51 protein-coding genes and 1 tRNA gene (1 of these 52 running past the window's edge) are annotated in these 57671 nt (G+C 73.0%); 23 read left to right on the top strand and 29 right to left on the bottom strand.

Going from position 1 to position 57671, the window contains the following annotated elements; translation table 11 throughout:
- The first annotated feature begins 10 nt into the window (after window positions 1–10).
- The 3 genes from acs (at window position 11) to O2W15_RS19140 (ending at window position 3674) form a co-directional block, all read left to right on the top strand.
- On the top strand, window positions 11–1978 hold the full coding sequence (gene acs, locus O2W15_RS19150; RefSeq protein WP_269180536.1) for an acetate--CoA ligase: 1968 nt from the start codon (window positions 11–13) through the stop codon (window positions 1976–1978).
- 158 nt (window positions 1979–2136) lie between these two features.
- Window positions 2137–2667, top strand: a complete 531-nt coding sequence (locus tag O2W15_RS19145) for a phage holin family protein (protein WP_269180535.1) — start codon at window positions 2137–2139, stop codon at window positions 2665–2667.
- 47 nt (window positions 2668–2714) lie between these two features.
- On the top strand, window positions 2715–3674 hold the full coding sequence (locus tag O2W15_RS19140; protein WP_269180534.1) for an alpha/beta fold hydrolase: 960 nt from the start codon (window positions 2715–2717) through the stop codon (window positions 3672–3674).
- A gap of 115 nt (window positions 3675–3789) precedes the next feature.
- Here the strand turns inward: O2W15_RS19140 and O2W15_RS19135 are convergent, their stop codons facing one another.
- From O2W15_RS19135 to nth, 5 genes are read right to left on the bottom strand one after another with little or no spacing between them, the layout of a single operon-like run.
- Window positions 3790–4971, bottom strand: a complete 1182-nt coding sequence (locus O2W15_RS19135; protein ID WP_269161333.1) for a MarP family serine protease — start codon at window positions 4969–4971, stop codon at window positions 3790–3792.
- A gap of 47 nt (window positions 4972–5018) precedes the next feature.
- Window positions 5019–5510: a plastocyanin/azurin family copper-binding protein gene (locus tag O2W15_RS19130; RefSeq protein WP_269180533.1), complete on the bottom strand. Its 492-nt coding sequence runs from the start codon at window positions 5508–5510 to the stop codon at window positions 5019–5021.
- Window positions 5507–6271: an NUDIX hydrolase gene (locus tag O2W15_RS19125; protein WP_269180532.1), complete on the bottom strand. Its 765-nt coding sequence runs from the start codon at window positions 6269–6271 to the stop codon at window positions 5507–5509. The genes O2W15_RS19130 and O2W15_RS19125 overlap by 4 nt, the downstream gene beginning before the upstream one ends.
- Window positions 6268–6864 (bottom strand): TlpA family protein disulfide reductase, encoded by a 597-nt coding sequence (locus O2W15_RS19120; RefSeq protein ID WP_269161330.1) that lies wholly within the window; start codon window positions 6862–6864, stop codon window positions 6268–6270. Before O2W15_RS19120 ends, O2W15_RS19125 begins: the two co-directional genes overlap by 4 nt.
- Window positions 6861–7673: an endonuclease III gene (nth, locus tag O2W15_RS19115; protein ID WP_164700915.1), complete on the bottom strand. Its 813-nt coding sequence runs from the start codon at window positions 7671–7673 to the stop codon at window positions 6861–6863. Before nth ends, O2W15_RS19120 begins: the two co-directional genes overlap by 4 nt.
- Window positions 7674–7828: 155 nt before the next feature.
- On the opposite strand from nth, the gene O2W15_RS19110 reads away from it, so the two are divergent.
- Together O2W15_RS19110 and O2W15_RS19105 are read left to right on the top strand one after the other, a co-directional pair.
- Window positions 7829–8122, top strand: coding sequence for a hypothetical protein (locus O2W15_RS19110; RefSeq protein ID WP_269161328.1), 294 nt, complete (start codon window positions 7829–7831; stop codon window positions 8120–8122).
- Between the two features lie 165 nt (window positions 8123–8287).
- Window positions 8288–8962: a Crp/Fnr family transcriptional regulator gene (locus tag O2W15_RS19105; RefSeq protein ID WP_036335203.1), complete on the top strand. Its 675-nt coding sequence runs from the start codon at window positions 8288–8290 to the stop codon at window positions 8960–8962.
- Window positions 8963–9181: 219 nt separating this feature from the next.
- Here the strand turns inward: O2W15_RS19105 and O2W15_RS19100 are convergent, their stop codons facing one another.
- Genes O2W15_RS19100 through O2W15_RS19090 form a run of 3 tightly spaced genes read right to left on the bottom strand, consistent with a single transcriptional unit; the run spans window position 9182 to window position 10630 of the window.
- Complete coding sequence (locus O2W15_RS19100) at window positions 9182–9985, bottom strand: NUDIX hydrolase (RefSeq protein ID WP_269180531.1); 804 nt, start codon at window positions 9983–9985, stop codon at window positions 9182–9184.
- On the bottom strand, window positions 9982–10449 hold the full coding sequence (locus O2W15_RS19095; RefSeq protein ID WP_269180530.1) for a RidA family protein: 468 nt from the start codon (window positions 10447–10449) through the stop codon (window positions 9982–9984). The genes O2W15_RS19100 and O2W15_RS19095 overlap by 4 nt, the downstream gene beginning before the upstream one ends.
- Window positions 10450–10456: 7 nt before the next feature.
- Window positions 10457–10630, bottom strand: a complete 174-nt coding sequence (locus O2W15_RS19090; RefSeq protein ID WP_269159666.1) for a hypothetical protein — start codon at window positions 10628–10630, stop codon at window positions 10457–10459.
- Window positions 10631–10742: 112 nt separating this feature from the next.
- Here O2W15_RS19090 and O2W15_RS19085 point away from each other — a divergent pair, with 112 nt between their 5' ends.
- The 4 genes from O2W15_RS19085 to O2W15_RS19070 all read left to right on the top strand — a co-directional run bounded on the left by O2W15_RS19085 (window position 10743) and on the right by O2W15_RS19070 (window position 16549).
- The gene (locus O2W15_RS19085; RefSeq protein ID WP_269180529.1) at window positions 10743–11714 is read left to right on the top strand and encodes an ArsA-related P-loop ATPase; all 972 of its coding nucleotides are present in this window, start codon (window positions 10743–10745) and stop codon (window positions 11712–11714) included.
- Window positions 11711–12934, top strand: coding sequence for an ArsA family ATPase (locus O2W15_RS19080; protein WP_269180528.1), 1224 nt, complete (start codon window positions 11711–11713; stop codon window positions 12932–12934). Before O2W15_RS19085 ends, O2W15_RS19080 begins: the two co-directional genes overlap by 4 nt.
- Before the next feature lie 143 nt (window positions 12935–13077).
- On the top strand, window positions 13078–14196 hold the full coding sequence (locus O2W15_RS19075) for a fatty acid desaturase (protein ID WP_269180527.1): 1119 nt from the start codon (window positions 13078–13080) through the stop codon (window positions 14194–14196).
- A gap of 100 nt (window positions 14197–14296) precedes the next feature.
- Window positions 14297–16549 (top strand): transglycosylase domain-containing protein, encoded by a 2253-nt coding sequence (locus tag O2W15_RS19070; protein WP_269161322.1) that lies wholly within the window; start codon window positions 14297–14299, stop codon window positions 16547–16549.
- Window positions 16550–16705: 156 nt separating this feature from the next.
- Here O2W15_RS19070 and O2W15_RS19065 read toward each other — a convergent pair whose 3' ends face one another.
- Window positions 16706–17158, bottom strand: a complete 453-nt coding sequence (locus O2W15_RS19065) for a GatB/YqeY domain-containing protein (protein WP_269180526.1) — start codon at window positions 17156–17158, stop codon at window positions 16706–16708.
- A 66-nt stretch (window positions 17159–17224) separates the two neighbouring features.
- Between O2W15_RS19065 and O2W15_RS19060 the strand changes: the two genes are divergently transcribed.
- Together O2W15_RS19060 and O2W15_RS19055 are read left to right on the top strand one after the other, a co-directional pair.
- Window positions 17225–18130: a metallophosphoesterase gene (locus O2W15_RS19060; protein ID WP_269180525.1), complete on the top strand. Its 906-nt coding sequence runs from the start codon at window positions 17225–17227 to the stop codon at window positions 18128–18130.
- A gap of 88 nt (window positions 18131–18218) precedes the next feature.
- Window positions 18219–18295, top strand: a tRNA-Pro gene (locus O2W15_RS19055).
- A 105-nt stretch (window positions 18296–18400) separates the two neighbouring features.
- Here the strand turns inward: O2W15_RS19055 and O2W15_RS19050 are convergent.
- Complete coding sequence (locus O2W15_RS19050; protein WP_269161319.1) at window positions 18401–19675, bottom strand: MFS transporter; 1275 nt, start codon at window positions 19673–19675, stop codon at window positions 18401–18403.
- Between the two features lie 168 nt (window positions 19676–19843).
- On the opposite strand from O2W15_RS19050, the gene O2W15_RS19045 reads away from it, so the two are divergent.
- The gene (locus O2W15_RS19045) at window positions 19844–21649 is read left to right on the top strand and encodes a S9 family peptidase (RefSeq protein ID WP_269180524.1); all 1806 of its coding nucleotides are present in this window, start codon (window positions 19844–19846) and stop codon (window positions 21647–21649) included.
- Window positions 21650–21895: 246 nt separating this feature from the next.
- Here the strand turns inward: O2W15_RS19045 and O2W15_RS19040 are convergent, their stop codons facing one another.
- Entirely contained in the window at window positions 21896–22954 is a 1059-nt protein-coding gene (locus O2W15_RS19040; protein ID WP_269180523.1) for an aspartate-semialdehyde dehydrogenase, read from the bottom strand.
- Complete coding sequence (locus O2W15_RS19035) at window positions 22951–24216, bottom strand: aspartate kinase (protein WP_269161316.1); 1266 nt, start codon at window positions 24214–24216, stop codon at window positions 22951–22953. The genes O2W15_RS19040 and O2W15_RS19035 overlap by 4 nt, the downstream gene beginning before the upstream one ends.
- A gap of 322 nt (window positions 24217–24538) precedes the next feature.
- On the opposite strand from O2W15_RS19035, the gene O2W15_RS19030 reads away from it, so the two are divergent.
- Window positions 24539–25279, top strand: coding sequence for a helix-turn-helix domain-containing protein (locus O2W15_RS19030; RefSeq protein WP_269180522.1), 741 nt, complete (start codon window positions 24539–24541; stop codon window positions 25277–25279).
- A gap of 157 nt (window positions 25280–25436) precedes the next feature.
- The gene (gene leuA, locus O2W15_RS19025) at window positions 25437–27170 is read left to right on the top strand and encodes a 2-isopropylmalate synthase (protein ID WP_269161314.1); all 1734 of its coding nucleotides are present in this window, start codon (window positions 25437–25439) and stop codon (window positions 27168–27170) included.
- A 44-nt stretch (window positions 27171–27214) separates the two neighbouring features.
- On the opposite strand, the gene mnhG is transcribed toward leuA, so the two are convergent.
- The 12 genes from mnhG to O2W15_RS18965 all read right to left on the bottom strand — a co-directional run bounded on the left by mnhG (window position 27215) and on the right by O2W15_RS18965 (window position 41169).
- A complete protein-coding gene (gene mnhG / locus O2W15_RS19020) occupies window positions 27215–27706 on the bottom strand; it encodes a monovalent cation/H(+) antiporter subunit G (protein ID WP_269161313.1) in 492 nt (163 codons plus the stop codon).
- Window positions 27703–28044, bottom strand: coding sequence for a monovalent cation/H+ antiporter complex subunit F (locus O2W15_RS19015; RefSeq protein WP_269161312.1), 342 nt, complete (start codon window positions 28042–28044; stop codon window positions 27703–27705). Before O2W15_RS19015 ends, mnhG begins: the two co-directional genes overlap by 4 nt.
- On the bottom strand, window positions 28041–28634 hold the full coding sequence (locus O2W15_RS19010) for a Na+/H+ antiporter subunit E (RefSeq protein WP_269161311.1): 594 nt from the start codon (window positions 28632–28634) through the stop codon (window positions 28041–28043). The genes O2W15_RS19015 and O2W15_RS19010 overlap by 4 nt, the downstream gene beginning before the upstream one ends.
- Window positions 28631–30382: a Na+/H+ antiporter subunit D gene (locus O2W15_RS19005; RefSeq protein ID WP_269180521.1), complete on the bottom strand. Its 1752-nt coding sequence runs from the start codon at window positions 30380–30382 to the stop codon at window positions 28631–28633. Before O2W15_RS19005 ends, O2W15_RS19010 begins: the two co-directional genes overlap by 4 nt.
- A complete protein-coding gene (locus O2W15_RS19000) occupies window positions 30379–30921 on the bottom strand; it encodes a Na(+)/H(+) antiporter subunit C (RefSeq protein ID WP_269180520.1) in 543 nt (180 codons plus the stop codon). Before O2W15_RS19000 ends, O2W15_RS19005 begins: the two co-directional genes overlap by 4 nt.
- Window positions 30918–33806: a Na+/H+ antiporter subunit A gene (locus O2W15_RS18995; RefSeq protein WP_269180519.1), complete on the bottom strand. Its 2889-nt coding sequence runs from the start codon at window positions 33804–33806 to the stop codon at window positions 30918–30920. Before O2W15_RS18995 ends, O2W15_RS19000 begins: the two co-directional genes overlap by 4 nt.
- A gap of 129 nt (window positions 33807–33935) precedes the next feature.
- A complete protein-coding gene (locus O2W15_RS18990; RefSeq protein ID WP_269161307.1) occupies window positions 33936–35753 on the bottom strand; it encodes an ABC-F family ATP-binding cassette domain-containing protein in 1818 nt (605 codons plus the stop codon).
- Between the two features lie 60 nt (window positions 35754–35813).
- Window positions 35814–36458 carry a dihydrofolate reductase family protein gene (locus tag O2W15_RS18985; protein ID WP_269180518.1) on the bottom strand — a complete coding sequence of 215 codons (645 nt, stop codon included), beginning with the start codon at window positions 36456–36458 and terminating at the stop codon, window positions 35814–35816.
- A gap of 69 nt (window positions 36459–36527) precedes the next feature.
- Window positions 36528–37442 (bottom strand): transglutaminase family protein, encoded by a 915-nt coding sequence (locus O2W15_RS18980; RefSeq protein WP_269161305.1) that lies wholly within the window; start codon window positions 37440–37442, stop codon window positions 36528–36530.
- Window positions 37443–37447: 5 nt separating this feature from the next.
- Window positions 37448–38398, bottom strand: coding sequence for an alpha-E domain-containing protein (locus O2W15_RS18975; protein ID WP_269161304.1), 951 nt, complete (start codon window positions 38396–38398; stop codon window positions 37448–37450).
- A complete protein-coding gene (locus O2W15_RS18970; RefSeq protein ID WP_269180517.1) occupies window positions 38392–40056 on the bottom strand; it encodes a circularly permuted type 2 ATP-grasp protein in 1665 nt (554 codons plus the stop codon). Before O2W15_RS18970 ends, O2W15_RS18975 begins: the two co-directional genes overlap by 7 nt.
- A gap of 84 nt (window positions 40057–40140) precedes the next feature.
- Window positions 40141–41169, bottom strand: coding sequence for a LacI family DNA-binding transcriptional regulator (locus tag O2W15_RS18965; protein WP_269161302.1), 1029 nt, complete (start codon window positions 41167–41169; stop codon window positions 40141–40143).
- 199 nt (window positions 41170–41368) lie between these two features.
- Here O2W15_RS18965 and O2W15_RS18960 point away from each other — a divergent pair, with 199 nt between their 5' ends.
- From O2W15_RS18960 to O2W15_RS18920, 9 genes are all read left to right on the top strand, one after another.
- Window positions 41369–42700 carry an ABC transporter substrate-binding protein gene (locus O2W15_RS18960; protein WP_269180516.1) on the top strand — a complete coding sequence of 444 codons (1332 nt, stop codon included), beginning with the start codon at window positions 41369–41371 and terminating at the stop codon, window positions 42698–42700.
- A 156-nt stretch (window positions 42701–42856) separates the two neighbouring features.
- Window positions 42857–43843 carry a carbohydrate ABC transporter permease gene (locus tag O2W15_RS18955; protein WP_269180515.1) on the top strand — a complete coding sequence of 329 codons (987 nt, stop codon included), beginning with the start codon at window positions 42857–42859 and terminating at the stop codon, window positions 43841–43843.
- Between the two features lie 9 nt (window positions 43844–43852).
- A complete protein-coding gene (locus tag O2W15_RS18950) occupies window positions 43853–44764 on the top strand; it encodes a carbohydrate ABC transporter permease (RefSeq protein ID WP_269161299.1) in 912 nt (303 codons plus the stop codon).
- A gap of 52 nt (window positions 44765–44816) precedes the next feature.
- Window positions 44817–45914 (top strand): ABC transporter ATP-binding protein, encoded by a 1098-nt coding sequence (locus O2W15_RS18945; protein ID WP_269180514.1) that lies wholly within the window; start codon window positions 44817–44819, stop codon window positions 45912–45914.
- A 120-nt stretch (window positions 45915–46034) separates the two neighbouring features.
- The gene (locus tag O2W15_RS18940; RefSeq protein ID WP_269180513.1) at window positions 46035–47432 is read left to right on the top strand and encodes a GH1 family beta-glucosidase; all 1398 of its coding nucleotides are present in this window, start codon (window positions 46035–46037) and stop codon (window positions 47430–47432) included.
- On the top strand, window positions 47429–48151 hold the full coding sequence (locus O2W15_RS18935; protein WP_269180512.1) for an SDR family NAD(P)-dependent oxidoreductase: 723 nt from the start codon (window positions 47429–47431) through the stop codon (window positions 48149–48151). The genes O2W15_RS18940 and O2W15_RS18935 overlap by 4 nt, the downstream gene beginning before the upstream one ends.
- Window positions 48152–48172: 21 nt before the next feature.
- The gene (locus O2W15_RS18930) at window positions 48173–49126 is read left to right on the top strand and encodes a glycoside hydrolase family 88 protein (RefSeq protein ID WP_269180511.1); all 954 of its coding nucleotides are present in this window, start codon (window positions 48173–48175) and stop codon (window positions 49124–49126) included.
- Window positions 49127–49197: 71 nt separating this feature from the next.
- Window positions 49198–50196 (top strand): pirin family protein, encoded by a 999-nt coding sequence (locus O2W15_RS18925; RefSeq protein WP_269180510.1) that lies wholly within the window; start codon window positions 49198–49200, stop codon window positions 50194–50196.
- A gap of 10 nt (window positions 50197–50206) precedes the next feature.
- A complete protein-coding gene (locus O2W15_RS18920) occupies window positions 50207–51172 on the top strand; it encodes a pirin family protein (protein WP_269180509.1) in 966 nt (321 codons plus the stop codon).
- 38 nt (window positions 51173–51210) lie between these two features.
- On the opposite strand, the gene O2W15_RS18915 is transcribed toward O2W15_RS18920, so the two are convergent.
- From O2W15_RS18915 to O2W15_RS18895, 5 genes are all read right to left on the bottom strand, one after another.
- Window positions 51211–52287 (bottom strand): calcium/sodium antiporter, encoded by a 1077-nt coding sequence (locus O2W15_RS18915; RefSeq protein WP_269180508.1) that lies wholly within the window; start codon window positions 52285–52287, stop codon window positions 51211–51213.
- 95 nt (window positions 52288–52382) lie between these two features.
- A complete protein-coding gene (locus tag O2W15_RS18910; protein WP_269180507.1) occupies window positions 52383–54071 on the bottom strand; it encodes a dipeptide ABC transporter ATP-binding protein in 1689 nt (562 codons plus the stop codon).
- The gene (locus O2W15_RS18905; protein ID WP_269180506.1) at window positions 54068–55264 is read right to left on the bottom strand and encodes an ABC transporter permease; all 1197 of its coding nucleotides are present in this window, start codon (window positions 55262–55264) and stop codon (window positions 54068–54070) included. Before O2W15_RS18905 ends, O2W15_RS18910 begins: the two co-directional genes overlap by 4 nt.
- Before the next feature lies 1 nt (window position 55265).
- Window positions 55266–56375, bottom strand: coding sequence for an ABC transporter permease (locus O2W15_RS18900; protein ID WP_269180505.1), 1110 nt, complete (start codon window positions 56373–56375; stop codon window positions 55266–55268).
- Window positions 56376–56464: 89 nt separating this feature from the next.
- On the bottom strand, window positions 56465–57671 hold the 3' portion of the coding sequence (locus O2W15_RS18895; RefSeq protein WP_269180504.1) for an ABC transporter substrate-binding protein. It continues 431 nt past the right edge of the window; the window shows 1207 of its 1638 coding nt (coding positions 432–1638); its start codon lies off the right edge, out of view; its stop codon occupies window positions 56465–56467.

Here is a 57671-nt window from a genome sequence, read left to right as displayed (position 1 = left end):
GGAGGTGCGCATGAGCGAGACGACTGATCAGGCCCTGTCCGACCAGCTGCCCGAGGGCGGCTTCCCGCCCCCGCCGGAGCTGGCCGCGTCCGCCAACGCGGGACCCGACGTCCACGACCGCGCTGCCGCCGACCGGATCGGCTTCTGGGAGGACGCCGCCCGTCGACTGGACTGGGCGGAGCCCTGGGAGCAGGCGCTGGACTGGAGCAACCCGCCGTTCGCCAAGTGGTTCGTCGGCGGGAAGCTCAACGTCGCGGTCAACTGCGTCGACCGGCACGTCGACGCCGGCCACGGGGACCAGGTGGCCTACCACTGGGTCGGCGAGCCCGGCGACACCCGCACGCTGACCTACGCCCAGCTCAAGGACGAGGTCTGCCGCACGGCCAACGCGCTCACCGAGCTCGGGGTGACCGCCGGGGACCGCGTGGCGATCTACCTGCCGATGATCCCGGAGGCGGTGATCTCCATGCTGGCCTGCGCCCGCATCGGCGCCGTCCACATGGTGGTCTTCGGCGGCTTCTCCCCCGACGCGCTGGCCAGCCGGATCACCGACGCCGACGCGAAGGTGGTCATCACCGCCGACGGCGGGTACCGGCGGGGTGCGCCCAGCCCGCTCAAGCCGAACGTCGACGAGGCGCTGACCAAGACCGAGGGCGTGCGCAGCGTGCTCGTGGTCAAGCGCACCGAGACCGACGTCGAGTGGACCGAGGGCCGCGACGTCTGGTGGCACGAGCTGGTCGCCGGTCAGTCGGCCGAGCACGAGGCGGAGGCCTTCGACGCCGAGCACCCGCTCTACATCATGTACACCTCGGGCACGACGGCGAAGCCCAAGGGGATCCTGCACACCTCCGGCGGCTACCTCACCCAGGTCTCCTACACCCACTGGGCGACCTTCGACCTCAAGCCCGACACCGACGTCTTCTGGACGGCGGCCGACGTCGGCTGGGTCACCGGGCACAGCTACATCGTCTACGGACCGCTGGCCAACCGGGCGACCTCGGTGATGTACGAGGGCACCCCGGAGACCCCGCACCGGGGCCGCTGGTGGGAGATCGTGCAGCAGTACGGGGTGACGATCCTGTACACCGCCCCGACCACGATCCGCACGTTCATGAAGTGGGGCGACGACGTCCCGGCCGGGTTCGACCTCTCCTCGCTGCGGCTGCTCGGCTCGGTCGGCGAGCCGATCAACCCCGAGGCCTGGCTCTGGTACCACAAGAACATCGGCGGCAGCCGCTGCCCGATCGTGGACACCTGGTGGCAGACCGAGACCGGCGGCCACATGATCACCCCGCTGCCGGGCACCACCACCCTGAAGCCGGGCTCCGCCCAGCGCCCCTTCCCGGGCATCGCGGCCAGCGTGGTCGACGAGGAGGGCAAGCCGATCGAGCCCGGCGCCACCGGCTACCTGGTGCTCACCGAGCCCTGGCCGGCGATGCTGCGCACGATCTGGGGCGACGACGAGCGGTACAAGGACACCTACTGGAGCCGGTACGGCCAGGGGGTCTACTTCGCCGGCGACGGCGCCAAGCTCGACGACGACGGTGACATCTGGCTGCTCGGCCGGGTCGACGACGTCATGAACGTCTCCGGGCACCGCATCTCCACCACCGAGGTGGAGTCCGCGCTGGTCAGCCACCCGACGGTGGCCGAGGCAGCGGTCGTCGGCGCGACCGATCCCACCACCGGGCAGGGCATCGTGGCGTTCGTCATCCTGCGCGGGGACGCCGTCGACTCCGGCGAGGACCTGGTGAAGGTGCTGCGCCAGCACGTCCGCAAGGAGATCGGGCCGATCGCCAGCCCGCGCCAGATCATGGTCGTCGCCGAGCTGCCCAAGACCCGCTCGGGGAAGATCATGCGCCGGCTGCTCCGGGACATCGCGGAGAACCGCGAGCTGGGCGACGTCAGCACCCTGACGGACTCCTCGGTGATGGACCTGATCAGCTCCAAGCTCCCCGCCGCCCCCAGCGAGGACTGACGAAGGACCCCGAGGACGGGTCCCCGGGGGTGCGCGACGCGCCCGCGGGGACCCGTTCGGGGCATCCGGGACGGCGGCCGGAACGCGCATGCGGCACGATCACCGGGACAGCACCGTGCCGCGTCGTCCGATCGGCACCGACCAGGGAGGAGCCATCCGTGGCCCACAGTGTCTCGACGACTCCGCCGGCGGGTCGTCCCGCCGGGGCCACTCCGCTGGCGGGTCGTCCCGCCGGGCCTGCCGAGCCCTCGGTCGGCACGCTCGCCAAGAGCGCCATGGCCGACGTGTCCACCCTCGTGCGCAGCGAGATCGAGCTCGCCAAGGCCGAGATCGGCACCTCGGTCAAGCGGGGTGGGGCCGGCGCCGCCGCGTTCGCCGCAGCCGGCGTGATGCTGGCCTTCGCCGGTTTCTTCTTCTTCTTCTTCCTCGCCGAACTGCTCGCCGTCTGGCTCCCCCGGTGGGCGGCCTTCCTCATCGTCTTCGCCCTGCTGGTGCTGGTGGCGGCGATCGTCGGCTTCGTCGGCTGGCGACTGGTGAAGAAGATCAAGAAGCCCGAGCGCACCATCGAGACGCTGCAGGACCTGCCTGACGTGATGCGTCGCGAGGCCCCCGGCCGGCGGACCCACGACCTGCCGACCGTGCGGAACGGCCAGGTCGTCCGCCAGGACGCGCACGCCCCCCTGCGCTGAACCCGCGAGAGCGAGCCCGCCGGCTCACCGGGCGCGGCGACCGTGGGGTGCCCGCAGCCGATGAACGCCGCCCGGCGGCGGCCGTGACGGTGCCCGAGGAGCAGCCCGACGCCACCAGCGTCCTGCTCCCGGGGCCGTGGTCGCACCGGGACGTCTCGGCCAACGGCGTCCGGCTGCACGCCGCCGAGGCCGGCAGCGGCCCGCTGGTGCTGTTGCTGCACGGGTTCCCCCAGTTCTGGTGGTCCTGGCGGCACCAGCTGACCGGGCTGGCCGCCGCCGGGCTCCGGGTGGTCGCCCCCGACCTGCGGGGTTACGGGGCCAGCGACAAGCCGCCCCGCGGGTACGACCTGCCGACCGCAGCCGCCGACGCTGCCGCGGTGGTGCGCGCGCTCGGCGAGGAGGAGGCGGTGGTCGTCGGCGCCGACTGGGGCGGCCTGGTGGCGTGGACCATGGCCGCGCTGCACCCCCGGAGCGTGCGCAGTCTCGTCGTCGTGTCAGCCGCGCACCCCCGTCGGCTGCGCAGCTCGGTCGCCGACCCCCGGCAGCGGCGGGCCCTGGCCTACGCGCTGCCCTTCCAGCTCCCCCGGCTGCCCGAGCGGCGCCTGACCCGGCCCGACGACGACCCGGTGGCCGAGTTGATGCGCCGCTGGGCCGGCCCCTCCTGGGTGCACACCGCCGACTTCGCCGAGGCCGTGAGCCGGTACCGGTCGGCCAGCCGCATCCCCCAGGCGGCCTACGGGGCGATGGAGTACTACCGCTGGGCCGGTCGCTCGCAGCTGCGCCCGGACGGGTGGCGCTTCGCCCGGCGGATGGCCGCACCCGTCACCGCACCCACCCTCCAACTGCACGGGGCACTCGACCGCGCGGTGCTGCCCTCGACCGCGCGCGGGTCGGGCCGCTACGTGGCCGGCGCCTACGAGTGGCGGGAGCTCCCCGGCGTGGGGCACTTCCCCCACGAGGAGGCCCCGGACGAGGTCACCGCCGCCATCGCCGCCTGGGCGACGTAGCCCGATGGAACGGCCCCCCTGCAGGGTCCCGCCGCGAGCTGGTGAGGTGCTGGAGCGGCCCTCGTGCAGGGGCCCGGCCTGAGCGCAGCGAAGGCCGGGGGGCACGAGGGTCCTTCTACTCGCAGGCGCCGGTGTCGACCTCGGCGACCGCCGCCCCACCGACCGTCACGGCCTCGGACACCTCCTCGGCGGTCAGCGCGTAGCCGGTCTCGGGGTCGTCGATCGCCGAGGCGAAGACCACGCCGAGCACCGACCCGTCGGCCGCCAGCAGCGGGCCACCGGAGTTGCCCGCCCGCACCTGCCCGTAGAGGGCGTAGACGTCGCGCTGCACGGTGCGGGTGGCCCGGAAGTCGGGGCCGCTGATGTCCCCGCGGTCACGCACCCGTGCCGGTCCGACGTAGAAGGGCCCACCGCCGGGGTAGCCCATGACGATCGCGTCCGCGCCGGTGTCGACGGGTACGTCGGCGAAGTCCAGCGGCTCCTGCGGGAGGCCGGGGACGGCCAGCACGGCAACGTCGGTGGGCTCGTCGACGTACACCGTGACGGCGTCGTAGGACTCGCCCTCCGCGATGACCTTCGGGTCCGTGACCCCGGCCAGCACGTGGGCGTTGGTCATCACCCGGTCCTCGGCGAAGACGAAACCGGAGCCGTCGATCTGCCGGGAGCAGGAGGCCGCGATCCCCCGGATCTGCACCACCGAGCCCCGCACCTGGTCGACCACCGGGCTGGCCAGCAGCGCCTGGTCCGGTGCCGGGACGTCGCGTGCCTGGGTGGGGGTCAGCGGGTCCAGGACGTCGGGCAGGCCCTGCCGGTCGATCGCCTCGCGCAGCGAGTCGTAGAGCGTGCGCACCTGGTCGGGCACGGTGCGGTCGACGACCTGGACGAGTGAGGACTGGCGCACCTGGCCGGCCACGCCGGGGAACGGGGAGCTGGCCAGCGGGATGGCCACCATCCACGCGACGAGCAGGACGGCGAGGGCGGAGACCACCGCCCCGGCCACCGAGTCGACGACCTTGGCCGGCTCCCAGGTGACCCACCTGCGCACGGCTCGGCCGATCAGCCCGGCCAGCAGCTGGCCGAGCAGCGCGCCGGCCAGGACGACGACGAGGGCGACGAACACCCGGGTCACCGAGGAGTTGGCCAGGTCGTCGGCGATCGGACCGGAGAGCTGGGCGCCGATCACGGCACCGCCGAAGAACCCCACGAACGAGGTGGCGGAGATGATCAGGCCCTGCCGGAACCCGGACAGCGCGAAGACGAGCGCGAGCACGATGAGGGTCAGGTCGACCAGGGACATCGCTCAGCGCCCCCGGTCGATCGCGAGCCCGCCCGCGCCCGGCACCGTCATCCCGGGGAGCTCACCGTCATCGTGCCGACCTGGCCCAGTGCCACGTGGAAGCTGCACTCGAAGGGGTACTCGCCCGGCTCGGTGACGGTGAACTCGATCGTCTCGCTCAGCCCCGGGCCGAGCACCGGGATCTGCTCGGTGATCTCCGCCGGGCCCGCCCCCTCGGTGAAGAGGATGTTGTGGGTCATCTGTTCCCCCGAGTTGAGCAGCGTCAGCCGCACCTCGCCGGGGGCCACGGTGAAGGTGTCGGGGGTGAACTCGTAGTCGTCGCCGGTCTCCACGGTGATCTCCTGGACGCCGTCGGCGGCGGTGCGCACCGTCCCGGCCTCCGCGCTGGCGACGCGGGTCACCTCCGGTTGCACCGGCTCGGAGTTGCTGCACCCCGCGAGCAGGGCCGAGGCGAGGGCGAGAGCCAGCAGCGGGCCGGGCAGCGGGCGGGCGGGCCGGTGGCGTCGTACGCCTCCAGCGCCCGAAGGGGCCGTGGTCATCGCCCAGGAACGGTACGCGCGGAGCTGCTCTGCCCGGCGTCCTCGGCCACCGTCGGCGCGGCGCGGTCGGCGACGTCGGAGTCGACGGGCTCCACCGGCACGTCGCCGGGCCGCACCGGCGGGACGGCGAGGGGGCGCACGTCACCGTCGTCCCACGGCTGGTGCAGCCCGGCGGCCTCCAGGACGGCGTCCAGCAGGGCCGCCGTGAAGCCCCAGACGACCATGTCGGCCACCCCGAACGCCGGGCCGACGTAGCCGGCGGGGTGCCGGACGCGGAAGCGGTTCGCCGGGTCGACCAGCTCGCTCAGCGGCACCCGGGCCACCCGCGCCACCTCCCGCGGGTCGCCGGTGGTGACGTCGCGGGGGTCGTCCCACCAGCCCAGCACCGGGACGACGAGGTTGTCCGACGGGCCGAGGAACAGCGCGGGCAGCGTGGCCAGCACGCGCACGCCGGCCGGGTCGACGCCGGCCTCCTCGTGGGTCTCGCGCAGCGCCGTCCCCACCGGGTAGTCGTCGCCCGGGTCGGCGCCGCCCCCGGGGAAGGCGGGCTGGCCGGCGTGGCTGCGCAGGTGCGCCGACTTCTCGATCAGCAGCACGTCGGGCCCGGCCGGGCCCTCGCCGAACAGGATGAGCACCGCCGAGCGTCGCGCGCTGTCGGAGGGCTGGCCGTGCCGGTGCCACAGCGGCAGCTGCCCGGCGTTGGCCACCAGCCGCTGCAGGTGTTCGGGGAGCTCCTCGAGCTCTGCGGCGGAGACCGTCACAGCTGCACCCCGAGGTGCTCGGCCACGAGCCCCTCGAACTCCTCCAGGGAGTGCACCGGGCCGACCTGGACGTACGCGACCGACCCGTCGGCAGCCAGGAAGAGGGTGTACGGGAGGTTGTTGACCCCCATGCCGGCCATCACCTCGCCGTCGGCGTCGAACGCGCTGGGGAAGGTCACCGCGGCGTCGTCGGCGAAGGCGGCCGCCGCGGGCACCCGGTCCACGGAGACCACGCCCAGCACCCGCACCTGGTCACCGGCGGCGTCGGCGAGCTGCTGGACCAGCGGCAGCTCCTCCCGGCACGGGCCGCACCAGCTGGCCCACAGGTTGAGCACCGTGGGCACCCCGGGAGCGCGGCTGAGGTCGAGGGTGCCGCCGCCGAAGCAGTCGAAGACGGTGGCCGGCAGGTCGCTGTCGGCGGCCGGGACGTCGGCCTGCTCCGGGCACGGCTCGAGGTCGGTCTCCACCGTGCCCACGTCGCTGCCGGCCGGGGACGCGACGGTCTCCTCGGGCGCGGCGTCCTCGGACGTGCACCCGGTGAGCACGCCCACCAGCAGGCCGAGTGCGCCGAGGGCGCGCAGTGCCCGGCTCACTCGGTGTCCGAGGCGGCCGGGGTCTTGACCAGCTTGGCCGCGGCCTCGGGGTCGAGCGGGCCGACCCCGTAGGACGGGCACCAGGCCGCCAGACCGCAGGCGCCGCAGGCCGGCTTCTTGGCGTGACAGACCCGCCGGCCGTGGAAGATCACCCGGTGGGAGAACATCGTCCACTCCTTCTTCGGGATGACCTCCGCGATCTCGGCCTCGACCTTGACCGGGTCCTCCTCCGCGGTCCAGCCGAACCGGCGGACCAGCCGGCCGAAGTGGGTGTCGACGGTGAGGCCCGGCACGCCGAAAGCGTTGCCGAGGACCACGTTGGCGGTCTTGCGGCCGACCCCGGGCAGGGTCACCAGGTCGGCCAGCCGGCCGGGCACCTCGCCGTCGAAGCGCTCGACCAGCGCCTGACCCAGACCGATCACCGAGTTGGCCTTGGCCCGGAAGAAGCCGGTGGGCTTCAGCACCTCCTCGAGCTCGGCCCGGTCGGCCCCCGCGTAGGCAGCGGCGTCGGGGTACCGGGCGAACAGCACCGGGGTGACCTTGTTGACCGTCTTGTCGGTGGTCTGCGCCGACAGGACGGTGGCGACCAGCAGCTCCAGCGGCGTGGTGAAGTCCAGCTCGCAGTGCGCGTCGGGGTGGATGACCGCGAGCTCGCGGGCCATCCGCCGGGCCCGGCGGGTGCGGGCCAGCGGACTCTCCTCGGGGTCGAACGGGGACACGCCCAGCCGGGCGGCGCGTGCGGGGCGGCGGGCGCGCGCCGGCCGCGTGTAGGCCGGCGGGGCGTCGGGTGAGGTGGCGGGCCGGGACACGCGTGTGAGGGTAGGCGTCTCCGCTGACAGCCACCGCCCGTCATACTCGGTGGTGGTGCACACCCGGTCGGTGACCGGGAGCGTGCCCCGACCGCTCGACGACCTGGTCCCCACCCGGCCTCCCCGCCGGGGGTCGTCCTCCCGAGGAGGTGCTCGTGGTCGCCCTCATCGTCATCTTGTTCCCTCCGCTGCTGATCGCGTTCCTGCTGGTCATGGAGCGGGTGGAGGAGCCGTTGCGACGCCCGACCTCGCAGCGGGAGGTCGAGGACTTCCTCGGCTCCGCCACCCCGGGCGAGGTGGGCACGCTGGCCAGCTCGGGCATCCGCCGCGCGATGAGCCGCTGGCGGGCCCGCCGCCGCGGCCGGGCCCGCAGTGCCCCCCGTCCGGTGCTGACCGAGTCGGCCCACGGGCAGGCCGACGACGACATCGACCCGGTCGACGAGGACTGACCTCCAGGCACACGACCTGCACGTCAGGAAGCCGTCACGACCCCGCAACCACTCAGAGTGGGCAGGTCCCTGACTGAGTGCACTGGTGAGGCGGGCCACAGGCCCTAGACTCTCCGAGTAACGCGGGTCGCCATCGCACCCGTGAGGACGTTGCGAGAGGTGCACGTGGACGAGGTCCTTGCCCAGTCCGGTCTCTTCCAGGGGCTGTCGGAGGATGCTGCCGAGCCGGTGGCCAGCGCACTGGAGACGGTGGTGCTGCCCCGCGGCCGGGTCGTCTTCAACGAGGGCGAGTCGGGCGACAGCCTCTACGTCGTCCTGTCCGGCAAGGTGAAGATCTCCCGCCGCGCGCCTGACGGCCGGGAGAACGTCCTCGCCGTGATGGGGCCGTCCGACCAGTTCGGCGAGCTGTCGGTGTTCGACCCGGGGCCGCGCACCGCGACCGCCACCGCCGTCACCGACGTGCGCCTGGCCAAGATGCCGAACACCATGCTCCGACCGTGGATCACCGCGCACCCGGAGATCGGCGAGCAGCTGCTGCGGGTGCTGGCCCGGCGGTTGCGGCGCACCAACGACTCGGTCGCCGACCTCATCTTCACCGACGTCCCCGGCCGGGTGGCCAAGGCGCTGCTGCAGATGGCCGACCGCTTCGGCAGCCGGGAGACCGACGGCCTCCGCGTCAAGCACGACCTGACCCAGGAGGAGCTGGCCCAGCTGGTGGGTGCCTCCCGCGAGACGGTGAACAAGGCGCTGGCCGACTTCGTGCACCGCGGCTGGATCCAGCTGCAGGGCAAGTCGGTGGTCGTCCTCGACGAGGAACGCCTCCGCCGCCGCGCCCGCTGATCCCCCAGCACTGACGAGGGCCCCGTCCGGTTCACCGGACGGGGCCCTCGCGCGTCAAGGCCAGGGCGAGCGACCACCGGTACGGACCCGAGCGCAGCGAGGGGTGGCCCGGGGACGGGGCCCGCAGGGTCCCTCGCCGGGACACGGCCAACGGCTCAGAGCAGCCGGCCCCACTACCTGGCCGCGGTGCGGCCCGCCAGGGTCGCAATCAGCACAGCGTCACGATGGGAGCTTCGCGACCATCCGGATCCGGGTGCCGTCGGGCAGCACCGCGTAGTTCCCGTCCGGCCCCTGTTCGAAGGTGGGACTGATCGGCTCCAGCGGCGCCGGTGGCGAGCCGGCCAGGGTCGCCGCGGCGTCGGCGAAGGGGGCCAGCTGGCCGAGCGTGTGGATCGTGGGCGGCAGCATCGGCCGGGTGCCCGCGGCGTGTTCGGCGAGTGCGGCGGCCGGCGTCGTCCACACCGCCTCGTCCGCCTCGCCGGAGACGTCCCGCGCCTCCTGCCCGACCGGCAGCAGCGCTGCGAAGAACTTGGTGTCGTACCGCCGCCGTTCCGGTGGCGGGGTGATCCAGTGCGCGAACGGCCGCAACAGGTCGGCCCGCAGCGCCAGCCCGCGGCCGGCCAGCAGCTCGGCGAGGGAGAGGTCGTGGGCCATCAGGGCCTGCCGCTGCGCCTCCCAGACGTCGCCGGAGACGTCGGGCACGACGGCCCCGGAGCCGTCCGCCGGACCGGCCAGCAGGACGCCGGCCTCCTCGAACGTCTCCCGGACGGCGGCGCACACCAGCTCGCGGGCCAGTCGCTCGTCGCAGCCGAAGGCGCTCGCCCAGTGGGCCGGGGGCGGCCCCACCCAGGCCAGCTCGGTGTCGCCGTCCCGGTCGTCGACCCCACCGCCGGGGTAGGCGGTCATCCCACCGGCGAACGGCATGCCCCGCGTGCGCCGGAGCAGGTAGACCTCCGGTCCCCCGGCGCCGTCCCGCAACAGCAACACCGTCGCCGCCTGCCGGATCGGCGCCGGCCCGGTCATCTCAGCTCGACGGTGAGCTCGACCTCGACGGGGGCGTTCATCGGGAGCTCGGCGACGCCGACGGCGCTGCGGGCGTGCTGCCCGGCCTCACCGAAGACGCGGCCGAGGAACTCGCTGGCGCCGTTGACGACCCGCGGCTGGCCGGAGAAGCCCTCGGCGCTGGCCACGTAGCCGACGACCCGCACGACCCGGGCCACGGAGTCCAGGCCGACCAGGTCGTCGATCGCGGCCAGCGCGTTGAGCGCACACACCTTCGCGTCGGCTGCGGCGTCCTCGATGTCGACGGCACCGCCGACCTTGCCGGTGCGGCGCAGCCCGCCGTCGACGAACGGCAGCTGGCCGGAGGTGAAGACCAGCTGGCCGGTGCGGATGGCCGGCACGTAGGCGGCGACCGGCGCGGCCACCGGGGGGAGCCGGACACCGAGCTCGGCGAGCCGGGCGTGCCAGGAGACGGGGGCGGTCATCGTGGCCTCAGCTGGTCGGGCGCTTGAGGTAGGCCACCAGCTGGTCGCCGCCGCCCGGGCCGGGGACGACGGTCACCAGCTCCCAGCCGTCGACGCCCCAGGAGTCCAGGATCGCCTTGGTGTTGTGGGTGAGCAGCGGGATGGTCGCGTACTCCCAGGTCCGACGGGCCGAATCACTCATGCCGCGACGCTAGCGCAGCCGGGATGCGCCGGAGTCGGTCACCGCTCGTAGGCTGGTGCGGGTGAGCTCAGAGCCGGTGCACCGGGAACCATCGCGCGCAGGAACGGTGCCCGTGCGGTGCCATGTCGTCACCGGGAAGGGCGGCACCGGGAAGACGACGGTCGCCGCGGCCCTCGCCCTGTCGCTGGCCGCCGACGGCGGCCACGTGCTGCTGGTGGAGACCGAGGGGCGGCAGGGCATCGCCCAGCTCTTCGACACCCCGCCCCTCCCCTACGAGGAGCGGCGGGTCGCCGTGGCCCGCGGGGGCGGTGAGGTGAAGGCGCTGGCGATCGACGTGGAGGCGGCCTTCCTCGAGTACCTCGACATGTTCTACAACCTGAAGCGGGCCGGCCGGGCGCTGCGCAAGATGGGCGCGATCGACTTCGCCACCGCGATCGCGCCCGGGCTCCGCGACGTGCTGCTCACCGGGAAGATCAAGGAGGCGGTGACCCGGCGGGAGAACGGCCGGCTGGTCTACGACGCCGTCGTCGTCGACGCGCCACCGACCGGCCGGATCACCCGGTTCCTCAACGTGACCAACGAGGTGGCCGGGCTGGCCCGGTCCGGCCCGATCCGGGCGCAGAGCGACGGGGTGATGGCGGTGTTCCGCTCGCCGCAGACGGCGGTGCACGTGGTGACCCTGCTGGAGGACATGCCGGTGCAGGAGACCGCCGACGCGATCACCGAGCTGACCGCGGCCGGGCTGCCGGTCGGGTCGGTGATCGTCAACATGGCGACCGAACCGCTGCTCCCGGCCGCCAGCCTGGCCCGCACCGCCGAGGGCCGGCTCACCGGCGCCGACCTGGTGCCCGCGCTGACCGCGGCCCAGTTGTCCGGGGTCGACGGGCTGGCGGACGGCTTGGTCGCCGAGGCGGTCGAGCACGCCCGCCGCTGGATCGCCCAGGACGCACTGCGCGGGGACGTCGAGGCGCTGGGCCGCCCACTGGTGGAGCTGCCGCTGTCGTCGTCCCCGATCGACCTGGGTTGCCTGTTCGAGCTGGCCGACCGGCTCGACGGGCACCTGCGCGACGAGGTCGCGGCGTGACCGCCGCCCAGCCGCCGCGGCGGCCCACCCCGGCACCGCCGCTGGACCTGGCCGCGCTGGTCAGCGACCGGAGCACGCGGATCATCGTGTGCTGCGGTTCCGGCGGCGTGGGCAAGACGACCACCTCGGCGGCGCTCGCGCTGGCCGCGTCCGAGGCCGGGCGGGAGGTCGTGGTGCTCACCATCGACCCGGCCCGCCGGCTGGCCCAGTCGCTGGGCCTGGTCGAGCTGGACAACGAGCCGCGGCTGGTCGAGACGCCCGGTGCCCCGGGTGAGCTGCACGCGATGATGCTGGACATGAAGCGGACGTTCGACGACGTCGTCTCCGCGCACTCGACGCCCGAGCGGGCGCAGGTGATCTTCGAGAACCCCTTCTACCAGGCGCTCTCCTCCTCCTTCGCCGGGACGCAGGAGTACATGGCGATGGAGAAGCTCGGGCAGCTGCGGGCCAGCGACCGCTGGGACCTCGTCATCGTCGACACCCCGCCGTCCCGGTCGGCGCTGGACTTCCTGGACGCCCCGAACCGGATGAGCCGCTTCCTCGACGGCACGATGATCCGGCTGCTCACCGCCCCCGCGCGGGCCGGCGGCCGGGCCGGGGTGCGGTTCGTGGGGGCCGGCTTCCTGCTGTTCAGCCGGATCATCAGCAAGATCCTGGGCGGCCAGCTGCTCAACGACATCTCGGCGTTCGTCTCCGCGCTGGACACCATGTTCGGCGGCTTCCGCGAGCGGGCCAACGCGACCTACGAGCTGCTCCGCCAGCCGGGGACGTCGTTCGTCGTCGTCGCCGCCCCGGAGCCGGATGCGCTGCGCGAGGCCTCGTACTTCGTCGACCGGCTCTCCACCGAGGGCATGCCGCTGGCCGGGCTGGTGCTCAACCGCACCCACCCGCCGGCCACCACAGCCCTGTCCGCCACCCGCGCCGAGGGTGCCGCCGAGGCCGTGGCCGAGGCAGGGGGCCCGGGCTCGAAGCTGGCCGCGGGGGCGCTGCGGGTGCACGCCGAGCGGATGACCGTCGCGACCCGCGAGCAGCGGCTGGCCGACCGGTTCACCAGCGCCCACCCGGAGGTGCCGGTGCGGACGGTGCCGGCCGCCGCCGGGGACGTGCACGACCTGGACGGGCTGCGGGTGATGGGCGAGGCGTTGCTCGCCGCGGAGGACGACACCGGGACGGGCACGCCGCGCAGCCGGGTGCTGCCGGTGCGCTCCCAGGCCGGCTGACCCCACCCCTCCGTGGGGCTCGAGGGGCAGGAGGGTCAGGCCGGTCACCCGTTCGTGTCCACGTCATCCCGGGGCCTGGTCGTGGTCGTGACGCTCCGTTAGCGTCCGCCCGACCGTTCCGTCGGAGGGATGACACACCAGGCATGAGCACCGCACCCGAGCTCGACCGCACCACCGCGACGACGTCGCCGGAGCCGGCCGGCCTCTTCGGCACCGGCATCGCCGTCCCCGCCGCCGCCGACCTCCCCGTCGAGATCCCGGTCGACACCGTCGGGCTCTCCCCCGACGACAAGGCCCGCACCAAGGTCATCACCAGCGCGATCCGCCGTCGGTCGCAGGAGCTGCGGCGCGACCACCCGGTGCTGCGGCACCAGGACGCCCTCGGGCTGACCGCCTTCTCCGTCGCCGTCCTCGGCTTCGTCGGCAGCGGCGCGCTCTACCTGACCGGCGTGCTGCCCTGGTACGTGACCCTGCTGCTGTCGGCGGCCTTCGCCGCGGTCGGGCACGAGGTGGAGCACGACCTGATCCACGCCCTCTACTTCCGCCGCCGCAAGGCCGTGCGGTACGCGCTGCTGTTCGGCGTCTGGGCGATCCGGCCGTACACGATCAACCCGGTCTACCGGATCCGGCTGCACCTGCGGCACCACGCCTACTCGGGGCTGCCCGACGACATCGAGGAGGTGTCGATCACCAACGGCAAGCCGTGGGGCGCCGTCCGGCTCTACAGCCTGCTCGACCCGTACGTGCCCGCCCTGATCCGGATCGTCACCACCCGGCCGAAGGACGCCGAGGACGCGCTCTGGCGGCGCACCATCCTCAAGGCGAGCATCGGGCTGACGCCGGTGGCGATCACCATCTGGTACGCGTTCCTGGGCCTGCACGTGGCGAGCTGGCTGGGCGCCGCCGTGCCGACGTCCTGGCTGCAGGTGCTCACCGTGCTGACCGTCGTCTGGGTCGGCCCGAACGTGTGGCGGGGCTTCTGCCTGCACTTCATCAGCAGCAACATGCACTACCAGGGGGACGTCGAGCAGGGCAACGTCCTGCAGCAGACCCAGGTGTTCAACCGCTGGTACCTGGCGCCCTTCCAGGTCTTCTGCCTGAACTTCGGCAGCACCCACCCGATCCACCACTTCTACGTGGCCGACCCGTTCTACGCGCGGCAGCTGATGGAGCGGGACATCCACCCGGTGCTGGCCGCCAACGGAGTGCGCTTCAACGACATGGGCACCTTCAAGCGGGCGAACCGCTACCAGATGTCCTGACGGCCGTGCGGAGCGGCTCGCCGACGTCGTCGGGGGCCGCTCCGCGCGTTGCGTCCGAGGCACCCCACGCAGGCCCGATGGGCAGGTACCTTGGCCTGCGATGTCCGACTCTGCGCGTTCTCCGCTCGGTGCCCTGGTCAAGCTGGCCGTCACGATCGTCGTGGCCGGCGCCCTGGTCGCTGCCATGTTGCTGCCCTTGGTCGGGGGGACCGGGCTCGTCGCCCGCAACTCCGCCAGCCTGCTCGACGCCCTCCCGGTCGAGCTCACCGACGAGACGCCGAACGGCAACGCCACCATGGTGGCCGCCGACGGGGCGCCGATCACGCAGTTCTACGACAACAACCGCACGCCGGTGACGCACGACCAGATCTCCGACGTGATGAAGCAGGCGATCGTCGACATCGAGGACTCGCGCTTCTACCAGCACAACGGGCTGGACGTCGAGGGCACGACGCGAGCGCTGGCGAAGAACCTCGCCGCCGGGGAGGTGCTCGAGGGTGGGTCGACGCTGACCCAGCAGCTGGTCAAGCAGACCCTGCTGCAGACCGCGGATAACGCGGAGGAGCGGGCCGCTGCCGAGGAGGAGTCGGTCGGCCGCAAGCTCAAGGAGGCCCGCCTCGCCCTCGCGCTGGAGGAGGAGTACTCCAAGGACGAGATCCTCACCCGCTACCTGAACATCGCCTACTTCGGCCAGGGCGCCTACGGCATCCAGTCGGCAGCGCAGAAGTACTTCAGCGTGAACGCCGTCGACCTGACGCTGCCGCAGGCATCGGTGCTCGCCGGGCTGGTGCAGAGCCCCAAGTTCGACCCGATCGCCTACCCGGCGGAGGCGACGACCCGGCGTGACCAGGTGCTGAACCGGATGCACCAGCTCGAGCACATCTCCGACCAGGAGCTCGCCGAGGTCACCGCCGCGCCGATCCCGCTGGCCCCCGGCGGCAACGCACCCAACGGCTGCATCGACGCCGCGATCGGCGGCTTCTTCTGCGACTACGTCATGAGCTACCTGACCGGCACCCTGGGTCTGAGCCCGGACGACATCAAGAACAACGGCTGGACGATCCAGACCACCCTCCGCCCGGACATGCAGGTCGCCGGCGACCAGGCCGTGCTGAACACCGTGGGCATGGGCGACCCGGTCGTCGGGGTCTACGACGCGATCGAGCCGGGCACCGGGCACGTGCTGGCGATGAGCGTGAACCGGCGGTTCGGCTGCGGTGACCCGGCAGCGGGCTGCGAGTCGGTCAACTTCGCCACCATCCCCACCAAGGGCTCCGGCTCGACGTTCAAGACCTTCGTCGCCGCGGCCGCGCTGGAGCAGGGGCTGCCGGCCAGCCACACGATCACCACCAGCGAGCCCTACACCAGCCGGGTCTACCAGGACTTCGACACCGACACCGGGAAGTACAAGCCCTACTCACTCGGCAACGTGGGCAACAACTACCCGAACACGCTGACCATGACCCAGGCGCTGTACATGTCCTCCAACACCTACTTCCTGGCGCTGGAGGACGCGCTGGGCCGCATCGAGCCGGCCGTCCGGATGGCCGAGCGGCTGGGCATGACCTTCGACTACCCGGTGACCCAGACCCCGGCCGACAAGATCATCGCCGAGAACCGCCCCTCGTTCGCCTTCGGCACCGACGGGGTGAGCCCACTGGACCTGGCCAACGCCTACGCCACGATCGCAGCCGGCGGCGTGAAGTGCGCCCCGCTGCCCGTGCTGGGCATCACCGACCGCAACGGCGAGCCGGTCACCGACGAGGACGGCCAGCCGGTGGTCCCGGGCACCCAGTGCGAGCAGGTCGTCGAGCCCGGTCTCGCGAACACGATGAACCAGATGATGCGCAAGGACGTCGAGCCGGGCAATCGGATGCAGACCGGCGCGAACGCCTACATCCCCGGCCACCAGATCGCCGGCAAGACCGGCACCGTGAACCGGAACGACTCGGTCACCTTCGTCGGGTCCACCCCGGAGTACACCGCCACCGTCATGGTGTTCCGCCCGACCGGCATCGAGAGCGTCGGCGGCTACGGTGGTGGCAAGCCGGCCACGATCTGGCACGACGCGATGCTGCCGATCCTGTCCGGGCAGCCCACCGCGGAGTTCCCGGCGGCCGACCCGAAGTTCGCCGGGCGCGGGGTGGACGCACCACCGACGAGCACCCGGTCGTCTTCCAACGACCGGGACGACCGGGACGACCGGGGAGACCGGCGCCGGAACCAGACGTCGAGCCGCAGCAGCGCCGACACCGTGACCGAGTCGGCGCCGACGACCGAGGCCGCACCGGTGACCGAGCCGGCCGCTCCGGCAGATCCCGCGGCTCCGCAGCCGGAGTCGAACGGCGGCTGATCGAACGGCGAAGGGGCCGGGCCTGTGGGCCCGGCCCCTTCGTCGTCCCCGGGCAACGGAGGAGCGCAGCCCCGCTCCGCCGAGCCGGCCCAGCCCTCTCGCTCAGCCGAGCCGGCCCAGCCCCCTCGCTCAGCCGAGCCGGCCCAGCCCTCTCGCTCAGCCGAGCTGTCTACGCACCTCTGCGGCCACCCGGCCGCCGTCGGCCCGACCGGCCACCCGGCCCTGCACGGCGCCCATGACCTTGCCCATGTCCTTCATCCCGGCTGCACCGGTCGTGGTGATCACGTCGGCGACGAGCGCGGTCAGGTCGGCGTCCTCGAGCTGGGCGGGCAGGTAGGTGGCCAGCACGCCCTCCTCGGCCCTCTCCCGCTCGGCCTGGTCGGTGCGGCCGGCACCGGCGAAGGCGTCGGCCGCCTCGCGGCGCTTCTTCGCCTCCCGGCGCAGCACCGCCTGCACCTCCTCGTCGCTCAGCTCACGGGCCTCCTTGCCGGAGACCTCCTCGGCGGTCACGGCGGAGAGCACCATGCGCAGCGTCGCGGTGCGCAGCTCGTCGCGGCCCTTCATGGCGGTGGTCAGGTCGGCACGCAGTCGGTCCTTCAGCTCAGGCACGGTGCAGAGCCTGCCACCTCCGCCCGGACCAGGACGACGCAGTTCCCCTCCCCCTAGGCTCAGGGGATGCGCGCGACCACCGCCGTCCCTGCCGCCCTGCTGGCCACCGGCGCCGCCACCGTCGGCTACGCCGGCCTCGTCGAGCGCACCCACTGGACCCTGCGGCGCTTCGACGTCCCGGTGCTGCCACCGGGTTCCCGGCCGCTCACCGTCCTGCAGCTGTCGGACCTGCACATGACCGCCGGCCAGCACAGCAAGCAGGCCTGGGTCGCCGGGCTCGCCGCCCTACACCCGGACGTCGTCATCACCACCGGTGACAACCTGGCCGGGATGGACGCCGTCCCCGCGACGCTGCGGGCGCTGGAGCCGCTGATGGAGCTCCCCGGCGCCTTCGTGCTGGCGAGCAACGACTACTACGCGCCCCGGCCGAAGAACCCGCTCAAGTACTTCAAGACCGAGCACAAGCGGGTGCACGGTGACGAGCTCCCCTGGCGGGAGCTCCGCGACGGCATGACCGCGCGTGGCTGGCTGGACCTCACCAACCACACCGGCACGCTGACCGTGCGCGGCGTCCGGATCGCCCTCGCCGGCGTCGACGACCCACACCTCAAGCTGGACCGGTACGACGACGTCGCCGGCCCGGCCGACCCCACGGCCGACGTGCGGATCGGGCTGGTGCACTCCCCCGAGCCGCGGGTGCTCGACCGGTTCACCGCCGACGGGTACGACCTGCTGCTGTGCGGGCACACGCACGGCGGGCAGCTGCGGGTGCCGTTCTACGGCGCCCTGGTCACCAACTGCGGCATCGACCGCGAGCACGTGCGCTGGCTCCACCAGTGGGCAGAGCCCTCCGACGCCGTCCCGAACGGCACCTGGCTGCACGTCTCGGCCGGGCTGGGCACCAGTCCGTACGCGCCCGTGCGGTTCGCCTGCCCCCCGGAGGCGACGCTGCTGACCCTCACCGCACGGTAGGAGGGCCCTCGCCTGCCCCCGCTGTGGAACAGGGCCACAGGGGGTCGCAGCGCCGACGAGTGCGTCGGTTACAGTTGTCGACGCACCACGGGGTGTGGCGCAGCTTGGTAGCGCGCGTCGTTCGGGACGACGAGGCCGCAGGTTCAAATCCTGTCACCCCGACCAGCCACTCAGGGACCGCCGATCCGGCGGTCCCTGAGTGCGTTCGGGCCTCGGTGTCGGCGCCGGCGGGAGACACCCCCACCGACGCCGACCCTCGCGCCGGGCCGGTCAGCGGCGCGGCGGGACCACCATCCGGCGGACGTCGACCAGGGCCAGTGCGGCCAGACCGACGATCGGCAGCAGGGTGACCTGCACCAGGCCGGCCCCGGACCAGTCGAAGGCGGCGACGAGCCGGGCGAACAGCAGGCCGGAGAACGCCGCCGCCACGTAGTACGTGAACATGAACAGCCCGGCGCCCCGGCCAACGTGCTCCGGGCGCACCGCACGCTGCATGCCCGTCGTGCAGTTGGTGAAGAGCACGCCGCTGGCGAAGGCGCCCATCAGGAACGCCAGCACGTACTGCGCGGACGCACCCTCGGCGAAGCGGTAGACCGCCAGACCGGTGAGCGAGGAGCCCACGAAGCCGATGGCGAGCAGCATCCGCTGGTCGTAGCGGTCGGCCAGCCAGCCGACCGGCAGCGCCATCATGGCGCCGAAGCCGACCAGCGAGGCCGCCCACGCCGCCTGCGCGGGGGCCAGCCCGAGCTCCTCCCGCAGGAAGGTCGGGTAGAGGCCGAGGAAGCCGTAGAAGACCAGGCCGGAGATCGCCGAGGCGAGCCCCATGCCCAGGGTGCCGCGGTTGTACGGGCTCGCCGGCACGTGCGTGTAGTCGGCGGTGTCAGCAGTCCCGGCCCGTCCGGCCAGCGCCTCGCTCATCGCCTTTGGCACGGTGAACAGCAGGACGACCGCCATGACCAGGCCGGCGACGCCGAAGACGACGAACGGCGCCCGCCAGCTGTCCACGGCGAGGGCGAGCTGCTGGCCGAGGATCGGTCCGAGGAACACGCCCAGGCCGAAGGCGACGCCGATGAACCCGGCGGCGACGGCCCGCCGGTGGAAGAAGTAGGCGCCCACGATGGCGTAGATGGCGGTGGCCTGCACGCCCTCCCCCACGCCGGAGATCAGCCGGTAGACGGCCATGTCGCCGAAGCCGGTGGCCAGCGGGATGGCGAGCGTGCCGAGGGAGTAGACGACCACGCTGACGACGACGATCAGCTTCCGCGACAGCCGATCCAGCAGGTAGCCCGCCGGGACGCCGGTGAGCGCGATGCCCAGCGTGAAGCCCGTGGCCAGGAGGCCGGTCTGGTCGAGGGAGAACCCGTACTCCTCACGGATCTGCGGCAGCAGCGGGTAGAAGACCTGCCGGTCCATCGCGTTGAGCATGTAGGAGAGGCAGAGGGCCGCGAAGCCGACCGCCACCGCCACGGTCGTCGCGGGGCCGCCCGTCCTGGCGGCCGCCGGCGCACCGGCATCGGGCACCGGCGGGAGGGTCGAGTGGGACATGAGCGCTCCTGGGTCGTCGACGATGACGCGTCCGTTGTGCGGACGAGCGTCCGCTGTGCGGTAGCGTGAGGCTCGTCACGCCGTCCGTCAAGCCCGGCGCGGGTGGCCGCCGCGCGGGCCCGGGACGCGCCGGAGAGAGCCGGACACCGACAGGAGGAAGATGACCCGGTGACCGCCGAGCCTCCGCAGAGCCCACCCGCACCCGCCCTCCCCGAGGAGGTCACCGCGCGCTGGCAGGCCCGCTTCCGTGCCCCGCGGGTCAGCCTGCCCGACTGGGCCGAGGACGCGCCGCAGCGCAGCCTGTACGCCTCCGACGTCAGTGGTGTCGTCGAGCAGTACGCCTGGGACCGCGACACGGACACCCACCGACAGATCACCGACCGGGCCAACGGCACCCTGGCCGCGACGCTGACCCCCGACGGCGAGACGATCTGGTGGTTCGCCGACACCGACGGCGACGAGTTCGGCATCTGGATGACCCAGCCCTTCACCGGCGGACCGGACGTCGTCGCCCTGCCGGAGGTGGGCCCGGCCTACCCCGCCGGCCTGGAACTCGGGCACACGGTCACCGCGGTGGGTCGCTCCACCGACGACGGCAGCGAGCTGTGGATCGCCCCCGCCGGCGGCACGCCGTCGGTGTTCTACTCCTCGCCGGACACCGCAGGGGTGGACGCGCTCTCCCGTGACGACTCGCTGCTGGTCTTCTCGCACTCCGAGCACGGCGACCCGCGGTACCCGGCGCTGCGCGTGCTGCGCACCGCCGACCTCTCCCTGGTCGCCGACAAGTGGGACGGCGAGGGCCGCGGCCTGCACGCGCTGAGCTTCTCCCCCTCCCCCGGCGACCAGCGGCTGCTGGTGGGCCACGAGCGCCGTGGCCGCGAGGAGCTGCTGATCTGGGACGTCGCCGCCGGCACCGAGACCGAGCTGGTGCTCGACCTGCCCGGTGACGTCACCGCCGGCTGGTACCCGGACGGCTCCGCCCTGCTGGTCGGGCACGACCACGCCGCCCGCAGCGAGCTGTACCGCTACGACCTGGCCTCCGGGTCGCTGGAGCAGCTGGACACCCCCCGTGGCGTGGTCCGGGGCGCGACCGCCCGCCCGGACGGCACCGTGGAGCTGGCCTGGTCGTCGGCCGAGCTGCCGCCGGTCATCCGCCGGGCCGACGGCCCGGTCGTGCTCGCCGCGCCGGGTGAGGCACCGCCGGCCGCCTACCCCGTGGAGGACCGCTGGGTGCCCGGCCCGGGCGGCGACGTGCACGCGCTGCTGGTCCGGCCCGCCGGCGAGGGACCGTTCGCCACCGCCTTCCTGGTGCACGGCGGCCCCGAGTCGCAGGACGACGACTCCTACCGCGCGCGCCGGGCGGCCTACGTCGACGCCGGGTACGCCGTCGTGCACGTGAACTACCGGGGTTCGACCGGCTACGGCAGCGAGTGGCGCGACGCGCTCACCGGGCGACCGGGGCTGACGGAGCTGGAGGACGTCGGCGCCGTCTACGACGCCCTGGTCGCCGAGGGCGTGGTCGACCCGACCAGGACGATCCTCTCGGGCGGCTCGTGGGGCGGCTTCCTCACCCTGCTGGGCCTGGGCACCCAGCCCGAGCGCTGGTCGGCCGGGATCGCCGAGGTGCCGGTCGCTGACTACCTGGCTGCCTACGAGGACGAGATGGAGGGCCTGCGCGCCTACGACCGCGCGCTGTTCGGCGGCTCACCGGAGGAGGTGCGCGACGTGTACGTGCGCTCCTCGCCGATCACCTACGTCGACGCGGTGGCCGCCCCGGTGCTCGTGGTCGCCGGCGCCAACGACCCGCGCTGCCCCATCCGCCAGATCGACAACTACCTGGCTGCACTGACCGAGCGCGGCAAGGACCACGAGGTCTACCGCTTCGACGCCGGCCACGGCTCCCTGGTGATCGAGGAGACCATCCGCCAGGTCGAGGTCGCCCTCAGCTTCGCCCTCCGCCACGTGAAGCCCTGACAGCGGACGAGACGGCAGGAACGGTCGAGCGGCAGGAACGGTCGAGCCGTAGGAGCGACCACCTACGAGTGCGGTTCGGCGGCACCGCAGCGCCAGCTGCTGGTGCTTGCCCGGCGCGGGGCCGGAGGCTCCCGCCGGGCGAGCACCGCGTGCCGCAGCCGTCCTCGGTCGCGGCGGCCGGAGGCTGCCCGACGGAGGACGGCGAAACGGCTCAGAGCAGCCCGGGCACGGCTCCTGGCCGCGGTGTCACGCGGAGCGTGACGATGCAATCAACTCCGCGATCTGCACGGTGTTGAGCGCCGCGCCCTTGCGCAGGTTGTCGTTGCTGATGAACAGCGCCAGCCCGCGGCCGTCGTCGACGCCGGGGTCCTGCCGGATCCGGCCCACGTAGCTCGGGTCGTTGCCCGCCGCCTGCAGCGGGGTCGGGACGTCGACCAGCTGGACGCCCGGCGCACCCGACAGCAGCTCGGTCGCCCGGGCCACCGACAGCGGCTGGGCGAACTCGACGTTCAGTGACAGCGAGTGCCCGGTGAAGACCGGCACCCGGACGCACGTGCCGGACACCCGCAGGTCGGGGATGCCGAGGATCTTGCGGCTCTCGTTGCGGAGCTTCTGCTCCTCGTCGGTCTCGAAGCTGCCGTCGTCGACGATCGACCCGGCCAGCGGCAGCACGTTGAACGCGATCGGCGCCACGTACTTCACCGGCTCGGGGAAGGTGACCGCGGAGCCGTCGTGGGCGAGGGCGTCGGCCTTGTCCACGACCGCCTTCGCCTGCCCGTGCAGCTCCTCGACGCCGGCGACGCCGCTGCCGGAGACCGCCTGGTAGGTGCTCGCGATGAGCCGGACCAGGCCGGCCTCGTCGTGCAGCGGGCGCAGCACCGGCATCGCGGCCATGGTGGTGCAGTTCGGGTTGGCGATGATCCCCTTGCGGATCTCGTTCAGCGCGTGCGGGTTGACCTCGCTGACGATGAGCGGGACGTCGGGGTCGCGCCGCCAGGCGGAGCTGTTGTCGATGACCGTGACGCCGGCGGCGGCGAAGCGGGGCGCCTGCGCCCGGGAGGTCGTCGCACCGGCGGAGAAGATCGCGATGTCCAGGCCGGTCGGGTCGGCGGTCGCGGCGTCCTCGACGGTGATCTCGCCGTCGCCCCAGGGCAGCGTGCTGCCGGCCGACCGGGCCGAGGCGAAGAACCGCATTTCGCTGAGCGGGAAGCGGCGTGCGGCCAGGAGCTCGCGCATCACGCCGCCCACCTGGCCGGTGGCGCCGACGATGCCGACCCGCAGGCCGTCGGTGGAGAAGGTGCTCATCGTCCGGTCCCTCCGTAGACCACTGCCTCGGCCGCGTCGGAGCCGAGGTCGAAGGCGTCGTGCACCGCGCGGACGGCGAGGTCGACGTCGGCGTCCCGGCAGACCACCGAGATCCGGATCTCGGAGGTGCTGATCAGCTCGAGGTTCACCCCGGCGTCGGCGAGCGCGCCGAAGAACTTGGCCGAGACGCCCGGGTGCGAGCGCATGCCCGCGCCCACCAGGGACACCTTGCCGATGTGCTGGTCGAAGCTGATGTCGGTGTAGCCGACCGTGTGCTTGACCCGCTCGAGGGCGGCGATGGCGGTGGGGCCGTCGCTGACCGGCAGGGTGAAGGAGATGTCGGTCAGCTTCGCCTCGCTGGAGACGTTCTGCACGATCATGTCGATGTTGACCTCGGCGTCGGCCAGCACGCGGAAGATCTGCGCTGCCTCGCCCGGGCGGTCGGGCACCCCGGAGACGGTGATCTTGCCCTCGCTCCGGTCGTGCGCGACGCCGGTGATGATCGCCTGTTCCACGGTGAGGTCCTCCATCGAGCCGGCCACGATCGTGCCGGGGAGCTGTGAGTAGGAGCTGCGGACGTGCACCGGGATGCCGTACCGGCGGGCGTACTCGACGCAGCGGAGCATGAGCACCTTCGCCCCGGAGGCGGCCAGCTCGAGCATCTCCTCATAGGTGATGGTCTCCAGCCGCTTGGCGTTCGGCACGATCCGCGGGTCGGCGGTGAAGACGCCGTCGACGTCGGTGTAGATCTCGCAGACGTCGGCGCGCAGCGCGGCGGCGACGGCCACGGCGGTGGTGTCCGAGCCGCCGCGACCGAGGGTGGTGACGTCCTTGGTGTCCTGGCTGACGCCCTGGAAGCCGGCGACGATGACGATCGACCCGTCGTCCAGCGCGTCCCGCAGCCGGCCCGGCGTGACGTCGATGATCCGCGCCTTGCCGTGGCTGGAGGTGGTGATCACCCCGGCCTGGGAGCCGGTGAACGACCGCGCCTCGTACCCGTGGGTCGAGATGGCGATGGCCAGCAGCGCCATGGAGATGCGCTCACCGGCGGTCAGCAGCATGTCCAGCTCGCGACCCGGTGGGTTCGCGGTGATCTGGCTCGCCTGGTCGAGCAGCTCGTCGGTCGTGTCGCCCATGGCGGAGACGACGACGACCACGTCGTCGCCGTTCTTCTTCGCCTCGACGATGCGCTCGGCCACACGCTTGACGCGCTCGGCATTCGCGACGGAGGAACCGCCGTACTTCTGTACCACCAAGGCCACGGGCCCAGGCTACCGGCGCGGCGTGGCCGGCCCGACGTCCGCACGGCGCGCCGCCTCCCTCTCGCCCACCGCGCCCGCAAGCTCTGCGCAGACTGCGGCCGCCCACCGGAAGACGGGGCTCCTCCGCACGTTCGCGCCGCAGGTCCTCCGCGAGCCGCTCCCCCCGTGCGACAGGAGTCCGGGCGAGTTGCGCTCTGGCGCAGCAGTGCAGCCAGAGCACAACTGCCCGCGACGTGCCTCCCCCCGACCACACGGTGGGCGCCGTCCACAGCTCGCGCCCGGGGTGGCGTCACCGGGCGGTTGAGCCGACACGCTCGGCAGCGTGTCCGCGCCCCAGCCCGGGTCCGGGTCCGAGTCCGAGTCCGAGCCCGAGCCCGAGCCCCAGCCCCAGCCCGAGACCGAGACCGTGCCGGTGGCTCCGGGGGTCGACGTGGCGGGGACGCTGCGGCGGCTGCGCCGGCTGGTTGACATGTCGCAGCGTGAGCTGGCCGAGGCGGGCGACGTCTCCCGGGGCCGCCTGGGGCGCGCGGAGACCGGACGTGGCGATCTGCGCGTGGGCGAGTTCGCCCGCCTCGTGTCACTGGCCGGGCTGCGCCTGGTCCTGCTGGACGCCCAGGGGCAGGAGGTTGCACCGATGTCCGCTTCCGCCGTCCGGGACCGGGCCGGACGGCGCTTCCCCGCGCACCTGGACACCCGGCACGGGGACGAGGACTGGTGGTCCGGCCCGCACCGGCACACCCGCACCCAGCCGGAGGTCACCTTCGACCGGGACCGCCGCAGCCGGGACTCCTGGCGCCGGCAGCTGGGCACTCCGGACGACCACCACGTGCCCCGCCCCGGCGACTCCCTGGCGGAGCGGGCCGCCGCGCGGGGGTGGGCGGCACTCCTCCGCCAGCGGGAACAGCGGGAGGCCGCCTGGCGAGCGTGGCTCGCGGCCGGCGGTCTCGGCGGCCCCGACTGGGGCACCGGCTGCACCTGCCCGCCCGGCTGCGAGTACGCCGAGGGGTCCAACGCCGACCTCGGGCACGCACCGGCCTGCGCCTGCGGCTGCGACGTCGGCTGACCCGCTGCTACGGTTGCCCCGTGCGCGGCAGCCTCCTTCTTATCAGCCGCGGCGAGGCCCTCTCCTAGGTCGGCTCCCTCGCCGCGGTGATCGCGCGTCCCCGGGCGCCAGCTGACCGCATCCCGGAGCTGTCCGCAGCCCGCCAGAGGAGCCCCCCGTGAACGAGAACCACCCGCACGCCCGCAACCCCCAGCGCCCCTCGCCGATGCCGATCGGCAAGTACGCGCCCTTCGCTCCCGTCCCGCTGCCCGACCGCACGTGGCCGGAGACGACCACGACGGCCGCCCCCCGCTGGTGCGCGGTCGACCTGCGGGACGGCAACCAGGCGCTGATCGACCCGATGACCCCCGAGCGCAAGCGGCGGATGTTCGAGCTGCTGGTGCGGATGGGCTACAAGGAGATCGAGGTCGGCTTCCCGGCGGCCAGCCAGACCGACTTCGACTTCATCCGTGAGCTGGTCGAGGAGGACCTGGTCCCCGACGACGTCACCGTCCAGGTGCTCACCCAGGCCCGGGACGAGCTGATCGAGCGGACCTTCGAGTCCCTGCGCGGCGCCAAGCAGGCGATCGTGCACCTCTACAACTCGACCTCCACGCTGCAGCGCCGGGTCGTGTTCGGCCAGGACCGTGCGGGCATCACCGACATCGCCGTCCACGGCGCCCAGCTGGTGCGCAAGCTGGCCGAGCAGGCCGGGGACACCGAGATCCGGTTCCAGTACTCCCCCGAGTCCTTCACCGGCACCGAGCTCGACTTCGCCGTCGAGGTCTGCAACGCCGTCACCGACGTCTGGGAGCCGACCCCCGACCGGCCGACCATCCTGAACCTGCCGGCGACCGTGGAGATGGCCGAGCCCACCGTCTACGCCGACCAGATCGAGTGGATGCACCGCAACCTGGGCCGCCGCGACTCCGTCGTGCTGAGCCTGCACCCGCACAACGACCGGGGCACCGCGGTGGCCGCCGCCGAGCTGGGCCACCGCGCCGGCGCAGACCGGATCGAGGGCTGCCTGTTCGGCAACGGCGAGCGCACCGGGAACGTCGACCTGGTGACCCTGGGCTTGAACCTGTTCAGCCAGGGCATCGACCCGCAGATCGACTTCTCCGACATCGACGAGATCCGGCGCACCGTCGAGTTCTGCAACCAGCTGGGCGTGCACGAGCGGCACCCCTACGGCGGCGACCTGGTCTACACCGCGTTCTCCGGCTCGCACCAGGACGCGATCAACAAGGGGTTCGCCGTCATGAAGGCCGACGCCGAGGCGGCCGGCACGAGCGTCGACGAGATCCCGTGGGCGGTCCCCTACCTGCCGATCGACCCCAAGGACGTCGGCCGCAGCTACGAGGCCGTGATCCGGGTGAACAGCCAGTCCGGCAAGGGCGGCGTCGCCTACATCATGAAGACCGAGAACCAGCTGGACCTGCCGCGCCGGCTGCAGATCGAGTTCAGCGCCGTCGTCCAGCGGCACACTGAGGACGAGGGCGGCGAGGTGACCGCCGAGCAGATGTGGACCGCCTTCTCCAGCGAGTACCTGCCCGACGCCGACGCCCCCTGGGGCCGGTTCGCCCTCAGCGGGCACGAGCACACCGCCTCCGGCGCCGGCCCCGACGAGCTCACCGCCCAGCTCGTCGACTCCGGCGTGCCCACCACGGTCCAGGGCCGCGGCAACGGCCCGATCGCCGCGTTCGTCGACGCGCTGGCCAGCATGGACGTCGACGTCCGGGTGCTCGACTACGCCGAGCACGCGCTCTCCTCCGGCGGCGACGCACGGGCGGCCGCCTACGTCGAGTGCGCCGTCGGCGAGCGGGTGCTGTGGGGCGTCGGGATCGACGCCAACATCGTCACCGCGTCACTGCGGGCGGTCGTCTCCGCGGTGAACCGGGCCCAGCGGTAGGACCGTCGCCGTCCGGGTGTGGCAGGACGCCGCACCCGGACGGCTCAGCCGCGCGGTCCTCGGGCCGGCTCGTCCGCAGCCTGGTCGCCGGCTCCGTCGTCCTCGTCGACCTGCGGTTCCGTCTCGTCGCCGATCGGTGCGTCCGCCGGTTGGTCGCCGCGTCGGCCCTCCTCGCCCGCGGTCACCTCCGCGCCGCGGGCGGCGACGCCCAGCTCGTCGACGAACAGGCTCTCCCGCCCGACGTGCCCACGCCGGTAGGCGATCCGGCTGACCATGTGCGCGTTGACCGGCGCGGTGATCAGCTGGAACACCGCGACCAGCAGCAGCATCCAGGTAGCCGACCAGCCGGAGAGCCGGATCGCGCCGCCGACCATGATCAGCAGCACCCCCATGACCTGGGGCTTGGTGCCGGCGTGCATCCGGGACAGGACGTCGGGGAAGCGCAACAGCCCGACACCGGCGGTGAGACAGAGGAACGCCCCCGTCAGCAGGCAGGCCAGGGCGATCCAGTCGGCCACCGACTCGATGTCGTTCACGATCTCTCCGTCCCCTCGGGGCCCTGGACTTGCTCGGCCGCCGGTGAGACCCCCAGGTCCTCGACGTCCGCGCCGGTGCGCAGCAGCATGCCGCCGACGTAGCGGGCGACGGAGATGGCACCGACGAAGACCAGCAGGGCGACGACCACCAGCACCGGGACGACGGTGGGGTCCCGGTTCACGGTCGCGTGCACGGCGAGGCCGGCCGTGACGATGACCAGGATGGTGTCCGTGGCCACCACCCGGTCCAGCAGGGAGGGCCCCAGCGCCAGTCGGACCATCGCCAGCACCGCGCCCAGCCCGAGCATCCCGTAGATCAGGACCACCACCGGGGTCATCGGGTGGGCTCCGCGGTGGCAGGGGCAGCGGGGTCCCCGCGGGGTGGTTCCTGGTCCAGCCGGGCGATGTCCTCCGCGGACCCGAAGGCGTGCACCACCCGCCGCTCGGTCGCCAGCACGTCCGCGCGCTGGCGTTCGACGTCGGCCTCGTCGCCGACGTCCAGCACGTGCACTCCCAGGGTCATCCGCCGTCGGTCCAGGTCCATCACCATCGAGCCGGGCACCAGCGTGAGGGTCTGGGCGATGATGCTGAGCAGCAGGTCCGAGTCGGTGCGCAGCTGCACCAGGAGCACGGCGCTCTGCCGGATCCCGCTGGGCCGCAGCGTCTGCCAGGCGACCTGCGCACTGGAGACGATGAGGTTCACCAGGAAGTACCCGAGGAAGTACAGCGCCGCCACCGGGTGGAGCCGGCCGCCACCGGTGACCGCGGGCAGCGGGAGGACCACGGTCACCGTCAGGGCGACCAGCAGCCCGGTGATGAGGTTCGCCCAGGACCAGGTGCCCCACAGCAGGTTCCAGATCAGCACCAGCCAGACGATCAGCGGCAGCCGGAGCCGCAACCGGCGGACGGGCGAGTCGACGACGGTCACCGGCCCACCTCCGCGCCGTAGACGGCCTCGATGTAGGGCGTCCGCTCCCGCAGGTCACCGGCGGACCGTGTGGTCATCCCGTACAACGGCCCGGCGATCACCGTGAGGCCGACGGTCAGCAGCACCATCGTGGTGGTGGCCGCCATCATCACCGCCGGCAACGGACGCGTCGACGGCCGGGAGCCGTCCGCACCGCCACTCGGCTGTCCCTCGCCCCCGGATGGCGCCGCCGTCGCCACCGCGACGTGCCGCTGCCAGGCTCCCCGGCGTCCGGTCCGGCGGGCCGTGATGGTCGAGGTCGCCCCGCCGGCCAGGCCCTCGGGCAGGGGTTCCTCAGCCGGCTCGTCGCCCCCTGCCGGGTCGTCGTCGCCGTCGTCCGGTCCGGCGTCGTGCGCCGCGGCGGCTGCCGTGTCGGCGGACGCAGCCTGGGTCGGCGGCCGCCAGAACGACCGGGTCCAGACCCGCGACATGGCCAGCAGGGTGAGCAGGCTGGTCACCACCGCGCCGCCCACCAGCACGTACACCTGCCAGCCACCGACGGCGATCCCGGCGTCCAGCAGGCCCACCTTGCCGATGAAGCCGGAGAACGGCGGGATGCCGGCCAGGTTCATCGCCGGCACGAAGAAGAGCACCGCCAGCACGGGCGACGCGGTGGCGAGCCCGCCGAGGCGCGCCGTCGACGTCGAGCCACCCCGCCGCTCGATGAGCCCGGCGACCAGGAAGAGGGTCGTCTGGATGGCGATGTGGTGGACGACGTAGAAGATCGCGCCGGCGAGGCCGGCCGTGGTCGCCAGCGCGATCCCGAAGACCATGTAGCCGATGTGGCTGACCAGGGTGAAGGACAGGATGCGCCGGATGTCGCTCTGGGCGACCGCGCCGAGGATGCCGACCAGCATGGTGGCCAGGGCGGCCCACATGAGCACGTCGTCGAGCGCACCGCCGGGGAACAGCAGCGTCTGGGTGCGGATGATCGCGTAGACGCCGACCTTGGTGAGCAGACCGGCGAACACGGCGGTCACCGGGGCCGGGGCGGTCGGGTAGCTGTCGGGCAACCACGCCGACAGCGGGAACACCGCCGCCTTGATGCCGAAGGCGATCAGCAGCATCGCCTGCAGCATCAGCTGGGTCCCGTCGGGCAGCTCCGGGAGCCGGATGGCCAGCTGGGCCAGGTTGACCGTGCCGGTCGCCGCGTAGACCAGGGCGATCGAGGCGAGGAAGAGCAAGGAGCTGAGCAGGCTCACCACGACGTAGGTGATGCCGGCCCGGATCCGCGGCGCCGAGCCGCCCAGGGTGAGGAGCACGTAGCTGGAGGTCAGCAGGACCTCGAAACCGACGTAGAGGTTGAACAGGTCCCCGGCCAGGAAGGCGTAGCTCACACCGGCCATCAGGACCAGGAACGTCGGGTGGAAGATCGACAGCGGCGTCTCCTCGTCGCCGTCGGCCGTGCCCTGGCCCACGGCGAACACGAGGACGCCCAGCCCCACCGTGCTGGCCACCACCAGCATCAGCGCGGAGAGCCGGTCGACCACGAGCATGATCGCCACCGGGACCGGCCAGTCGCCCACGGCGACCGCAGCCGCCCCCTCGGCGTCGGCGATGAGCAGCAGGGCGACCGACACCCCGACCACCCCGGCCAGCACCGCCATGCTGAGCGTCCGCTGCACCCGCGGGTGGCGACCGACCAGCAGTGCTGCGGCGGCCCCGAGCAACGGCAGCAGCACCGGCAACGGCGCGAGGGCGCCGATCACTGCTCGCCCCGCCGGGTCGGTGGGAGCGTGACGTCGTCGGAGGCGAACTCGCCGTAGCGGTGCGCCAGCTGCTCCTCGACGTCGACGTCGGAGTGCAGGGCGTTGCCCTTCCCGGCCGGACGGTCCTGCGGAGCGAGCCGACCGGGGTCGATGTCGTCGGGGTCCACGTCGTCGGCGTCCGTGCTCTGCCGGGCAGCGACCCGCCGGTCCTCCTCGTCGATCTCGATGACCTCCTGCCGGACCAGCCGCCAGGACCGGTGCACCATCGCCAGCAGGAACGCGGTGACGCCGAAGGTGATCACGATCGCGGTGAGCACCAGGGCCTGCGGCAGCGGATCGCTCATCTCCTCGGCCTCGGCGTAGCCGAAGATCGGCGACAGCCCGGCCGGGCCGCTGGCGGACAGCAACAGCAGGTTCGTCGCGTTGCCGAGCAGGATGAAGCCCAGGATCACCCGGGTGAGGCTGCGGTCCAGCAACAGGTAGACGCCTGCCGCGTAGAGGCCACCGATCACGACCGGGAGCACGATGGTGGGGGTCATCGGGCGATCACCTCCTCAGGAGCGGTCTCGATCGGGTCCTGCTCGTCCTCCTGCCGGTCCTGCTCGGCGCCCAGGCTGCGCAGCACGTCCAGGACCAGGCCGACGACGATGAGGTAGACGCCGATGTCGAAGAACAGCGCGGTGGGCAGGCTCACGTGGCCGAGCACCGCCACGTCGGTCTCCAGGTAGGCGGACTCCAGCACCGCGTCACCCAGCAGCAGACCGGCCAGCCCGGTGCCGCCGGCCACCAGCAGACCGCCGCCGAGCAGCAGGCCCGGCGACACCCGGGCCGCCTCGCCGAGCTCGTAGCGCCCACCGGCCAGGTAGCGGAGCACCAGGGCCAGCCCGGCCACCAGCCCTCCGGCGAACCCGCCGCCGGGCTGGTTGTGCCCGGAGAACAGCAGGAAGAGCGAGAACACCACGATCGGGTGGAACAGGAAACGGGTGGCCACCTCGAGCACCACCGAACGCCGCTGGGGCGCGAGGGTGGAGGACGCCGCGAGCCATCGGCTCTTCGGCGCCCGCCGGGCCGCGGTCGGGTCGTCGCCGGCCGTGTGCTCGTCCCCCGGCCGGTCGACCGAGCCGGTCCGGCTGCGGAGGAAGACCAGGCTGGCCACGCCGGTGGCCGCCACGACCAGCACCGAGAGCTCGCCGAGGGTGTCCCAGGCGCGGATGTCGACCAAGATGACGTTGACGACGTTCTGCCCGTGTCCCTCCTCCAGCGCGAGCTCCGGGATGTCGGTGGAGACCGGGGTTGCCGTGCGCGCGCTCAGGGCCGCGGCGCCGACACCGGCCATCAGCACACCGACACAGACCGCCAGCAGGGCCCGGCCGGTGCGCTCGGCGGGGCGGTGTCGCTCGCTGATGTCCTCGGGGAGCCGGCGGAGCACGAGCACGAAGACCACCAGGCTCAGCGTCTCGACCAGGAACTGGGTCAGCGCCAGGTCCGGGGCACCGTGCAGGACGAAGAGCAGGGCCAGGCCGTAGCCGGTCACGCCCACCACCAGCACCGCGGACAGCCGCTGCCGGATCGGCACCGCGACGGCTGCGGCGATCACCACCACGGCACCGACCAGCGCCTGCAGGGGCGTGTCCCAGGCGCGCCACTCCTGCGGCCAGGGCGCCTGGAAGAGCAGGATCGAGCCCGGCAGCGCCAGGACGACGACGAGGATGGTGCCCAGGTAGGCCGGCAGCGAGCCGCGCTGCGTCGTCCCGGTCACCAGGACGGCGATCTTGTCCAGGGCCTGCAGGACGTTCCAGTAGCCCTCGTCGGCGGAGGCGCCCACGGCCAACCGGCGCTGCAGCCGGTGGAACGGTGACCGGAGGGCGAACAGCGCGGCGCCACCGAGCAGGGTGACCGCCGACAGCGCGAGGGCCGGCTGCAGGCCGTGCCACAGCGCGAGGTGCTCGGCCTCCGGGGCGATCAACGGCAGCGTCTCGGCGTACACGACCACCAGGTGGTCCAGCAGCGGGCTGGCCGGACCGGCGACGAGGCCGGCGAGCGCGAGCACGGCCGGCGCGGCGAGGAACAGCGGCCCGGGGTGGTGCTCCAGCTCCTCCGGGGCGGAGTCCGGCAGACCCGGCTTCCGGGCAAACGCGCCCCACAGGTACCGGGCGCAGTAGGCGGCGGTGAACACCGACCCCAGCACCAGACCGACCAGGACGACGACGGCGGTGAGCCGGTCGGGCAGGCCGCCGTCCCACAGCGCGGTGAACGCCGCCTCCTTGCCCACGAACCCGAGGAACGGGGGCAGCCCGACCAGGCTCGCGGCGGCCAGCGTGCTGATGACGGCGAGGACGGGCAGGCGCCGGCCGAGGCCGGACAGCAACCGCAGGTCACGCACCCCGGTGGCGTGGTCGATGACCCCGACGGAGAGGAACAGCGTCGACTTGCTGAGCGCGTGCGCGATGGTCATCGCCAGCCCGGCTGCGGCCAGCTCCTGGCTGCCGGCGCCGACCATGGTGATCAGGAAGCCCAGCTGGCTGACCGTGCTGAAGGCCAGCAGGAGCTTGAGGTCGTTCTGCCGCAGCGAGCGCCAGCCGCCGATCAGCATGGTGGCCACGCCGAGCCCCAGCACGACAGGCCGCCAGCCGGGGACGTCGGCGAAGCCGGGAGCCAGCCGGGCAACCAGGTAGATGCCCGCCTTCACCATCGCCGCGGCGTGCAGGTAGGCGCTGACCGGGGTCGGGGCCTCCATCGCCGCCGGGAGCCAGAAGTGGAAGGGCACCATCGCGGACTTGGTCACCGCACCGGCCAGCACGAGCATCGTGCCGGCCACCAGCACCGGGCCGCTGCCCGGGTCGGCGACGATCTCCGACAGCAGCCGGCTGCCGCTGGCCGCGGAGATCATCAGCAGCCCGACGAGCATCGCCAGGCCGCCCGCGGTGGTGAGCAGCAGCGCCTGGCTGGCCGCCCGCCGTCCGGCCAGCTTGGCCCCCGAGCCGCCGATCAGCAGGAACGAGAAGACGGTGGTGAGCTCCCAGAAGACGTAGAGCACCAGCACGTCGTCGGCCAGCACCAGCCCGAGCATCGACCCGGCGAAGGCGGTCATGACGCCCGCGAACCGGCCGACCCCCTCGTCGTCGGGCTCGAAGTAGCGCGCGCAGTACACCAGCACCAGCGCACCGACCCCGGTGACCAGCGCAGCGAAGGTCAGCGCCAGCGCGTCCAGCCGCAGGGCGATCTGCAGGTCCAGCGCCGGGATCCAGGAGAGCGTCTCGCGGACCTCTCCCCCACCGACGACGGTGCCCAGCCGGGTCATCGCCCACCCGAAGGCGGTCGCCGGCACCAGGGCGAGTGCGAGGAAGGCCTGCCTGCCCCACCAGCGGACCAGCAGCGGAGCTGCGATCCCGGCGACGAGGTGGAGCAGGAGCAGCAGGCCCAACGGGTCCCTTCCGGTCGCTTCTCAGGCGGACGTGCGGCGGCGCACCACCGTTCGGTGCGTTCGAGCGTTGTGCCCCATCCTCCTGGGCGCTGCCGGTCCCGGCGACTCGAGGAGCGCGCCGGTCACCGCTCAGGCGTCGGCGATCTCCGTCGCGGCCAGCCAGTCGGTCTCGACCTGCTCCTTCTCCGCCTGCAGCGCCTTCAGCTGGGCGTCGAGCTCGGCCGCGCGGGCGTAGTCGGCCGCCGCCGCGGCCAGCTGCTCGTGCAGCTTCTTCTCGTCGGCGTCCAGCTTGAGCATCCGGCGCTCCAGCTTGGACGCCTCCTTGCGCGCGGCGCGGGAGTCCGCCGCCGACACGACCGGGGACGACGTCGCCCCACCCGTCGTCCCGCCCGGGGACCCGCCGGACGCGGTGGTCAGCGGGGCGCCACCGGCCGCCCGGCGGGCCAGGTACTCCTCCACGCCACCGGGCAGCTCGGCCAGCGAGCCGTCGCCCAGCAGCGCGACCACCTTGTCGCAGACCCGGTCGACGAAGTACCGGTCGTGGCTGACCACCAGCACCGTGCCGGGGAAGCTGTCGAGCAGGTCCTCCAGCGCGGTCAGCGTGTCGATGTCGAGGTCGTTGGTGGGCTCGTCGAGCAGCAGCACGTTCGGCTCGCCCATCAGCAGGCGCAGCAGCTGCAGTCGCCGGCGCTCGCCGCCGGAGAGGTCACCGACCGGCGTCCACTGGCGGTTGGCGGCGAAGCCGAACCGCTCGGCCAGCGAGGACGCGGAGATCTCCTGGTTGCCGATCTTGGCGATCCGGGCGACGTCCTGCACCGCCTCGAGCACCCGTTGCCGCGGGTCCAGCTCGGTGACGTGCTGGGACAGGTACGCCGGTGCGACCGTCTGCCCCACCGCGACCGTGCCGGAGTCGGCCTCGTTCTCCCCGACCAGCAGCTTGAGCAGCGAGGTCTTGCCCGCGCCGTTGACCCCGACGATGCCGATCCGGTCGCCCGGCCCGACGTGCCAGGTGAGGTCGCGGAACAGCGTGCGCGGACCGTCGTCGGTCGGCACGGCGTAGTCGACGTCCTCGACGTCGTAGACGCTCTTGCCCAGTCGCCGGGCGGCGAAGCCGGCCAGCGCCATCGTGTCCCGGGCCGGGGGCTCGTCGGCGATCAGCGCCTGCGCGGCCTCGATCCGGAACTTGGGCTTGCTGGTGCGGGCCGGCGGGCCCCGGCGCAGCCAGGCCAGCTCCTTGCGCACCAGGTTGAGCCGGCGGTCCTCGGTCACCGCGGAGATCCGTGCCCGCTCGGCCCGGGCCAGCGTGTAGGCGGAGTAGCCGCCCTCGTAGGCGTGCACGTCGCCGTCGGCGACCTCCCAGGTCGTCGTGCACACCTCGTCCAGGAACCACCGGTCGTGGGTGACGACCAGCAGGCCGCCGGCGCGGGCCTTGACGTACTCGGCCAGCCAGGCGACGCCCTCGACGTCGAGGTGGTTGGTCGGCTCGTCGAGCACCAGCAGGTCCAGCGGCCGGATCAGCTGGGCGGCCAGCGCGACCCGGCGCCGCTCGCCACCGGACATCGGCGCCACCGGGGCGTCCAGGCCCATCCGGTCCAGCTCCAGCCCGGTCAGCACCGACCGGACGGCGGGGTCGCCGGCCCACTCGTGCTCCTCGGCGAACCGGGACGTCGGCAGGACGACGTCGCGCACCGTCGTCCCGGCCGGGAGGGTGCCGGTCTGGTCCAGCACCCCCATGGCCAGGTCGCCGCGGCGGGTGACCCGGCCGGAGTCGGGCTCGTCGGTGCCGGTGAGCACGCTCAGCAGGGTGGACTTGCCGCCCCCGTTGCGGCCGACGATGCCGATCCGCTCACCGGCCGCGACCCCGAGGGAGACGTCGTCGAGGATGACCGTCGTGCCGTGTGCCTTGTGCACCCGTTCGAGGTTGACCAGGTTCAGGGGTGCGCTCATCACCACCCAGCATCCCAGGTCCGCCGGACCGGCTCCCGCCAGCCCGCGGCGGCCGGGGCGTCAGCGCCGCCAGAACAGGTGGTGGGTCACCCCGCTCGGGCTGGGGACGACCTCGTGGTGGAACCGGTCGAGCAGCTCGTCGGGCGACGTCCACAGCCGCGACCCGGCGCCGAGCTCGACCGGCGCCACTGCCACGTGCACGGTGTCGACCAGGTCGGCGTCCAGGAACTGCCGGATGGTGGTGGCTCCCCCGCCCAGCCGGACGTCCCGACCGTCGGCCGCCTCCTTTGCCTGCTCGAGGACCGTGGCCGGCGCACCGCTGACGAAGTGGAACGTCGTGTCCGACAGCGAGAACGAGGGCCGCTCGTGGTGGGTCAGCACGAACACCGGCGTGTGGAACGGGGGCTCGTCCCCCCACCAGCCCCGCCACTCGTGGTCGCGCCACGGTCCGCGCTGGGGCCCGAACTTGTTCCGGCCCATGATCTCGGCGCCGATGTTGCGCCCGAACTCCCGCATGAAGTGGTCGTCCAGGCCCCGGGTGCCGCCGGGCTCGGTGCGGTTGGGCCAGCTCGCGGTGGCGAACGCCCAGGCGCCCAGCACCGCCGGATCGGCGTGGCCGAACGGCCGCTCCAGGCTCTGGCCCTCCCCCGCACCGAAACCGTCGCTGGACAGCATGACGTTGTGGACCCTGAGCAGTTGCTCCACGGGAACCTCCTCTGACGTGGTCGCTGTCAGGAGGGACCGCCGCCGACCGCAGAAGTCATCGCCGCCCGCTCAGGCGAGGCGGGTGACCTCCACCGTCACGCTCGAGCCCTCGCTCCGCGGGCCGGAGAAGATGCCCTTGAGCGGCGGGACGTCGGAGTAGTCGCGCCCCCGGGCCAGGGTCACGTGCCGGGGTCCGATCTCCACCGAGTTCGTCGGGTCGAAGCCGGACCACCCGCCGTCCCACCACTCCACCCAGGCGTGGCTCTCGCCGGTGACCGTCTGCCCGATCGCCGCCGCGGGCTCGGGGTGCAGGTACCCGGAGACGTACCGGGCGGGCAGGCCCAGGGCGCGGAGCAGACCGACGGAGACGTGCGAGATGTCCTGGCAGACGCCCTTGCGGTGCGTCCACGCCTGCATCGCGTTCGTCTTCACGTTGGTCGAACCGGCCAGGTACGCCATGTGCTCGTACACGAAGCCGCAGACCAGGTGGCCGGCCTGCCGCGGGCCGGCGTCCCCGACGACGGCCCGCACCTCGGCGACCACCGGGTCGTCCATCGCGGTCAGCGGCGTCGGACGCAGCATCTCCCCGAACCGGTCCTGCAGGTCGGGGACGGCCAGGTCGGCCCAGTCGACCGGCTCCGGGACGTGCGGCTCCGGGCCGGCCTCCACCTCCGAGGTGGCCTGCACGACGAGCTCGGTGTGCGGGCCGTGGGTGTCGAAGGCGGTGACCGTCGACCCCCAGTAGTCGCGGTAGGCGTGCACCGTGGCGGTCGGCTCGATCTCCACCCGGGAGCGCAGCGTGGTCTGCCGGCTGCTGTTCTCCGGGGTCATCCGGGCCTCGTTGTAGGAGGAGCGGACCGGCCCGCCGTAGCGGAAGGCGCTGCGGTGCACCACTTGCAGCCGCCAGCGGTCACTGGGCACCCGCACCGGACCGGACTGGACCTGCGACTGGCTCTGGCCCCCCTGCGACTGGGACTGCGGCACCGCGCTCACCCCACGCCTTCCGGCACCCAGACCTGCGGTGCCTGCTCGGTGAAGAACCGGTTGGTGACCGCCTCGCTGGCGGCCGAGCAGGTGCGCTGCAGCTCGTCGAGCCGGGCCGGCAGCCGCGCCAGGATCTCGTCGGTCTGCATGAACTCCAGCATCGTCCGGGCCCGGCCCACGATCCGGTGCGCCTCGCCGGCGACGCCGATCCGGTGGCCCTCGCGCACGTTGGCCCGCTCCAGCTCGGCCAGGCACCCCTCCGCCCGCTCCAGCGAGGCGAACACCGAGCGCGGGAACAGCCGGTCCAGCAGCAGGAACTCCGCGGCCCGGCTGGAGTTGACCGCGCCGCGGTAGGTGCGCAGGTAGGGCTCGTAGGCGCCGGTCGAGCGCAGCACGAGGGTCCAGGACGGCGCGGCGTCACCGGCCAGCACCCGGGTGGACAGCATCCGGGCGGTCATGTCGACCCGCTCCAGCGACCGCCCCAGGATCAGGAACAGCCAGCCCTCGTCGCGGCTCATCGTGGCGTCGGCCAGGCCGAAGACCATCGCCGACCGCTCCCGGACGAACCGGAACAGCGAGTGCGGGCCGTACCGGCGGGCCATCGTGCGCTGCTGCGGCAGCGCGTTGTGGGTGACGTTGAGCGACTCCCAGATCTCCGCCGACAGCACCTCACGCGCGCCGCGGGCGTTCTCCCGGGCGGCCGACAGCGCTCCGGTGATGGAGCTCGGGCTGGCCCGGTCGAAGGCCAGGGTGGCCAGCACCCGCTCGGTGTCAGCCTCCTCGGGCGGGCAGGGCGCACCCATCAGCGCCAGCAGGTTCGCGCAGGCCCGCTGCTCGTCGATCCACGGGTCCTCGACCAGCCGCTGGGTGTGCACGTCGAGGATCCGGGCGGTGTCGTCGGCGCGCTCGACATAGCGCCCGATCCAGAACAGCGACTCCGCGATCCGACTCAGCACCGCGCACCTCCGCCATCGACGTCCGTCGGCCCCGTCCAGAGGCTCGCCCCGAGCTTGCGAGGGGTGAGGAGGACGGGGTCCTTCAACTGCTGCTGTTGCTGGGACTGGGCGAGGGCGTTGTCGTTGGGCGGGCCCGGGTCCTGGGCCGGCGGCTCGACCGGCAGGTCCTCGGTGGTGAACTCGATCCGGGTCACATCGTGCTCGGGCGCCGGCTCGACCGCCGGGCGGGGCGGGCTGATCACCCAGGTGTCCTTCGAGCCGCCGCCCTGGCTGGAGTTGACCACCAGCTCGCCCTCGGGCAGCGCCACCCGGGTCAGCCCGCCGGGCAGCACCCAGACGTCGGTGCCGTCGTTGACCGCGAACGGCCGCAGGTCGACGTGCCGCGGGGCGATCCGGCCGTTGATCAGCGTCGGGGACGTCGAGAGGCCGATCGGCGCCTGCGCGATCCAGTCCCGCGGGCTGCTGCGCACCTTGACCGCCAGCTCCTCCAGCGTCCGCTCGTCCGCCCGCGGCCCGATCACGATGCCCTTCCCGCCCGAGCCGTCGACCGGCTTGAGCACCAGCTGGTCGAGCGAGGCGAGCACCCACTCGACGGTGTCGGGCTCGTCGAGCCGGTGGGTCTCGGCGTTGGCGAGCACCGGCTCCTCGCCCAGGTAGTACCGGATGAGGTCGGGCACCCAGGTGTAGAGCAGCTTGTCGTCGGCGACGCCGTTGCCCACCGCGTTGGCGATGGTCACCCGGCCGGCGCGGGCGGCGTTGAGCACGCCGGCGCAGCCGATCACCGAGTCGGAGCGGAAGTGGACCGGGTCGAGGAACTCGTCGTCGATCCGGCGGTAGATGACGTCGACCCGCTGCTGGCCGTCCGTCGTCCGCATGCTGACCTGGCCGCCGGAGCACACCAGGTCCCGGCCCTCGACCAGCTCCACGCCCATCTGCCGGGCCAGCAGCGCGTGCTCGAAGTAGGCGGAGTTGTAGACGCCGGGGGTCAGCAGGACGACCGTGGGGTCGCTGACGCCGGCCGGTGCCGAGGCCTTGAGCGCGGCGAGCAGCCGGCCCGGGTACTCCGCGACCGGCTGCACCCGGTGGTCACCGAACAGCTCCGGGAGCACGGAGGTCATCGCCGCCCGGTTGGTGATCACGTAGCTGACGCCCGACGGCGAGCGGAGGTTGTCCTCCAGCACCCGGAAGTCGCCGGCCTCGTCGCGCACCAGGTCGATGCCGCTGACGTGCACCCGGACGCCGTTGGGCGGCACCAGCCCGTGCGCGGCCCGGTGGAAGTGCGCGCTGGTGGTGACCACGCTGCGCGGCACGATCCGGTCGGCGAAGACCTCGCCGGCGCCGTAGACGTCGGCCAGGAACGCCTCCAGCGCCCACACCCGCTGGGCCACCCCGCGCTCGATCACCGACCACTCCTGGTGGCCGATCACCCGGGGCACGATGTCCAGCGGGAAGGGCTGCTCCTCGCCGGCGTGCGCAAAGGTCACCCCGGCGTCGCGGTAGGTCTGCGAGAGGACGTCGGCCCGGGCGGCCAGCTCCTCCCCCGACATCGGCTGCAGGGAGCTGAACAGGCCGGTGTAGGGGGCTCGGGGTTGGCCGGGGGCCGCGAACATCTCGTCCCACTGCTGCCCGAGCGGGTAGCCGTCGAAGAGGTCCGCCATGCGACGAACCTAGACAGGGCCTGTGTCCCGCGCGTTTCGACGGTGACCCGGCCGACACCTCGACCGGTGGGGCGACGCCCGCTGCTACGCCGAGGCGCGCCGGACGAGCGAGGTGCGGCACACCCGGGACTCCACCGCCTCCCCCACGCCCTCGATCTGGCGCAGCAGCAGTTCGGTGAGCAGCGGGGTCATGTCGGCCAGCGGCTGGGCGATCGTGGTCAGCGGCGGGTCGCACCGGGTGGCGACGGCGGCGTCGTCGAAGCCGACCACGGCGACGTCCTCGGGCACCCGCCGCCCGGCGCGGCGCAGCGCACTCAGCGCCCCCACCGCCATCGGGTCCGAGGCCACGAAGACCGCGTCCAGCTCGGGGTCGCGGCCCAGCAGCGACTCCATCGCCCGGGCGCCGCCGGCCTCGGTGAAGTCGCCCTCCGCCTCCAGCTGCGGGAACGACTGCAGCCCGGCCGCGGCCAGCGCCGCCCGGTGGCCGGCGAGCCGGTCGACCCCGGCGATCATGTCCAGCGGCCCGGTGATGGTGGCGATCCGGCGGCGTCCGGTGGCGACCAGGTGCGCCGTGGCGACCTCGGCACCGCCGCGGTTGTCGGCGTCGACGTAGGCCACCGCCCGGTCGTCGAAGGGCCGCCCGCACATCACCAGGGGGACCCCGGCCTCGGCGAGGATGTCGGGCAGCGGGTCGTCGCTGTGCACCGACATCAGGATGACGCCGTCGACGTGGCCCTGGCGGGCGTACCGGCCGATCTTCTGCTGCTCGCGTTCGTCCTGGGCGGTCAGCAGCACCAGGTTCAGGTCGGTGTCGGCCAGGGTGGCGGAGACACCACGCACGATGCTGGCGAAGAAGGGGTCGGAGAAGACCTGGGTGTTGGGCTCGTTGAGCACCAGCGCGATGGTGTCGGTGCGCCGGGTGACCAGGCTGCGGGCCATCCGGTTGGGCACGTAGCGCAGCTCGGCGATCGCCGACCGCACTGCCTCCCGGGCCTCCGGGCTCACCCGCGGTGAGTCGTTGACGACCCGGGACACCGTGGCGCGGGACACGCCGGCGAGCACGGCGACCTCGTCCAGCGTCGGCACCGCGGCGCGCGGGGTCGTGTCGGTCAATGTGTCTCCAGTGCTCGGGCCAGTGTGCTCATGGTGCACCGTGAGAGCGCTCTCCGACAGTCCCAGGGCGTTACCCAGCTGTTACTTGACAGCCGGATGTGGCCCAGACCACTCTGTGCGCCACGGCCGTGAGAGCGTTCTCACGCCCCCGGTGGACGATGCAGTGGAGCACGCGTCCCGGGACGACCCAGGAGGTCAGATGTTCCATTCCTCGAAGAGCAGGGCGGCGTGGGGTGCGGCACTGGCCGCGGTCCTGCTGACCGCCGGCTGTGGCGGTTCCGACGACGCGAGCGCCGACGCCGCCGACTACGACCCGGACGCCCCGGTCACCTTGACCGTCGGCACGTTCGGCACGATGGACCTGGACAACGCAGGGCTCTACGACGAGTACATGGAGCTCCACCCGAACGTCACGATCAAGCAAAACAACGTCGCCCAGTCCGCCGCGTACTACAAGTCGCTGCAGACCCGGCTGGCCGCCAACTCCGGCCTCGACGACGTCCAGGCCCTGGAGATCGGCTTCATCGCCGACGTGGTGCGCAACCACGCCGACGCCTTCGTCGACTTCGCCGCCGAGGAGAACGCCGACGAGCTGGAGGGCAACTTCTACGACTGGAAGTGGGGCCAGGCCTCCACCTCCGACGGTGAGACGATCGCCCTCGGCACCGACACCGGCCCGCAGGCCATGTGCTACCGCAAGGACCTCTTCGAGCAGGCCGGCCTGCCCACCGACCGGGCCGAGGTCGCCGACCTCTGGCCGACCTGGGAGGCGTACCTCGAGGTCGCGGAGCAGTACATGGCCTCGCCGACCAAGCCCGCCGACAGCGCTTTCGTCGACAGCCCGGCGAGCATCTTCTCCTCCTCGGTGTACCAGGGCGACCTGGCCTACAACGACGAGGAGGGCAACCCGATCCCGGCCGAGAGCGACGGCGTGCAGCAGGCGTGGGACTACGCCAGCCAGGCCGCCGACGAGGGGCTGACCGCCAACCTCAGCCAGTTCGGTGACGAGTGGAACGCCGCCTTCTCCAACGGTGCGTTCGCCACGATCGCCTGCCCGGCGTGGATGCTCGGGTACATCAACTCCCAGATGGGTGAGACCGGGGCCGGCCTCTGGGACATCGCCCCGCTGCCCGGCTCCGACGAGAGCGCCAGCAACTGGGGCGGCTCTTTCCTCGGCGTCCCGGCCGACGGCCCGAACGCCGAGGCGGCCAAGGACCTCGTCGAGTGGCTGACCGCACCGGAGCAGCAGGTGAAGATGTTCACCCGCGCGGCGCACTTCCCCTCCAGCCCGCAGGCAGCGGAGGACCCCGAGGTCGTCGGTGCGACCAACGAGTACTTCGGCAGCGCCCCGACCGGCGAGATCTTCGGTGAGTCGGCGGCGAACATCCAGCGCACCCCGATCGGCCCGTACGACACCCAGATCCAAGAGGCGTTCACCACGGCGCTGACCGACATCGCCTCCGGCGGTGCGGACCCCGCCGAGGGCTGGGACAACGCACTGAAGGCCGCGCAGCAGGCAACCGGCGGCTGAGCCCGGCTCAGCACAGCGCACCGCCGACCGGACGCGGTGCCCGGGAGCGTCACCCGCTCCCGGGCACCTGCACCGGCCCCCGCCGTCCCGGCCCGCTCGCGCCCCCGGGACCCGCCCGGCCCGATCCGCGCCCACCGACACCGTCGAGGACCCTGCATGACCATCGCGAGTGGCACCGTCCGGGAAGCGGCGATCGCCGCACCACCACCGGCCTCCGCCGCCACCTCCCCCGCCCGCCCGCGCAAGCGTCGGCAGCTGACCCGCAACCGCTGGGGCTACGCCTACGTCGCACCGTTCTTCCTGGTGTTCGCGGCGTTCAGCCTCTACCCGTTCATGTACACCGCCTGGGTCTCACTGCACGAGACCAGCCTGTCGAACATCAACGGCGGCACCTGGGTCGGGCTGGACAACTACCGCAGCCTGCTGCAGAGCGAGTTCTTCTGGAACGCCGCCCGCAACACCCTCACCATCGGCATCCTGGCCACGGTGCCCCAGCTCTGCATGGCCCTGGGGCTGGCGCACCTGCTGAACTACAAGCTCCGCGGCCGCACCTTCTTCCGCACCGTGATGCTGATGCCCTACGCGACGTCCATCGCCGCGGCGACGCTGGTCTTCTCCCAGCTCTTCGGCCGCGACTACGGCCTGATCAACACCATGCTGGAAGCCGTCGGCCTGCAGGCGATCGACTGGGAGGCCGGGACGGTCAGCAGCCAGGTCGCCATCGCGGTGATCGTCACCTGGCGCTGGACCGGTTACAACGCACTGATCTACCTGGCCGCGATGCAGTCGATCCCCGGTGAGCTGTACGAGGCCGCCGAGATCGACGGCGCGAGCAAGTGGAAGCAGTTCCTGCACGTGACGATCCCGTCGCTGCGCCCGACGATCCTGTTCACCATCGTCGTGTCGACCATCGGCGCCGTGCAGCTGTTCGGTGAGCCGCTGCTGTTCGCCGGCAACGGCACCACCTCCGGCGGCGCCTCGGGGCAGTACCAGACGCTCGGCCTGCTGATGTACCAGCAGGGCTGGAGCAACTTCCACATCGGTCAGGCAGCCACCACGGCCTGGGCCATGTTCATGATCATCCTGGTGATCGTGGGGGTCAACGCCGTCATCGGCCGCCTCCGCACCCGGGCAGACCGGTAGGAGACCGGCATGGCGACCCTCGCTCCCCCCGTCACCGAGACCGGCCGGCACGCGTCCCCGGCGGCCCCCGCGGCCCGCCGCCGCGGCCACCGCGGCGGCAGCAAGGCCGGCAAGCCCGGCCCGGTCACCTACACGCTGCTGACCCTGGTGGCACTGGTGTCGATCTTCCCGCTCTACTGGACCCTGGTGGCGGGCTCGCACACCAACGCCGAGATCGCCGCGACCCCGCCGCCGTTCCTGCCCAACGCCAGCCTGTTCGACAACTTCCAGGCAGCCCTCGAGCAGGCACCGATCGGCAAGGCGATCCTCAACTCGGTCCTGGTCGCCGGCAGCATCACCGTCGGCACCGTGCTCTTCTGCACCCTGGCCGGTTTCGCCTTCGCCAAGCTCCAGTTCCGCGGCAAGGGCGTGCTGCTGGGCCTGGTGATCGGCACGATGATGGTGCCGACCCAGCTGGCGGTGATCCCGCTGTTCATGATGATCGCCGAGCTGCAGTGGGTGAACCAGCTGCAGGCGGTCATCCTGCCCACGCTGGTCAGCGCCTTCGGCGTCTTCTTCATGCGGCAGTACCTGATCTCCGCGCTGCCCAACGAGCTGCTGGAGGCCGGCCGGGTCGACGGCGCCTCGACGTTCCGGATCTTCTGGTCGATCGTCGTCCCGGTCGCCCGGCCGGCGATGGCCGTGCTGGCGATGCTCACGTTCCTCACCGCCTGGAACGAGTTCTTCTGGCCGCTCATCGCGCTGACCACCGCCAACCCGACGGTCCAGGTGGCGCTGGCCGGGCTGGGCTCGGGCTACGTGCCCCAGCGCTCGGTGATCATGGCCGGCACGCTGCTCGGCACCCTGCCCGTCCTGATCGTCTTCACGATCCTGGGCAAGCAGATCGTCGGCGGCATCATGCAGGGCGCGGTGAAGGGATGACCCACTGCGCGACCCCGTCCTCCCCCTCCCTCCTCCCGAGAGGTGCCTGACCATGGCCACCGTTTCCTTCCAGCAGGCCAGCCGGATCTACCCCAAGTCCGAGCGGCCTGCGGTCGACTCCCTGGACCTGCAGATCGCCGACGGCGAGTTCCTCGTCCTGGTCGGGCCCTCCGGGTGCGGCAAGTCCACGTCGCTGCGGATGCTCGCCGGGCTGGAGGAGGTCGACACCGGGTCGATCGTGATCGGCGACCGGGACGTCACCGACTCCCCGCCCAAGGAGCGGGACATCGCGATGGTGTTCCAGAACTACGCCCTGTACCCGCACATGACGGTCGAGGAGAACATGGGCTTCGCGCTCAAGCTCGCCGGCATCTCCAAGGACGAGCGCGCCACGCGGGTCCGCGAGGCGGCGAAGATCCTGGACCTGGAGCCGTACCTGTCCCGCCGGCCCAAGGCCCTCTCCGGTGGCCAGCGCCAGCGCGTGGCCATGGGCCGGGCGATCGTGCGCAACCCGCAGGTCTTCCTGATGGACGAGCCGCTGTCCAACCTCGACGCCAAGCTGCGCGTGCAGACCCGCACCCAGATCGCGGCCCTGCAGCGCCGGCTGGGCACCACGACCGTCTACGTCACCCACGACCAGGTCGAGGCGATGACGATGGGCGACCGGGTCGCGGTGCTCAAGGACGGCGTCCTGCAGCAGTGCGACACCCCCGGCGTCCTCTACGACCGGCCGGCCAACGTCTTCGTCGCCGGCTTCATCGGCTCCCCGGCGATGAACCTGGTCACCGGCGACGCGGTGGACGGCGGCGTGCAGGTCGGCAGCGCGGTGCTGCCGGTCCCCCGGGACCAGCTGACCCGGGCCGCGGCCAGCAACGGGAAGGTGACCGTCGGGTTCCGCCCCGAGTCCGTGCGCCTGGCCGGCCCCGGTGAGGGCCTGCCGGTCCGGGTCAACGTGGTGGAGCAGCTGGGCTCGGACGCCTTCCTCTACACCTCGCTCGCCGACGCCCCCGACGACGTCCTGCACTCCGCGGACCTCGTGGTCCGCACCGAGCCCCGCACCCCGATCGCCGCCGGGCAGCAGCTCTGGCTGGGCGCGGACCGAGGTGCCCTGCACGTGTTCGACGCCCAGACTCAGCAGCGGGTCGACTGAAGGCCCCTGCCCCCTCGCACGCTCGCGGCGGGCCCCTGCGGGGGCCCGCTGCCCACTCCCCCGCACGGCCTGACCTCGCCGCGCGGTCCCCCCCACGCCCTCGCAAGGAGCACCTCTGTCATGACCTCCACCGACGTGCGCCCGCAGACCGCTGCCGGGTCGACCTTCCCGCCGGGCTTCGTCTTCGGCGCTGCCACCGCGGCCTACCAGATCGAGGGCGCGGTCGACGTCGACGGCCGCGGGCCGTCGATCTGGGACACCTTCAGCCACACCCCCGGCAAGACCTTCCAGGGCGACACCGGCGATGTCGCCGTCGAGCACTACGTCCGCTACCCCCAGGACGTCGCGCTGATGAAGGACCTGGGCCTGGACGCCTACCGGTTCTCCGTCTCCTGGCCCCGGGTGCTCCCGGCCGGCACCGGCGCGGTCGAGCAGCGTGGCCTGGACTTCTACCGCCGGCTGGTCGACGAGCTCCTCGGGGCCGGCATCGCCCCCTGGCTGACGCTGTACCACTGGGACCTGCCGCAGGCGCTGCAGGACAAGGGCGGCTGGACCGACCGGGACACGGCGTACCGGTTCGCCGAGTACGCCGGCGTCGTCTACGACGCCCTCGGCGACCGGGTGCCGCACTGGTCGACGCTGAACGAGCCGATGTGCAGCTCGCTGCTGGGCTACATGGCCGGCCAGCACGCCCCCGGCCACCAGGACCCGGTCGAGGCCTCCCGCGCGGTGCACCACCTGCTGCTCGGGCACGGCCTGGCCACCCAGGTGATGCGGGACAAGGGCGCCGACCACCTCGGCATCACGCTGAACTTCACGCCGATGTCGCCGGCCACCGACTCCCCCGCCGACGTCGACGCCGCCCGCCGGCTCGACGGTCAGCAGAACCGGATGTTCCTGGTGCCGATCGCCACCGGGGAGTACCCGGCCGACGTCGTCGCCGACCTGGCGGACGCCGGTGCCCCGCTGCCGATCGAGGACGGCGACCTGGAGGTCATCTCCACGCCGCTGGACTGGCTGGGCGTGAACTACTACTTCGAGTCGACGGTTCGCGGGCTCAGCGAGCCCAGCGGCAAGCACCCGACCTTCATCGGCGCCGAGCGCGTGGAGGACCTGGAGCCCGAGGGCCCGACCACCACGATGGGCTGGGGCATCTCCCCGGAGGCGTTCACCGCGCTGCTCACCCGGATCTCCGGGATCGCGCCCGGACTGCCGCTGTTCATCACCGAGAACGGCTCGGCCTGGCCGGACGAGGTCGCCGCGGACGGTCAGGTGCACGACCCCGAGCGGGTCGACTACCTGCTGCGGCACCTCGCCGCGATGACCGAGGCGATCGACGCCGGTGCCGACGTCCGCGGCTACTTCGCCTGGTCGCTGCTGGACAACTACGAGTGGGCCCGCGGGTACGCGCAGCGCTTCGGGCTGGTGCACGTCGACTACGCCACCCAGGTCCGGACGCCGAAGGACAGCGCCCTCACCTACGCCGACGTCATCCGCAACGCCAAGGACGGCGCGTGACCGACGCCTCCACCGCCGACCTCGCGGGACGCCGGGTGCTGCTCACCGGCGCCTCCCGCGGGGTCGGCGCGGCCGTCGCCCGGCAGCTGGTCGCGGCCGGTGCCGACGTGCTCGGCACCGCCCGGGACGAGCGGCGGCTGGACGAGCTCACCCGGGACCTGGCCGACGGCCCCGGCTCCTTCACCGCCGTGGCCGCCGACCTGACCGACGAGGCCACGCCGCACCGGCTGGCCGAGGCGGTCGGGCAGCGGTGGGGCGCGCTGGACGTGCTGCTGAACAACGCCGGGGTGATGCTCGCCCGCGAGGCCCGCTTCGAGGACGAGCCGGCCGGCACGCTCGAGGAGAGCCTGCTGGTCAACTGCGTCGTCCCGCACCGGCTGGTGCTCGCGCTGCTCCCCGCCCTGCGCAAGGGCACCGACCCCCGGGTGGTGCACGTCAGCTCCGGGGCGGGCACCACCGAGCTCATCGGTGACGCCGGGATCGGCAGCTACCGGGTGAGCAAGTGGGCGCTGAACGGGCTGGTGCTCATGCAGGCCGCGCAGCTGGCCGGGGAGGTGGCGGTCAACGCCCTGGACCCCGGCTGGGTGCGCACCGACCTGGGCGGGCAGGAGGCACCGGGCACTCCGGAGGAGAGCGCGGCGGGCGCCCTGGCGCTGCTGCGCGAGCCGCCGGCGGTGACCGGCCGGATCTTCAAGGACGGCGCCGAGATCGCCTTCTGAGCTCGTCGACTGGAGGAACCCGTGCTGGACGACGACGTCCGCCGTCGGGTGCTGGACTGTCTGCTGGTCTCCCAGCGCCACTCCTGGGACCAGGGGCTCACGGCGGCCGTGCTCGAGGAGTCGGGCGCGGCCGCCGCGCTGCAGGCGCTGGTCGACGACGCGGTCGCCCGCCAGCTGCCCGACGGCCGGCTGGCCGAGCTGGACCCGGCCTGCGCGGTGAACGGCGCGGCGCTCGGTGAGTTCGTCGACTCCCTGGCGCACCGGCTCGGCGACCCGGCGCTGGCCGCGGCCGCCGCCCGCCAGCACGGCTGGGTGTCCTCCGGTGCGCCGCGGGCTGCGGACGGGACGCTGTTCCACCTGCTGGGCAGCCGCCAGGTGTGGGCCGACACCGTCTACATGGTCGTGCCCTTCCTGGCCTGCCGCGGCGACGGCGCTGCGGCGGTCGCCCAGCTGACCGGTCACCGCAGCCGGTTGCGCGACCCGGTCAGCGGGCTGTGGGCCGCCCGCTGGGACGAGGACGCCGGGGCGCTGGCCGACCCACGGGCCTGGGGCACCGGCAACGGCTGGGTCGCCGCCGGCGCGGCCCGCGCGGTGTGCTGGCTGCCCGGCGCCGCCGGCACCGCGGTCGCCGCGGAGGTGCGCGCCCTGCTGGACGCCATCCTGCCCCTGCGCCGTCCCGACGGGCTCTTCGGCGACGTGCTCGACGACCCGGCGACGCCGGCGGACACCAACGTCGCCGCGATGCTCGGCGTCGCGGCGCTGACCGGGGCGGCAGAGGGCTGGCTCCCGCACCGGTACGGGAACGTCGGGGAGTCGCTGCTCGCCGCCGTGGTCAACCGGGTCGACGACCTCGGCCGGGTCGCCGGCGCGAGCGCGGCGCCGCACTTCGACCGGCCCGGCCACTCCCCCGAGGCCCAGGCGTTCCTGCTGCTGGCCGACGCGGCCTGCCGGCGCTGGCGCGCCGGACGCGGCTGAGGAGGAGACAGCCCGGCCGCCGCGGCCTACAGTGGGCTTCTAGTTGAGCCCTCAACAGAAGTGAGGTCGCCATGCCCGCCGTGACCGTCGAGGACACCACCACGCTGGCCCGGGTCCCCCTCCCCGCGCCCCGCACGGTCCGCCGCCGGGTGCGCTCGGTGACGACTGCGCCGTCCGGCTTCGAGGGCGAGGGCTTCCCGGTCCGGCGCGCCTTCGCCGGCGTCGACCTGCGTGCCCTCGACCCGTTCCTGCACATGGACCAGATGGGCGAGGTCGAGTACGCCCCCGGTGAGCCCAAGGGCACCTCGTGGCACCCGCACCGCGGCTTCGAGACCGTCACCTACCTCCTCGACGGCACGTTCGAGCACGCCGACAGCCACGGGGGCGGCGGCACGATCAGCGACGGCGACACCCAGTGGATGACCGCCGGCGGCGGCGTCCTGCACATCGAGCGGCCGCCGGAGTCGCTGGTGCTCAGCGGCGGGCTGTTCCACGGCCTGCAGCTGTGGGTGAACCTGCCCGCGGCGCAGAAGTGGGTGGAGCCGCGCTACCAGGACCTGCGTGCCCGCCAGTCGGTGCTGCTGACCAGCCCGGACGGCGGGGCACTGCTGCGGGTGATCGCCGGCGACGTCGGCGGGCACCTCGGCCCGGGCAGCACGTACACCCCGATGGCGATGGTGCACGCGACCGTCTCCCCCGGGGCGTCCCTGGACCTGCCCTGGCGGCCGGACTTCAACGCGCTCGTCTACGTGCTCTCCGGGTCCGGCGCGGTCGGCATCGACGCCGCTCCGGTGCACACCGGACAGCTCGCCGTCCTCGGCCCCGGCGACACGGTGACCGTGCACGGCACCCGGCCCGGCGACCGGCACGCCGAGGCCCGCACACCGGACCTCGACGTCGTCGTCCTCGGCGGGCTGCCGATCCGGGAGCCGATCGCGATGTACGGGCCGTTCGTGATGAACACCCGGCAGGAGGTGCTGGACGCGATGACCGACGCCTCCGCCGGCCGGCTCGGCACCATCCCGGCCGCCCGGGTCGCGCACGGTGACGTGCACGGTCTGAGCGAGTAGGAAGGCGGCCATGAGCAACCTCGAGCCACGGCCGGCGCCGCACGAGCTGGGCGGGCGCGCCCAGGCGTCGGCCGGACCGGCGCTGGACCTGCTGCCGGGCAAGGAGGTGCTGCTCGGCGAGGCCACGCACGTCCGCCGGCTGCTGCCCACCCTCGGCCGGCGGCTGGTGGGCGCGTGGGCCTTCGTCGACCACTACGGGCCGGACGACGTGTTCGGCTCCGAGGGCATGCAGGTGCTGCCGCACCCGCACACCGGGCTGCAGACGGTCTCCTGGCTGCTGGACGGCGAGGTGCACCACCGCGACTCCCTCGGCAGCGACGTGGTGATCCGGCCGCGCGAGCTGGCGCTGATGACCGCCGGCCACGCGATCGCGCACGCCGAGCAGTCGCCGGCGGTGCACCCGCGGTACCTGCACGGCGCGCAGCTGTGGGTGGCGCTGCCCGAGGGCGTCCGGGACGTCGCCCCGGCCTTCGAGCACCACACCGCACTGCCGGGCTTCGACTCCGACGGGGTGCAGGCGACCGTGCTGATGGGCGCGATGGCCGGCGCCACCTCACCGGGGACGGCGCACACCCCGCTGGTCGGCGTGGACCTGGCGCTCTCCGCCGGCGCCGACGTGGAGCTGCCGCTGGAACCGGACTTCGAGTACGCGGTGCTCACCGCCTCCGGGTCCGCCGACGTCGAGGGCGTGCCGCTCACCCCCGGCGCGATGCTCTACCTGGGCTCGGGCCGGCGGACCGTGCGGCTGCGCGCGGACGACGCCGCCCAGCTCCTGCTGCTGGGCGGCGAGCCGTTCGAGGAGCGGATCGTCATGTGGTGGAACTTCGTCGGCCGGACGGGTGAGGAGATCGCCGAGTACGCCGAGCAGTGGGCCGAGGGCGACCGGTTCACCGACGTCCCCGGCTTCGACGGCCACCGGCTCGGCGCCCCCGCCCTGCCCCCGCTCCCCCTCAAGCCCCGCGGCCGCGTCCGCTGACCCGGAGGGGCCGACGTCGCGATCCTGGCCCCTCCTGGTCAGCGCGCGGCGGCGGCCCGGCGCCGCCGCCCGATCTCGCGGGCCGTGAGCACGGCCAGGCCCACGACGGTGAGCGGCAGCAGTCCCCACAGCGCCACTGCGGTGACCGCGGGCGCGGCGCTCGAGCCGATCGCGGTGAGCACCAGCACGGTGACGTAGACCGCGTACCAGGCCAGCAGCAGCCCGCCCTCCCAGCGCGCCAACGTGGCGTGGGTGAGCAGCAGCGGCACGAGCGCCAACGCCACGACGATCATCACCGGCACGTCGAAGCGCAGGGCGGAGGGGTCGACCGGGAGGCCGCCCGGGGCGACGACGGCGGTGAGCCCGAGCACCATCCCGATGTTGAGCACGTTGCTGCCCACGATGTTCCCCAGCGCCATCTCCCGCTGGCCGCGCACGGCGGCCACCACCGAGGTGGCCAGCTCCGGCAGCGAGGTGCCGATGGCGACCACGGTCAGCCCGATGACCAGGTCGGAGAGCCCCAGCGCCGAGGCGATCGTGGTGGCGGCGTCGACCAGCAGCCGGGCGCCGACGACCAGCAGGGCGAGGCCGGCCAGCAGGGAGCCGGCGGGGGGCAGGAACGAGCGCGGCCGGACGGGCGGCCGGGCGGCACCGGTCTCCTCCGGGGCCCCCTCGCGCCGGCCGGCCCGCACCTTCCAGCCGAGGTAACCCGCTGCCAGGGCCACCAGCAGGAACCCCTCCCACAGCGCGACGGTGCCGTCGGCGGCGAGCACGAGCAGCAGGACCGACAGCCCGAGCAGCGCCGGCACGTCGCCGCGCAGCAGCCCCCGGTCGACGGCCAGCGGTGCGGCGAGCGCCGTGAGCCCGCCGACCAGCAGCACGTTGGCGATGTTGCTGCCGACCACGTTGCCGACCGCGAGCCCGGCCACGCCGGTCAGCGCGGCGTCCAGCGAGACGGCCAGCTCGGGCGCGGCCGTGGCGAACGCGACCACGGTGAGCCCGATGACCAGCGGGGAGATGCCGGCCGCGCGACCCAGGGCCGAGCCCCCGCGCACCAGGAACTCCCCTCCGACGGTGAGCAGGGCGAGTCCGGCCAGCAGCTCGATCACCGTCACGTCGCAGCCGCTACCCAGCCGACTCCGAGATCAGCCGTCACCCCCGAGACCGACGACCCGAGAGGGGCCAAGGTCGCGATCTTGGCCCCTCCCGGTCAGCTGTCCGCGGCGCGGAGGGTGTTCCAGTGGGTGCGGCGGCGGGCCTGCTCGTCGGGGTCGGGCACCGGCAGGGAGGCGATCAGCCGCTGGGTGTACGGGTGCTTCGGCGCGCCGAGCACCTCCGCGCCCGTGCCCTCCTCCACCAGCTGGCCGCGGTAGAGCACCGCGATCCGGTCGGCGAGCAGGTCGACCACGGCCAGGTCGTGGCTGATGAACAGCGCGGCGAACCCGAGCTCCCGCTGCAGCTCGTCGAAGAGCTCCAGCACCCGGGCCTGCACCGACACGTCCAGCGCAGAGGTCGGCTCGTCGGCGATGAGCAGCTCCGGCTGCAGCGCCAGGCTCCGGGCCAGGCTGGCCCGCTGCCGCTGCCCACCGGAGAGCTCGTGCGGGTAGCGGTCGCCGAACGCCTTCGGCAGCTGCACCGCCTCCAGCAGCTCGTCGACCCGCGGCCGGGCCGCACGCGGGTCCTTGGCGCGCTTGTGCACCACGAGCGGCTCGGCCACCGCCTCGGCGATGGTGAGCAGCGGGTTGAAGCTGGACGCCGGGTCCTGGAAGACGAACCCGATCCGCTCGCGCACCGGCCGGAACGTGCGCTCCTTCATCCCGTTCATCTCGGTGCCCAGCACCGTCAGCGAGCCGTGACTGACCTTGGTCAGGCCGGCGATCGCCCGTCCGATGGTGGTCTTCCCGCTGCCGGACTCCCCGACCAGGCCGAGCACCTCGCCCGGGCGGATGCTGAAGCTGACGCCGTCCACGGCGACGAAGTCCGGTCGGCGCATCCGGCCGGGGTAGACGATCCGCAGGTCCTTCGCCTCGACGACCGGGGGGGCGCCCGCCCAGCCGGCCGCGCGCCGGGCGGCCCGCGCCCGGGTGTGCTCGACGCCCTGCCCGAGCCGCGGGACGGCGGCCAGCAGCTGCTGGGTGTACCGGTCCTTCGGTGCACTGAACAGCGTCCGGACGTCGGCCTGCTCGACGATCCGGCCCTGGTACATGACGGCGACCCGGTCGGCCAGGTCGGCGACCACGCCCATGTTGTGCGTGATCAGCACGATGGCCGCGCCGAAGTCGTCCCGGCAGCGGCGCAGCAGCTCCAGGATCTCCGCCTGCACCGTGACGTCGAGCGCCGTCGTCGGCTCGTCGGCGATGATCACGCCGGGGTCGAGCACCAGGGCCTGGGCGATGACGATCCGCTGCTTCTGCCCGCCGGAGAACTGGTGCGGGTAGTGGTCGACCCGGTGCTCGGGATCGGGGATGCCGACCAGGCGCAGCACGTCGATCGCCTTGGCCCGGGCCTCCTTCTTGCTGTACTTCCCGTGCGCCCGCAGCCCCTCGGCGATCTGCCAGCCGATCGGGTAGACCGGGTTCAGCGAGGTCGAGGGCTCCTGGAACACCATCGCGGCGTCCTGCCCGCGCACCTCGCGCAGCTGCGCGCCGGACAGCGGGACGACGTCCTGCTCGGCGGTGCCGTCCTTGCTGCTCAGCACCACCGCACCGCGCACCCGCGCGGTCTCCGGCAGCAGGCCCAGGATGCTGCGCGCGGTGACGGTCTTGCCGCTGCCGCTCTCCCCCACGATGGCCAGCACCTCACCGGCCTGGACGGCGAGGGTGACGTCCTGCACCGCGGTGACGGCACCGGCGTCGGTGGCGAAGGAGATCTGCAGGTCCTTGATGTCGACGACGCTCATGAGCGGGTCCCTCCTCCGTCCTGGCCGGTCACGTCCGGTCCGGCCACCTGCCCCTCGGCCGGCTCGGCGCCGGTGGCACCGGCCGGGGGCGGCGTCCCGGGCCGCTCGCCGGCCACCGTGACCCCCAGGCCACCAACGCCCGCCGGTCCGCTGGTCAGCGCACCGCCGGGGACGGCGGCGACCTCGCCCTCCTCCGCCGGCTCCTGGTCGGCCACCCGGCGGCGGGTGCGCAGCCGGGGGTCGGCGAGGTCGTTGAGGCTCTCGCCGACCAGCGTCAGCCCGAGCACCACCAGCACGATCGCCAGGCCGGGGAACAGCGAGGTCCACCAGATCCCGCTGGTCACGTCGGACAGCGACTGCTGCAGGTCGTAGCCCCACTCCGCGGCGGCGGTGGGCTGGATGCCGAAGCCGAGGAAGCCCAGGCCGGCTAGGGTGAGGATCGCCTCTGAGGCGTTCAGCGTGAGGATCAGCGGCAGCGTGCGGGTGGCGTTGCGCAGCACGTGCCGGAGCATGATCCGGCGGTTGCTCGCCCCGATGACCCGGGCGGACTCGACGAAGGCCTCCGCCTTGATCCGCACCGTCTCGGCCCGGACCACCCGGAAGTACTGCGGGATGAACACCACGGTGATGGAGATGGCGGCGGCCATGATGCCGCCCCACAGGCTGGACTGCCCCCCGCTGATGACGATCGCCACGATGATCGCCAGCAGCAGCGCCGGGAAGGCGTAGATCGCGTCGGCGATGACGACGAGCACCCGGTCCAGCCAGCCGCCGAAGTAGCCGGAGACCAGGCCGAGCAGCACGCCGGCGACGATCGACAGCAGGACGGCGACGACGATCACGTAGAGCGCCGTCCGTGAGCCCCAGATCACCCGGGACAGCACGTCGTACCCGCCCACGGTCGTGCCGAGCAGGTGGTCGCCGGACGGTGGCCGCTGGGCGCCGAACAGCCCCTCGGCGTCGCGCAGCTGGCCGTACTCGTAGGGCGCCAGCAGCGGCGCGAACAGCGCGGTGAGCAGGAAGACGCCCATCAGCACCAGCCCGGCCACGAGCATGCCGCGCTGCAGGCCGACGCTCTGCCGCAGCTGGTGGACGATCGGCAGCGAGCGCCAGGACCGGCGCCGGCGGGACGGTGCCGTACCGGGCTCGCCGGCCGGGCCGGCCGCGGTGGGCACGGAGGTCGCCGTGGCCATGTCAGTACCTCACCCGGGGGTCGATGAGCGCGGCGATGATGTCGACGATGAAGTTGGTGACGGCCACGATGACCGCCAGCAGCACGACGATGCCCTGCACGGCCACGAAGTCGCGGGCCTGCAGGTACTGGGCCAGCTGGAAGCCCAGGCCCTTCCACTCGAACGTCGTCTCGGTGAGCACGGCGCCGACGAGCAGGATGGCGATCTGCAGGCCGATGACGGTGATGATCGGGATCAGCGCCGGGCGGTAGGCGTGCTTGCGCAGCAGCCGGGACTCCGCGACGCCCCGCGAGCGGGCGGCCTCCACGTAGCCGGTGCCCAGCGTGCCGATCACGTTGGTGCGCACCAGCCGGAGGAAGATGCCGGCGGTCAGCAGGCCCAGCGCGATGGCGGGCAGGACGGCGTGCGCCAGGACGTCGCTGATGATCTCCCAGTCGCCGGTCTGGAGCGCGTCGATCAGGTAGAAGCCGGTCGGGCTCTCCAGGAACTGCAGCTCGATCTCGGTGCCGGTGGAGGCCCGGCCGGCGACCGGCAGCCAGCCCAGCCCGGAGGCGAAGACGAGCTTGAGCAGCAGGCCGGCGAAGAAGACCGGCGTGGCGTAGCAGAGGATCGCGAAGACCCGCAGGACCGCGTCGGGGAAGCGGTCGCGGAAGTAGGCGGCCAGCATGCCCAGCGGGATGCCGACGATGAACGCCACGATCAGCGCGTAGACGGTCAGCTCGAGCGTGGCGATGCCGAAGGTGGTCAGCACCTCGAGGACCGGACGCCGGTCGCTGAGCGTGGTGCCGAAGTCGCCCTGCACCAGGTTGCCCAGGTACTCGAGGTACTGGGTCATCAGCGGCCGGTCGTACCCGGCCTCCCGGACCCGCTCGGCCAGCTGGTCGGCCGGCAGCCGCCCGCCGAGCGCGGCGGTGATCGGGTCACCGGTGGCCCGCATCAGGAAGAAGACGGTCGTGACCAGGATGAAGATGGTCGGGAAGATCAGCAGGAACCGGACCAGCAGGTAGCTGCCCAGCCCCCCGCTGCCCTTGCGCCGGCGCCGGGGCGCCGGGGCGGGGGCACCGACGGGGTCGGCGGTGCTCCCGGTGGGTTCGGTCGTGGTGGTGGTCATCTCTCCCAGCCTGAGGTGGCGGCGGACATGCCGGTGCCCCGGGCGACCCGCGAACGGCGGGTCACCCGGGGCAGTCTGCTCCGGCTCGATCAGCCCTTGCTGAGGGCCCCGTAACGGAACTTGAAGGACGGGTCGAGGGTGTCCTCGGCGCCCTGCACGTCGGTCCCGGTGACGGCGACCTGGGCACCCTGCAGGTAGGGCAGCGTCGACAGGTCGTCGGCGACCTCGCCCTGGATCTGCTCGATCAGCGCCTGCCGCTCGGCCGGGTCGGTGGTGGTGGCCTGCTGCAGGATCAGGTCGTTCACCGCCTCGTCCGAGTAGTGGTTGCCCAGGAAGTTCTCCGTGAGGAAGAACGGCGTCAGGTAGTTGTCGGCGTCGGAGTAGTCCGGGAACCAGCCGAGCTGGTAGGCCGGGTACACGTCGGCGGTGCGGTCCTCGGAGTACTGCACCCACTCGGTGGTCTGCAGGTTCACCGTGAACAGGCCGCTGGACTCCAACTGGTCCTTGATCAGCGCGTACTCGTCACCCGAGGACGGGCCGTAGTGGTCGTTGGAGTACTGGAGGTTGAGCTCCACCGGCGTCTGCACGCCGGCCGCCTGCAGCACCTGCGCGGCCGCCTCGGCGTCCGGGGCGCCCGAGCCGTCGCCGTACTTCTCCAGCAGCGGCTCGACGGCGCCGGTGAGGCCCTCGGGCACGTAGGAGTACAGCGGCGTGTAGGTGCCCTTGTAGACCTGGTCGGCCAGCTCCTCGCGGTCGATCAGGTGCGCAGCGGCCTGCCGGACGGCCAGGGCCTTGGCCGGGTCGGCCTCGGGGGTGGTCGCGCCGTAGGGCTGGGTGTTGAAGTTGAACGTGATGTAGCGGATCTCCCCGCCCGGGCCGTCGACAACGTTGACGGAGTCGTCGCCGCGCAGGTCCTCCACGTCGGTAGCGGTCAGGCTGCGGAAGGCGACGTCGACGTTGCCCTCCTGGACGTCGAGCTTCAGGTTCGACGCGTCCGCGTAGTAACGGACGTTGACCGTCTCGGTCTCCGGCGCGCCGAGCAGGCCCTGGTAGCCCTCGAACGCCTCGTAGGAGACGAGGTTGTTCTGGTCGTAGTTGGTGATCGCGTACGGGCCGGCGAAGGCGTTGCCGTCGACGATCTCCTGGTCCGTGGTCAGCGCGTCGGCGGCGAAGACGTCCTCGTCCACGATCGGGCCGGCCGGGCTGGAGAGGATCTGCGGGAACACCTGGTCGTCGGGCGACTTCAGGTTGAACACCACGGTGGTGTCGTCGACGACCTCGGTGCTCTCGAGGTTG

Source organism: Modestobacter sp. VKM Ac-2979 (genome assembly GCF_026967995.1).
In the GTDB taxonomy this organism is placed as follows: domain Bacteria; phylum Actinomycetota; class Actinomycetes; order Mycobacteriales; family Geodermatophilaceae; genus Modestobacter.
This window is presented reverse-complemented; position numbering and strand designations above follow the sequence as displayed.

Bases quoted from the DNA above. Each gene is read 5' to 3' on its own strand.
- acs (WP_269180536.1), top strand. From the start codon at position 11: ATGAGCGAGACGACTGATCAGGCCCTGTCCGACCAGCTGCCCGAGGGC.
- O2W15_RS19135 (WP_269161333.1), bottom strand. From the start codon at position 4,971: ATGTCCCTGGTCGACCTGACCCTCATCGTGCTCGCGCTCGTCTTCGCG.
- O2W15_RS19130 (WP_269180533.1), bottom strand. From the start codon at position 5,510: ATGACCACGGCCCCTTCGGGCGCTGGAGGCGTACGACGCCACCGGCCC.
- O2W15_RS19100 (WP_269180531.1), bottom strand. From the start codon at position 9,985: ATGACCGGGCCGGCGCCGATCCGGCAGGCGGCGACGGTGTTGCTGTTG.
- O2W15_RS19095 (WP_269180530.1), bottom strand. From the start codon at position 10,449: ATGACCGCCCCCGTCTCCTGGCACGCCCGGCTCGCCGAGCTCGGTGTC.
- O2W15_RS19090 (WP_269159666.1), bottom strand. From the start codon at position 10,630: ATGAGTGATTCGGCCCGTCGGACCTGGGAGTACGCGACCATCCCGCTG.
- O2W15_RS19075 (WP_269180527.1), top strand. From the start codon at position 13,078: ATGAGCACCGCACCCGAGCTCGACCGCACCACCGCGACGACGTCGCCG.
- O2W15_RS19070 (WP_269161322.1), top strand. From the start codon at position 14,297: ATGTCCGACTCTGCGCGTTCTCCGCTCGGTGCCCTGGTCAAGCTGGCC.
- O2W15_RS19060 (WP_269180525.1), top strand. From the start codon at position 17,225: ATGCGCGCGACCACCGCCGTCCCTGCCGCCCTGCTGGCCACCGGCGCC.
- O2W15_RS19050 (WP_269161319.1), bottom strand. From the start codon at position 19,675: ATGTCCCACTCGACCCTCCCGCCGGTGCCCGATGCCGGTGCGCCGGCG.
- O2W15_RS19040 (WP_269180523.1), bottom strand. From the start codon at position 22,954: ATGAGCACCTTCTCCACCGACGGCCTGCGGGTCGGCATCGTCGGCGCC.
- O2W15_RS19015 (WP_269161312.1), bottom strand. From the start codon at position 28,044: ATGACCCCGGTGGTGGTCCTGATCTACGGGATGCTCGGGCTGGGCGCG.
- O2W15_RS19000 (WP_269180520.1), bottom strand. From the start codon at position 30,921: ATGACCCCCACCATCGTGCTCCCGGTCGTGATCGGTGGCCTCTACGCG.
- O2W15_RS18990 (WP_269161307.1), bottom strand. From the start codon at position 35,753: ATGAGCGCACCCCTGAACCTGGTCAACCTCGAACGGGTGCACAAGGCA.
- O2W15_RS18970 (WP_269180517.1), bottom strand. From the start codon at position 40,056: ATGGCGGACCTCTTCGACGGCTACCCGCTCGGGCAGCAGTGGGACGAG.
- O2W15_RS18960 (WP_269180516.1), top strand. From the start codon at position 41,369: ATGTTCCATTCCTCGAAGAGCAGGGCGGCGTGGGGTGCGGCACTGGCC.
- O2W15_RS18955 (WP_269180515.1), top strand. From the start codon at position 42,857: ATGACCATCGCGAGTGGCACCGTCCGGGAAGCGGCGATCGCCGCACCA.
- O2W15_RS18950 (WP_269161299.1), top strand. From the start codon at position 43,853: ATGGCGACCCTCGCTCCCCCCGTCACCGAGACCGGCCGGCACGCGTCC.
- O2W15_RS18945 (WP_269180514.1), top strand. From the start codon at position 44,817: ATGGCCACCGTTTCCTTCCAGCAGGCCAGCCGGATCTACCCCAAGTCC.
- O2W15_RS18940 (WP_269180513.1), top strand. From the start codon at position 46,035: ATGACCTCCACCGACGTGCGCCCGCAGACCGCTGCCGGGTCGACCTTC.
- O2W15_RS18925 (WP_269180510.1), top strand. From the start codon at position 49,198: ATGCCCGCCGTGACCGTCGAGGACACCACCACGCTGGCCCGGGTCCCC.
- O2W15_RS18920 (WP_269180509.1), top strand. From the start codon at position 50,207: ATGAGCAACCTCGAGCCACGGCCGGCGCCGCACGAGCTGGGCGGGCGC.
- O2W15_RS18910 (WP_269180507.1), bottom strand. From the start codon at position 54,071: ATGAGCGTCGTCGACATCAAGGACCTGCAGATCTCCTTCGCCACCGAC.
- O2W15_RS18905 (WP_269180506.1), bottom strand. From the start codon at position 55,264: ATGGCCACGGCGACCTCCGTGCCCACCGCGGCCGGCCCGGCCGGCGAG.
- O2W15_RS18900 (WP_269180505.1), bottom strand. From the start codon at position 56,375: ATGACCACCACCACGACCGAACCCACCGGGAGCACCGCCGACCCCGTC.